The sequence below is a fragment of the Prauserella flavalba genome, assembly GCF_003202235.1.
Lineage (GTDB): Bacteria > Actinomycetota > Actinomycetes > Mycobacteriales > Pseudonocardiaceae > Prauserella_A > Prauserella_A flavalba.
Genome location: NZ_MASU01000005.1, coordinates 1 through 55,557 on the forward strand (window position 1 = coordinate 1; position 55,557 = coordinate 55,557).

The window sequence follows — 55,557 nt, forward strand, 5'->3', positions numbered from 1 at the left end:
TCGGGCGGGGCCTGTCAAGTGCTCCGCAGGTGTGTTGCGCGGCGAGGTGATCGAGGCTTCTGGTAAGGCAGGGATCGACCAAGATCATCCTGCTGCGAGAGGTCCCGTTGCGCGATCAGTGTGCCCTTTCTTCGTCCCGGCTCACCGGGGAGGATGCCCGATTCCGGATGGCGCCGGGGCATCTGGGCGAGTTGACTCGTTACCTCCCCGTGGAGCTCGTCGACGCCGTGTTGGCCGAAACCCGAACCGTGGAGCGGAGACTGCGGTGCCTGCCGTCTCGGGTCGGGGTGTACTTCGTCTTGGCGCTCACGCTGTTCCCGTCGTTGGGGTACTCGCGGGTGTGGGACAAGCTGACCGCCGGGCTGCGGAGTTATGTCCGCCTCTGCCCGAGTGAGAAGGCTCTTCGTGACCTCCGTCGGCGGCTCGGGCCCGCGCCGTTCAAGGCCTTGTTCGAGATCGTGGCTGGTCCTCTGGCGCAACCGACCACGGCAGGGGTGTGCTACCGGCGCTGGCGGACCGTCGCCTTCGATGGCTGCAGCGCGGTGAAGGTCCCCGACTGCGAGCGCAACCGCGCCTGGCTGGGGAGGATCCAGGCGCGGCTGGGTTGGGCGGGCTATCCCATGCTTCGGCTGATGACATTGTGCGAGACAGGGACGCGCGGCGTGCTCGGCGCCGCGTTCGGACCGATCAGCCAGTACGAAACCGGGTATGCACGCCAGTTGCTGCCGCTATTGGACGCGACCATGCTCGTACTAGCCGACAGAGGCTTCGACGCCGACGACTTCCTCGCCGACACCGCCGCGACTGGCGCCCAGCTCCTTATCCGTGTGACCGCCCGACGCCGGCCGGCGATCCTTGCCGCACTACCCGATGGTTCCTACCTGACCCGGTTGGGCCGCTTGAAGCTCCGCGTCATCGACGCGGAGATCACGATGACTGCGAGCAGCGGTGAACGGGTTGTGGAGCACTACCGGATCGCCACCACGCTGCTGGACTGCCGTCGTGACCCCGCCGAGACGCTGGTGCGGCTCTACCACGAACGGTGGGAGGTCGAGTCCGCCTTCTACGCCCTGCGGCACACCCTGCTGCGCGGAACCGTACTGCGGTCACACGATCCCATCGGTCTCGAGCAAGAACTGTGGGCCCAGCTCACCGTCTACCAGCTCCTACGCACGGCCATGGTCGACGCGGTGGAGTCCCGGCCAGGCTCCGATCCCGACCGCGCCAGCTTCACCATCGCTCTGGAGGCCGCGCGAGATCAGCTAACCCTTGCCGCGCCGGCACAAGACGCCGCGCGCGACGCACTGATCGGTGTCGTCGGCACCGCGATCCTGGCCGGTCTGTTGCCTCCTCGACGTCGCCGCACCAGCGCCCGAGCGGTCAAGGCAGGTCGCACCCGCTATCCCGTCAAACCGGATGAGCGTCGTCCCCGCCGCAGTCGCCCGATCACGAGCCTGGTCCTCATAGTCCGGCCCGCTCCTACCAGCCCACCGTCGACCAGATCAGACGACCCCGTAGATCGCCGCAAGGCTGTCCGCGGGACCAGGCCGATGGGCGCAGGGCACCGCAACCGCGTCTTCCACCTGATGTCCCGTCAGCCGGACCGTGTCTGGCGCCCGATCGAAGTCGCCGCGCACCTGGACGTCCCGAACATCGCGACGCAGATGAACCAATGGGCCACCGAAGGCGTGCTCCGCAAAGTCGGCTACGGCAAATACACCCTGGCCGACGAATGGAAAACAGCCCATTGACAGGCCCCGTCCCGGCTTAACTTCGTGGCCTTGGGCGTCCGAGACGTGTTTTTCCTGATCTGCGATGGTCTCAAAGGACTTCCCGACGTGGTCGAACAAGTGTGGCCGCAGACGATCGTGCAAACCTGCATAATCCACCTTATCCGGAATTCGTTCCGATTGACATCGAGGAAATACGCGGACGAGCTGAAACGGGACCTAAAAGCGATCTACTCTGCACCGACGGCGGATGCCGCGGAAGTTGCATTGGACGAGCTCGATGATAAATGGTCGGAAACCTACCCAGCATTGATTCGACTCTGGCGCAAAGCCTGGACCGAGTTCGTGCCCTTCCTTGACTATGACATCGAGATCAGGAGGATGATCTGTTCGACAAACGCCATTGAATCCCTCAACGCCCGCTACCGCCGCGCGGTACGGGCACGCGGGCATTTCCCGACCGAGCAAGCGGTTATGAAGTGCCTGTACCTTGTCACCCGAAGCCTCGACCCGACCGGCACCGGAGCCGCCCGCTGGGCAGTGCGCTGGAAGCCCGTGATCAACGCTTTCGCCGTCACCTTCGGTGACCGCTGGCCGGGAGCCGAGACCTACTAATCGAAACCGCCAGAAACACCGCTCGTGTTACGGACCCACCAACGCGCAGCGGCCCCGGTACGGGATCGGTGTACCAGTAGCGCATTGCCGCGCGATGCCGGCGTCTGCCCAGGACCTCGTCGTGTCAGGGCGATCGGTTCATGACGTGCCCGTGTTGCTGGGATCGCGGAGTGTCCCCAGGGGACGGTCTTGTTCCCGTTCCGTCGCAGCACGATCAGGGCGGGCGGCGCTGAAGCCACGGCTCGGTGTCTCGGCGCGCCGCCCGGTGAATGGGTGACTGGCTGGCTTGGGTCAGTCCTGCAGTGATTCGGTGAGTAGCTGCGGTGGTGCCTGCAGGTCGCGGGCGCGGAACAGGACGGCGTGCTCGACGCCCATCGCCTTGCCGCTCAGCGCGGCGAACGTCGGGATGAAGTCCTTGGGGGCCGGGTGGCCGGGAAGTGCGGCCAGGTACGCGGCGTGCGCCTCGAGTGACGCGACGCCGCGGCGTAGCGGCTCGCCGGTGACCTCGACTCCGTGGGTCGCGCCGGCGCCGGCGAGTGCGGGGCTGATGAACCAGCGCACGGTGTGTGGTTCCAGGTCTTCGTCGTCGATCTGCTCGGGGAAGACCCACCGGTTGCCGGCGTCGCGTACCGCGTCGAGTGTCGCGAGGCCGGCCGCGCGGTGGTCGGCCTGTTCGAAGCCGTAGGGCGTGTCGATCTCGGTTCCGCCGCCGAGCACGACGTCGGGCTTGAACCGGCGGATCTCCCGGCAGATGTCCCGGCGCAGGTCGAGGCCGTAGACGAGCACACCATCCGGATGGTCGAGGACGGTCAGGTGCTCGACGCCGACGACGGCGCAGGCCGCCTGCTGTTCGGCGACGCGCAGGCGAGCCGTCTCCTCGGGAGGGTTCGGCATGCCGGCCTCGCCGCGGGTGAGCAGGAGGTAACCGACCTGGATGCCGCGCGCGGTCCAGCGAGCGACGGCCGCGGAGGTGCCGTACTCCATGTCGTCAGGGTGCGCGACGACGCAGAGCACGCGTTGGAAGGACTCCTCGGGGAGCGCAGGTAATGTCATGACGGCTATCCTCGCGCGTTCGAGGCCCGCTGTCCGCCCTTTTACCTGCAAGCCCGTGCGGTCGGCCGCGGCAGTGGTACAGCCACTCCGACTGCGCCGGCCCAGCACAGCGCAGGAGTGCCGTCAAGGTGCCCCGTCTCCCCGTTCCTCCAGCCAGCGCGTGTGCACGGGCCCCTCGCACAACTCTGGATCGGCCAGCAGGCGGGCGTGCAGCTCCGCCGTGCTACTCACACCCTCGATGCGCAGTTCGGCCAGTGCCTGGCGCGCTCGCGCGAACGCCTGCTCGCGGTCTGCGCCCCAGCAGATGAGCTTCGCGAGCATCGAGTCGTAGAACGGGCTGATTCTCTGGCCTGCGGCGAACCCGCTGTCTACGCGCACGCCCGGACCGCCGGGCAGGTCGAATCGCTCCAGCTGCCCCGGCGTCGGTGCGAAACCGTTGTCCGGGTCCTCGGCGTTGAGCCGTACCTCCACCGCGGCGCCGTCGAGCACGATGCCGGACTGCGACACCGACAGCGACTCGCCCTCGGCGATCCGCAGCTGTTCCGCGACCAGATCCACGCCGGTGACGACCTCGGTGACCGGGTGCTCCACCTGGATGCGCGTGTTCATCTCCATGAAGTAGTAGGTCCCGTCCGGCGCGAGTAGGAATTCGACCGTGCCCGCCCCGCGGTACCCGACGTGGCGGGCGAGCCGCACGGCGGCGTCGGCGATCTCCGTGCGCAGAGCCGGGTCCAGACCGGGCGCGGGCGCCTCCTCGATGAGCTTCTGCCTGCGCCGCTGCACCGAGCAGTCGCGTTCGAACACGTGCACCACGTTGCCGTGGCCGTCGGCGAGCACCTGCACCTCGATGTGCCGGGCCTCCGGCACTGCCCGCTCCAGGTAGACGGTGCCGTCGCCGAATGTCGCGGCCGCCTCGGCCTGCGCGGTCGCGAGGACGCCGGCCAGTTCGGAAGCGCCGGCCACGGGACGGATGCCACGCCCTCCACCGCCGGCGGAAGCCTTGACCAGCAACGGAAATCCGATTTCGGCTGCGGCCCGTTCGGCGTCGGCGGCACCGGAGACCGGGTCGCTGCCCGGCACGATGGGCACCCCGGCCTCCCGCGCGGTCCGGCGGGCGACCGCCTTGTCGCCCATCTTCTCGATCACCTCGGGCGGCGGCCCGATGAACGTCAGGCCAGCGGCGGCGACGCGCCTGGCGAACTCGGCGTTCTCGGCGAGGAAGCCGTAGCCGGGATGCACGGCGTCCGCGCCGCTCGCCTTGGCGGCGGCCAGCACGGCGTCGACGTTGAGGTACGACTTGGCCGCGGGGGAGGGGCCGATGTGCTCGGCGGCGTCGGCCAGTTCCACCCAGCGAGCGCCCGCGTCGGCGTCCGAGTACACGGCGACCGCCTCGGCCCCGGCCTCGTGGCACGCGCGGACGATCCGCAGCGCGATTTCGCCCCGGTTGGCGACCAGCACCTTCACGCGCCGTCGACCTCCATGATGTCCTGGCCCATCGACACCTCGTCGCCGTCGGCGATGAGGAATTTGGTCACCGTGCCGGAGACCTCGGCCTTGACCTCGTTGAACGTCTTCATGACCTCGATCAGCGCGATGGTCTGGCCCTCGCTGACGTCGCTGCCCTCGGCCACGTAGGGCTCGGCCCCGGGGCTGGGACAGCGGTAGAACACGCCGGGCATGGTGGCCTTGATCGTCGCCATGTCGTCACTCCTTCAGTTCGTTGCTGATCCGGTCAAGACGTTCCCGCCGTTCGCGGCGCGCCGCCAGCGCCTGGTCGATGTCCACCGATACGAAGGACACCTGATCGCCGGTCTTGGTCTGCGCGATCCGGTCCCGGTCGGCGGAGATCACCGTGCCGATCGTGGCGTAGCCGCCGCCGGTGACCGCGTCGTTGAGCAGGACGATCGGCTCGTCCCCTCCCGGCACCTGGATGGAACCCACCGGGTAGCCGAGGTCCACGACGTTCGCCGGGTCGCTGCCCGCGCCGAACGGCTGCTCGCGCTCCACGAAGTCGAGCGTGCCGCCGCGCAGGCGGTAACCGACGCGGTCGGCGTCCTTGGTGACCTTCCACGTGGTCTCCAGGAACGACCGCAGCGCGGCGTCGGTGAGTCGGTATGAGCACAGCCCCACCACAGTGCGCAGCTCGGCGACCTCGGGGAACGAGGGGCGCAAGGATTCGGAGACGCCCGAGCCGGGTGCCGGCGCGGTGCCCACGGGCCGCTCCCCGAGCGGCAGCCGGTCGCCGTCGGCGAGCTTGCGGCCCTCGAAGCCACCCAGTCCGGTGAGCGTGTAGGTCGAGCGGGAGCCCAGGTAATCGGGAACGCCGATGCCGCCGGACACGGCGAGGTAGACCCGCGCGCCGCCGGTGATCATCGCGAACGACAGGACGTCACCGGCCTTGACGGGGATGGTCTCCCACGGCTTCACCGGCTCGCCGCTGAGCGTCACCGGCACGTCGGCGCCGGTGACGGCGACAAGCCGGTCGTCGGTGAACTCCAGCTCCGGCCCGATGTAGGTGGCCTCGAGGGCGGCCGCGCCCTCCGGGTTGCCGACGAGCAGGTTCGCCGCGCGGTAGGAGAACTGGTCCAGAGCGCCCGAGGGGGGCATGCCGATCTCGTAGTAGCCGTCGCGACCGGTGTCCTGGACGGTCGTGTAAAGCCCTCCGGTGTGGACGATCAGCCCGTTCATCGGTAGAGCACCTCCAGCAGCTCGTTGTTGACGGCGTCGGGGTCGGCGAGGAAGTCGCCGGGCCGGAACTCGAACTCGCGGATGCGGTAGCGGAACGTCTTCGCCTCCACCTCACGCCGGACCTGGTCGAACTCGGCCTGGTCGATCGCGCGGTATCGGACGATGTCGCCCGCCTTCGGGAAGACGATGCTTTCGGCGAAGTCGGGCAGGGTCTGCGACAGATCGAACACGGGTGCCGGCGCCATGCCGAACAGCTGGTAGCCGCCCGCGCCGCGCACCGGGTACACGACGGCGAAGGCGCCGCCGTAGCCGAACGCGCGCTCGGGGGTGTCGGTGCGGGGCCGGATGTACTTGGGCACCTCGATCTGCCGGTCCCTCGGCACCATCTGGTAGCAGAACGGCAGGCCCGGCACGAAACCGAGCATGGTCACGATGTACGGCGCGCCGGAGAGCGCCTCGACGAGCTGGGGCACGCCGTCGAATCCGTTGAGCCGCGCCGCGTACTCGAGGTCGGTGGCCCCGGGGTCCTGATGCCGGTCGCGGAATCGCAGCAGCGTCTCGCGCGTCCACGGGTCGTCGTAGAGCACCGGCACGTCCACCACGCGGGTGGACAGCACCTGGTCGGCGGTCAGCTCTGTCGCCGACGCCTCCAGTGAGCGGAGCTGGTCGACCAGCTCGGCCGGGTGCAGGCGCTCCGGATCGACGCGGATCAGGTACGAGGCGTTGGAGGGGCAGATGTCGAGCACGCCGTCGAGCCGCCGTTCCCGCAGCGCTCCGGTGATCGTCATCGCCTTGAAGTTCGCCTCCAGGCTCATCGCCTGGTCGATCTCGACGAAGACGAACTCGTCGCCGCCGTATTCGTACCTCGCGGGCGGGAGCGCCAAGGTTGTCGCGGCCACGCCACCCTCCTCGTCTCGGCTGTCACGGTTGCGACCACCTTCTCCGGGTCGCGGCGCGGCAGCTATTGGCCCGATGGGACAGCTCGGGCGCCGCTCGTTGTCCAAACCGATGAATTGCCGCCGCACCGGCCCGCCCAGCAGTGTGGAGGCATGAAGACGCTGATCGACCTGAACGCCGACGCAGGCGAGAGCTTCGGACGCTGGCGGCTTGGCCACGACGAGGCCCTTCTGCCGCTGGTCAGCTCCGTCAACGTCGCGTGCGGCTGGCACGCGGGCGACCCGGCGACGATGCGCCGTTCGGTCGAGCTGGCGAAGACGAGCGGCACGGCGCTCGGCGCGCACCCCGGCTTGCCCGATCTTGCGGGGTTCGGGCGCAGGGCTCTCGCGCTGTCGCCGCGTGAGGCCGCCGACGCGTGCCTCTACCAGTACGGCGCGCTGCGCGGCTTCGCCGACGCGCTCGGCGTGGGCGTCACGCACGTCAAGCCGCACGGCGCGTTCTACGGGCTCACCATGCGCGACCCGGCCGTCGCCGACGCCGTCGCCGACGCGGTCGCCTCCGTGTCGACGGATCTCGTCGTCGTGCTGCTGGCGGGGCCGACCGCCGACCGGATCGCCAAGCGCGGCCTGCGGGTGGCCAGGGAGGCGTTCGCCGACCTCGAGTACGACGAGAACGGCGACATCATCATCGAACCCGAACCCCGGCCGAAGGACCCGAGGGCGTGCGCGGAGCAAGCGGTGGCGATCCTCGGCGGGACGGTGCGCACGACCGCGGGCACCCGGGTCGCCGTGGACGCCGACACCATCTGCGTGCACGGCGACCGGCCGAACGCGGTCGAGATCGCGACCGCCATCAGGGAGCGCTTCGCGGACGAGGGCGTCACCATCGCCCCGATGCACGACGTTTTGTCAGCTCACCGGTCGTGAGTGCCGAACCGGGTCCGGGCCGCTCAGCACTCCGAACCCGTCACAGCGTTTCCAGGTGCCGGGGGTCCAGCGGGAACTCCACGTGCGCGGCGAGCGACCGCGCCTGGTCGAGACCGACTTCGCGGAAGCGAACGGTGTCCTGCCCCGGCCGCAGCTGCCCGACCTTCCACAGCGCGGCCTGTACGATCGTGGCGACCACGGTGAAGCCGCCGGACGTCGCACCGTCCGGGCCGAGGATCGTCGGCACGTCGCCGTTGACGATCACGCCGCCCACCGGATAGCTGCCGTCGAGCACGTTGGACGGATGGTCGCCCGCGACCCCGCCGTCCGGCCTGGCCCAGCGGAACCGGTGAGGGTTCAGCAGCACCGCGAGCCGGTCGGAGTTGAGGTTCACCCGCCACGTCAGCGTCACCAGGTCCCGCCAGTCCTCGGCTGTGAGGAAGTCCGGGTCGGCGTGTGGGCCGCGCAGCACCTCCAGCTCCCAGTGCCGGTGGTAGGCCGGGCGCAGCGCCTGCGGCACGCGCAGCCGCGTGCCGGGTGCGGCGTCGCCGACGGACAGCAGGTCGCCGCGGATCAGGGCACGCCCGTCGAGACCGCCGAGTGCCCCGGCCGTGTGCAGCGCCCGGGACCCGAGCACGTCGGGCACGCCGATACCGCCGGACACGGCGAGGTAGAGCCGGAAGCCGGGCCCCTTCGCGGCGGTGCAGGTGAGCACGTCGCCCGGCCGCACCTCGACGCTCTCCCACAGGGGCACGGGCACGTCGTTGACCGCAGGGCCGCAGCCATCGGCCCCGCACAGTGCGACGAGGCCGTGGAAGTGGGCGCGCGCGGAGAACCGCCCGGCCGGTATCTCCAGCGCGGCGAGGCCGGGGGCGTTGCCCACGAGCACGTTGGCGAGGCGGAACGCGAGGTCGTCGGCGGGCCCTGACGGAAAGATGCCCTTGGCCTGCAGTCCCACGCGACCGGGGTGGTCCTGCACCGTCGTGCACACGCCAGGGTCGAGGATCTCCAGCGTCATCGGTCTCACCGCCACGCCACGTAGTCGGCGACAGCGAACGGGGCGTCCTCCACGTGGTAGCTGTAGGAGTCGTCGAGCACCCGCCTGCGGGCCCGGAGCAGGTCGTCCTCGTCAACGCGGGTGAACCGCACGCGGTCCCCGGCGCGGATCAGGAACGGGTCGTCGCGGAAGGCCCGGTTGCGGCCGAGCAGGTCGTAGATGGGCAGCGTGCGGCCGAACAACTGGTAGCTGCCCGGCGAGTCGACGGGGTAGACGGCCACGCACGGGCCGCCGATGCCGACGGCGCCCTCCGGTGTCCACGCCCTGGTCGGGTTGTACTTCGGCACGTTCAGGGTGGATCCGCTGAGCGGGAACAGGAACGGCAGGCCGGGCGCGAAGCCGGTGAACGCGGCCCACCATTCGGTGCCGAGGATCGCCGCGTACAGTTCCTCGGCCCCGGCGAGTCCGTTCTGCTCCACCACGTAGGCGATGTTGCTGCCGCCCTCGGTGTACGGCGCGTCGGCGCGGATCGTCGTGGCGTAGCGGTGCACGGCTTGCCTGGTCGCCGAGTCGTCGAACGCGATGGGCAACTCGACGCGCCTGCCGGGCAGAGTGAGCGCGGAGACCTCGGGCTGGCGGTCGTGCACGGCCTGCAGGTGCTCGACCACCGCGTCCCGGTTCGCGACCGCGGGATCGAACCGGACCAGGATGGACCGCAGCCCCGGCGCCGCCTCGACGAACCCGGGCGGCGGATCCTCGGCCAGCCCGGTCAGCACGCCGACGGCGAAGAAGTTGAGCCGCAGATCGAGCTCGGCGTCGCCGTACTCGGCGAGCACATAGCGGTCACCGGCCTGCCGGTAGGTGATGGCGGGCCGTCCGCTCTGCTGGCGCACGGCGGCGATGACGGCGCCCATGGTCAGGTCGCCTCCCGCAGTCGCAGCGCCAGCCACAGCTCGGCGCGCACGGTCGGGTCGTCGAGGTCGGCGTCGAGGAGCTCGGTGATGCGCCGCAGCCGGTAGCGCAGGGTGTGCCGGTGGATCCCGAGCGCGGTGGCGGACGCGTCGACAAGGCCGTTGTTGCCGAGAAACACCCGCAGCGTCGAGATGAGGTCCAGTTTGGACCGGTTGGCGTGCTGGTCGAGCGGGTCGAGCAGCGCCGCGGCCCACCCCTGCGCACCGGGGTGGTCGAGCTGCGCCAGCAGGCCCGCGGTGGCGACGTCCTTGGCGAGCACGAGCCGGTCGGTGCCGCGCGGGGTGCCGAAGAAGACCGAGCGGGTGCGCCGGAACGCGTCGGGCACCTCGGCGAGTGTGCCGCCCTCGCTGACCACGCCACGCGAGTGCGGCACCCGGTGCAGCACCTCCTCCAGGGCCTGCAGGTCGCCCTCGGCCACGGGCAGGAGCACGACGACGCTGTGCCGGTCGTAGCGGGCGACGAGCGCCCCGGTCTGACCGAGCCCCTGGTGTCGTTCGGCGGCGCGCAGCAGACCGGGCAGCTCCTCTACGGCGCAGCTGAGCCAGGCCACGCGCAGTGGCGCTCCGGGCAGGGGCACGCCGAGGATGTCGGCGGCGGACTCGGTGAGCTCAGGGTGCCCCGCGGTGGCGAGCCGCAGCACCGCGAGGTTCGCGGCGCGCTGTCGTTCGACGGCCTGCAGCTGACGGCTCATGTCCAGTGCGAGCAGGCCGACGGCGCTGGCGAGCACCGAGTGGTCGGCGGGGCTCAGTGGCGCTTGCCGGCCCGCTGCGAGATACCCGGCGACGTCCCCGTCAGTGCCGATGGGCAGCACCGCCACCTGGTCGGTGCCGAAAGCGAGGGACGCGGCGTGAAGCGGGGAGCCACCGGCGAGCCGGTCGATGTCGAGGCGCAGGCTGGCGGCGTGCCTGCGGGCCTGCGACGGCGCGCTGTGCAGGGCGGCGCCGGTCTCGTCGAGAAGCAACACCCAGCACTCGAGAGCGGACGCGAGCTCCGTGACCACGGCGCGGGGCCCGCCCGAGGAGAGCGCGGCGCCGATCAGCGAGCGCTGTGCCTCGAGCGCGCCGGACAGCGCGTTCTCCAGCCACCGCACGGTCGGTTCTCTGGCACTCACGGCATCCTCCCGCCGTGCAGTGTCGCATCCCCGCCACCGCCCCGGCAGCTGGGCGGTGAGGAACGCGTCGCGGCCGGTCCTGACCGGGAGCCGGAGGCCGCCGAGGATCCGGACGAGTTCGCGGAGCCGATCCTGCGCCAGCGGTGACAGACTCTGGCGCATGGACGAACAGCGACTGCGGGCGTGGGTCGCCGCCTACGAACGCGCCTGGCGAACACCGGGCACGGAGGTGCTGGGGGAGCTCTTCACGGCGGACGCGACGTACCGGCAGACGCCGTACCGCGAGCCCGTGCGCGGGCTGCCCGCCATCGCGCGGATGTGGGAGGCCGAACGTGCCGGGCCTGACGAGGTCTTCCGGATGACCGGCGAGCCGGTGGCCCTCGACGGTGACACCGCCGTGGTGCGGGTGGAGGTGAGCTACGGCGAGCCGGTGCGGCAGGAGTACCGCGACCTGTGGGTCATCCGCTTCGCCGGTGATGGCCGCTGCCGGGCCTTCGAGGAGTGGCCGTTCTGGCCGGAGAAGTCCCATCGCCCGGACTGACGTGGGGAGCAGGGTCCTGCTCCCCACGCCGGCGGGTCACGGCCCGCTGCGGACCGGCCGGTCGCCGCGGTCGGGGTCCTCGGTGAACCTCAGCCACAGGCTGGCTGGCCCATGGAAGAGGAAGCTCGGCCGGTACGGCGGCGGGTACTCCTTGCCAGGGGCGAGCTCGATCGCGGAGAAGCGGTCGGTGATCTCCTCCAGCGCCACCTTCATCTCCTGGCGGGCCAGCGGTGCGCCGATGCAGAGGTGCGGGCCCCAGCCGAAGGTCATGTGCCGGGTGGTCTGGTCCTCGTCGAGGTCGACCTTGTCGGCGTTCAGGCCGTACGCGGACTTGTCGTAGTTGGCGCCGGCGAAGGACAGCCACACGAAGTCACCGGCATTGACCTGCCTGCCACCCACCTCGACGTCGGCCTTGGCGCGGCGGAAGATGCCGAGTGCCGGTCCCGCGACGCGCAGCATGCCCTCGATGTAGTTGGGGATCTTCTCCGGCTCGCGGCGCAGCCGCTGGTAGGTCTCCGGATTGGTGGCGAGGTCCTCCAGCATGCGCGACATCGCGGCGTCGGAGGTGTCGGCGCCGCCCACGACGAGCAGCTGGTAGACCATCATCAGGTCGTCCCGACTCATCCGCTCCGGGCTCTTCTCGTTCTCGTGCACCACCATCGACGTCAGATCGTCGGTGGGGTTGTGCATGCGGTCTTCCGCGGCGGCGTTGAAGTAGTCGTCGAAGTCGAACCGGGTCTTCGACAGCTCCCGGATGTTGTCGTCGGAGAGGTCCTCGGTCGCGATCATCGAGTTGAGGTCGGTGACCCAGCCGCGCAGCTTCTGCCGGTCCTCCTCGGGAAGCCCGAGCACCGCCGAGATCACGGCCATGGGGTAGGGCTCGGCGAAGGTCTGCACGAACTCGACCTCACCGGCCTTCGCCGCGACGTCGTCGAGCAGCCTGCGGGCGATGCGGCGCATGTTGTCCGCGTTCTTGCGCACCGCCGTGGGCGTGAGCGCGCGGTTGATGATCCGCCGGTGTCGCGTGTGGACCGGCGGGTCGGAGAACAGCAGCACGCGACGCGCGCCCGCTCCGTAGCCTTCGATGCGGTGCTTGGTCTCCGGATTCTCCCGCGCCAGCTCGATCATCCGGGTCCACACCGCGTCGGCCTTCTCGCCGATGCACTGTTCGGCCGAGAAGTCGGTGTTGTTGTTGAGCACCTGCGTGGCCAGCTCATAGCTGGTCACCACCCAGAAGTTCGCGTCGGCGTACCAGGAAATCGGTGCTTCCTCCCTGGCGGCGTCGAAGTGCTGGAAGGGGCACCGCAGTGCCTCCTTGTCGAACTCGAAGACGGGCGCGTACTTCGGGCGCGTGGACTCGGATGTGTCCGGTGTGGTCGTCACTGTGCCTCCTGCTTCGTCGAAGGGGTGTGCTGCTCAGGAGCGGACGAGCTGTCCGCCGTCGACGGGAACGGTGATGCCCGTGATGTAGCGCGCCTCGTCGGAGGAGAGCCACAGCACGGCGTTGCTGACGTCGACCGGTTCGAGCCAGGGGTTGGGCAGGATCGTGAGGCCCTTGTAGGCCTCGGCGATGTCCTCCCGCGTGGGGTTCGGGTTGTCCGGGAGGAACTGGGAGATCAGCGCCTTGTTCATCGACATGTCGGTGTTGATCAGCCCGGGGTTGACGGTGTTGACCCGGATCGCGTGCGGACCCAGCTCCTGGGCGAGGGTCTGCATCAGGCCGATGATCCCGGCCTTCGACGCGGAGTAGTGCCCCATGCCGCCGAAGCCCTTGATGCCGGCCACGGAGCTGACGAGCACGATCGCGCCGCCGGTGGCCTGCTCGATCATCGCCGGGGCCACGGCCTTGACGGTGTTCCAGGTGCCGGTGAGGTTGGTGTCGATGATCGCCTGCCACTGCTGTGGCGTGAGCTCCCACGCCGCGCCGAGGGTGGAGATCCCGGCGTTGGCCACCACGATGTCGAGCGACCCGAGTGTTCGCCGGGCCTCGGCGACGAGTGCCTCCAGCGCTGCGAGGTCCCGGACGTCGGCCTGGGAGGTGATCACCCGCCTGCCGTGTTTCTCCACCAGCGCCGCGGTCTCCGCGAGGTCCTCGGGCGTGCCCATCGGATACTGCACCCCGTCCTCCTGGGTGCAGTGGTCGAGCGCGACGATGTCGGCGCCCTCCTCCGCGAGCCGGACGCAATGCGACCGTCCCATGCCCTTCGCGGCGCCCGTGACCAGCGCAACCTTGTTCGCAACGCGCGCCATCGCACTCTCCTTCGAGTCGTGTCGGGTGGGTCACAATGTAGGTGAACGCGAAGTTGACTGCAACTTCAATTCGAACTTGAAGTCGACGTCGAGTTGTCGTAGGGTCGGTGCATCGTCGGCGACGGGGCCGCGAACGTGACCGGAGGAGGTCGGTGTGCCGGGACGGGGCGTGTACTCGGGTCTGCGGGTCGTGGATCTCACGCAGGGCGTGGCCGGAGCCATCACCACGATGTTGCTCGCCGACGCCGGTGCGGAGGTGATCCGGATCGACCTTCCCGGTGATCCGTGCGCTCACCTCTCGGGCTACCGCGTGTGGCACCGGGGCAAGCGGCGCGCGAGCCTGGACCTCGACGCCGATCTCGCCGAGATCAGGGCGCTGGCCGCCGGTGCCGACGTGCTCGTGGAGACGTTCGAGCAGGCTCCGGCCGGGCTCGACGCCGCGTCGCTGTCGGCGCTCAACCCCCGGCTGGTGCACTGCTCGATCACGGGCTACGGCGACGCCGCCGCACACCGCGGCCGTCCCGCCGTGGACGCGCTGGTGGCGGCGCGCACCGGGCTGCACTGGGAGGCACGCGGCATCCCCGGCACCACGATCGGCAGGCTCTCCGGCTGGACCGACCCGCTCGCGGACCTCGACGCGGACCCCGCGACAGCGGTGGGTCCCGACCGGCCGGGCCCGATGTTCACCGGCATCCCGTGGGCCAGCAACGCCGCGGCGTACCTCGCGACGATCGCGGTGGCGGGAGCCCTGCGCGCCCGCGAGGTGTGCGGGCGCGGACAGCACGTGGCGACGTCACTGTTGCAGGGCGTGCTCTGCTCGACGAGCATCGCGTGGCAGCGCGCCGAGCTGCCCGACAGCGAGAGCTACCTCGGCTGGACCACGGATCCCCGTGCCCCCAAGGGTTTCTATCGCACGTCCGACGGCCGGTGGGTGCAGCAGTGGGTGCAGCTGCCGGGGTTCATGCTCGGCGTCAGCGAGGGCGACGAGCTGGTGCTGCCCGAGCGCGGCGCCTCGCCGAAGGACGCCGACCTGCGGATCTCCACCGACTACACGGAAATGGTGCTGCTGCACCACTTCCACCCGCAGATGGAGGCCGCCGCGGCCCGGTTCCCCGCCGCCGAGTGGGAGAAGGTCGCGAAGGCCGCCGGGGTGCCGTTCGAGATCGTGCGCCCGCCCGAGGAGGCGCTGCTCGACCCCGCGCTGCTGGAGGACGGCTGTGTCGTGGAGCTGCCGGATCCCGAGCACGGGGCGATCCGCTCGGTCGGCTCGGTCGTGCACCTCTCTGAGTGCCCCGCCCCCATCGAGAAGGGGACCGTGCCACCCGGTACCGACACCGCGTGGGCGCGCGAGCAGGCCGCCCGCGCGCCGGAACCCACGCCCTCGGCCGGGACCGACCCCGCGGCGCCGCTCGCCGGCATCCGCGTGCTCGACCTCGGGCTCGCGATCGCGGGACCGTACGGCGCGCAGCTGCTGGCCGATCTCGGTGCCGACGTCATCAAGGTCAACGCCAAGCACGACGACTTCTGGATGCGCACGCAGTACTCGCACATGTCCAACCGCGGCAAGCGCAGCCTGGCGATCGACCTGAAGGACCCGCGCGGGCTCGCCCTCTTCTACGACCTCGTGCGCGGCGCGGACGTGGTGCACCACAACATGCGGTACGGCGCCGCGCAACGGCTGAAGATCGACTACGAGTCGCTGAAGAGCGTCAACCCGGCCCTCGTCTACTGCCACACGCGCGGTTACGAGCACGGCGAGCGCGACAGCAAGCCCGCCAACGACCAGACGGCCGCCGCGCTCGCGGGCACCGAGTGGGTCGACGGCGCGGCCGACAGCGGCGGCACGCCGATCTGGCCGTCGATCTCGCTGGGCGACACGGGCAACGGGCTGCTGTCGGCGATCGGGGTGCTGCAGGCGCTCTACCACCGGGACCGGACGGGCAGGGGGCAGTTCGTCGACACGTCGATCGCCTACGCCCACCTGCTCAACGCGTCGATGGCCTGGACCACGCCCGACGGCTCGGTGCGCGGTGACCGCCCGGTCGTGGACGCGGACAGCTGGGGTATCTCGGCACTGCACCGCATCTACCCGGCTTCCGAGGGCTGGCTGTGCCTGGCCGTCACCTCCGAGGACGACTGGCGGGCGCTGTGCGCCGCGGTGCCCGCGGTCGCGGGCAAGGGCCGGGGCGACGCCGACCTCGCCGGCGTGCTGGGCGCGGCGTTCGCCACCGACACGGCCCAGGCGTGGGGCAAGATCCTCGACGCCCACGGCGTACCCGCCGAGGTGTGCGCCACCGCGCCGGGCACCGTGCTCTTCGACGACCCGGACCTCAAGGACCGCGGGCTCGTGGTCGGCTACCGGCACCCCGTCACCGGCGACATGGAGATGGCGGGCAGGCTCATGGACCTCGCGGGCGGCCGCGGGTCCGGACGGCCGCCGCTGATCGGCGAGCACACCCGGGAGATTTTGCTCGAGCTGGGCCTGTCCGGGGTCGATGTGGACGCACTGCTGGAGGCCGGTGTCGTCAGGGACGGTGTGGCATGACGTCCGGCTACGCCCCGCACCGCGACCGGTGCGCGATCGCCGGGATCGGCGAGACGGCCTACACCAAGCGCTCCGGGATGAGCGACCTCGCGCTCGCCGTCACCGCGTGCACGGCGGCGCTGGAGGACGCGGGCATCCCCGCGGCCGAGGTCGACGGCATCGTCCGCAACGACTTCGACCTCGTCACCCACAACGAGCTGGCCGACGCGCTCGGCATTCCGAACCTCACGTACTGGGGCATCAACGGCGCGGGAGGATCGGCGGCACCGGCGCAGGTCGCGCAGGCGGTGGCCGCGATCGAGAGCGGCCAGGCGTCGACCGTGCTGGTGTTCCGCGCGCTCAACGGCCGCTCGGGCGCCGACCGCTACGGGCAGACCCGGCGGGTCACCGACGGTCCGCTCGAGGTCGGTGGCGGCAGCACCTACGACGAGTACTTCCTGCCGCACGGGCTGGCCGCGGCCGGGCAGGCGTACGCGATGGTCGCCCGCAGGCACATGATCGAGTACGGCACGACGTCCGAACAGCTCGCGCACATCGCGCTCGCCTGCCGGGAACGCGCCAACGCCAATCCTCGCGCACAGCTGGGTCATCGCACGATGACCTTGGCCGACTACGAGGCCGCCCGCATGATCTCCGACCCGCTGCGGCTGTTCGACTACTGCCTGGAGACCGACGGCGCCTGCGCGCTCGTGGTCACCTCGGCGGAGCGCGCGCGGGACGGCCGCCGTCCCGCCGCGCTGATCCGCGCGGTGTCGATGGCGACCGGCCGGGCGCCGAAGGGCGGCGTGCTGTTCCCCGTGCTGCTGCGGGACTCCTACACGACGTTCCCCTCGGCGGCGGTCGCCGAGACCCTCTACCGCCGCGCCGGGTTCGGCCCCGACGAGATCGGCGTCGCCCAGATCTACGACTGCTTCACCATCACCGCGCTGATCCAGCTGGAGGACTACGGCTTCTGCGAGAAGGGCGAGGGCGGGCCGTTCGCGGCCAGCGGCGCGCTCGGCCTCGACGGGAGGCTGCCGATCAACACCGGCGGCGGGCACCTGTCGGAGGGCTACCTCCACGGCCTCAACCACGTGGTCGAAGGCGTGCGGCAGGTACGCGGCGAGTCGACGTCCACAGTGGAGCGCAACGAGGTCTGCCTCGTCACCGGTGGCTCGCCGCCCGCGTCCAGCGCGCTGATCCTGAGGAGGGACACATGAGCCTGCCGGTGCCCCGCACGACCGACCCGGACTCCGCGGAGTTCTGGGCCGGAGCCGCGAGGGGCGAGCTGCTGGTGGCGATCGGACAGGACGGCACACCCGTCCACCCGCCGCGCGTCACCGGCGTGAACACGCCGGTGCGCTGGGTGCGGGCCGAGGGCACCGCCCGGCTGCACACCTGGACCGTCGCCCGCCACACCGTCGACCCCGCCTTCCCCGCGCCCTACACGGTCGTGCTCGTGGAACTGGACGACCACCCGGGAGTCCGGTTCGCCGGGCACCTCCCCGGGACCCCGGAGCTGTACGCGGGAATGCCGATGCGCGTGCGGTTCACCGACCGCGACGGCACCGTCGTTCCACAGTGGATCCCCGCCTGACCCCCCGGAAGTTCAAGGAGGAACACCATGCCGGAGACCGAACAGGACAAGCTGGCCGTCGTCGAGAAGCTCATCGAGGCTTTCAACAAACCTGACTTCGCCGCGCTCGAGGACATCCTCGCCGAGGACATCGTCTTCAGCCATAAGAACAAGGGCATGGAGGGCAGCGGGCGGGAGCAGCTGATCTCCAACATCAAGATGATGAACGACGCCTTCCCCGGCCGGACCATCACCGCGACCAAACGCGGCGCCGTGGTCGGAGACGTCGTGTTCCGCGAGGCCGAATGGGGCGGCACCGCCGCCGTGGACGTGCCCGGCTTCGCGAAGGCGGGGGAGAAGGCACACCTGGACACCATGACGATCTTCGTGATCCGCGGCGGCCGGATCCACGAGTGGAGCGACTTCGGCTGAGCCGGAACCGGACCCGAAAGGAGACGCCGTGGGAGCACTGACCGGCAGGGTCGCGCTCGTCACGGGCGCCGCTCGCGGGCAGGGCCGCTCGCACGCGGTCCGGCTCGCCGAGGCCGGCGCCGACGTGATCGCGATCGACGTATGCGCGCCTGTTCCCGAGCTGCCCTACGACATGGCCACCCCCGAGGACCTCGCTGAGACCACCCGGCTCGTCGAGGCACACGGCGGGCGGATCGTCGCCGCCGAGGTCGACGTCCGCGACCGGGACGGGCTCACCGGCGTCGTCGCGAAGGGCGTCGCCGAGCTCGGCGGCCTGGACGTGGTGGTCGCCAACGCCGGGGTGTCGACCATCCTGCCCGCCGAGGGCGTCTCGCCCTCGGCGATGTGGGAGGCGACCGTGGGCATCAACCTGACCGGCGTCTGGCACACCGTCGAGGCGGCGCTGCCGCCGATGCGGGAGTCCGGCCGCGGCGGCTCGATCGTCCTGATCAGCTCCACCGCGGGCCTCAAGGGGCTGGTCGGTGCCACGGGAACCCCGGCGACGCTGGCCTACACGGCGAGCAAGCACGGCGTGGTCGGGCTGATGCGGGCCTACGCCGTGGGCCTGGCCAAGGAGAGCATCCGCGTCAACACCGTGCACCCGACCGGAGTGAAGACGCCGATGGTGACCAACGAATCGCTCGGCGCCTACTTCGCCGAGGACCCGGAGGACCTGGAGATGATGGCCAACGCACTGCCCGTCGAGCTGCTGCAGCCGGGCGACATCAGCGACGCGGTGCTGTGGCTCGCCTCGGACGCGGCGAGGTACGTGACGGGCGTGGCGCTGCCGGTGGATGCGGGGTTCCATGTCCGCTGAGGTCACCGAGGCAGAGCTGGCCGAGTTCACCGAGACGGCCCGGAAATGGCTCGCGGAGCACCTGGAACCGAGGGGCGACGCGCCCCGCCGGTCGGTGGCGGTGTTCCACGACCTGCCCTACGACGAGGAGCGGGCGCTGATCGCCCGGATCCAGGAGTGGCTGCGCACCAGGTTCGACGCCGGGTACGGCGCACTGTCCTGGCCGGTGGAGCACGGCGGCGCGGGGCTGACCACGCTGCACGAGGAGGCGTTCGCCGAGGCCGAGCGGCAGTTCGTGACGCCGGGCCAGCACGAGCTGACCTCGGTGAGCACCGCGCTGATCGCGCCCACCGTCCAGCTGTTCGGCACGCCAGGGCAGAAGGAACGGCTCGTGCGGCCGCTGCTGCGCGGCGACGAGCTGGCCTGCCAGCTGTTCTCCGAACCCTCGGCCGGATCGGACCTGGCCGGGCTCGGCACGCGGGCGGTGCGCGACGGCGACCACTGGGTCGTCACCGGGCAGAAGGTGTGGAGCTCCGGCGCGCAGTTCGCGGGCTGGGGCGAGCTGATCACCCGCACGGACCCCGACGTGCCCAAGCACAAGGGCCTCACGGCGTTCCTGCTGCCGATGGACACCCCGGGCGTGGAGGTGCGGCCGCTGCGCCAGATGTCGGGCGGCTCCTCGTTCTGCGAGGTGTTCCTCGACGAGGTGCGGGTGCCGGACTCGCTGCGGCTCGGCGACGTCGGCGCGGGCTGGTCGGTGACCCTCGCGACGCTCGGGTTCGAACGCGGTCACTCCGGAGCGAACGCCGACCTCGGCGGCGGCTACGCGCAGCTGGCCGAGGACGCGCTGGCACTCGGGCGCACCGGTGACCCCGAGGTGCGGCGGCTGCTCGCGGCCGTGTGGGTGGCCGAGAAGGTCGCCGCGATCTCCGCGCAACGCGACCGCGAGACCCGCCTGGCCGGAGGGGAGCCGGGCCCGATCGGGTCACTGCGCAAGCTGGCCTGGGCGCAGCGGCTCAAGCTGGTGTCCGAGGCGGCCGCGACGGTCCTCGGGCCGAGGCTGGTCGCCGACGCCGGGGACGGCACCTACCGCTGGACCGAGCACTACCTGGGCGCACCGGGCTACCGGATCGCCGGGGGCAGCGACGAGGTGCAGCGCACGATCATCGCGGAACGGCTCCTGGGGCTGCCGCCGGAGCCGAGGGCCGACCGCACCACGCCATGGAAGGACATCCCGAGATGACCGGTTCGACACCGAAGACGGTCGCCGAGGCCGTCGAGGCCGCCCGTGAGTCGGCGCTCGCCGGCCGCCCGCTGGCAGGCCGGACCGCGCTGGTCACCGGCGGGTCGCGCGGGCTCGGCCGGGAGATCGCGATCGCGTTCGCCGCGGCGGGCGCCGACGTCGCGATCGTCTCCCGCAAGAAGGAGAGCTGCGAGGCGCTGGCCGAGGAGATCGCCGCCGCGACCGGCAGGCGGACCAGCGCGCACGCCGCGCACGTCGGCGACTGGGACCGGCTGGGCCCGCTGCTCGACGAGGTCGAGCACGAGCTGGGCCCGGTGGACGTCCTCGCGAACAACGCCGGGATCGCGCCCGTGTACCCGAGCCTGGACGAGGTCAGCGAGACCCTGTTCGACAAGGTCTTCGGCGTCAACGTCAAGGGACCGTTCCGGCTGATGGCCGCCGCGGGCAAACGGATGGTGGAGCGCGGCGGCGGGGTGATGCTCAACATCTCGTCGATGGCGTCGGGCCGCCCCACCGCGAGCGATCTGCCCTACGCCGCGGCGAAGGCGGCGCTCAACACCCTCACCGCCGGGTTCGCGCAGGAGTACGGGCCGAGCGTGCGGGTGAACACGATCGTGGCGGGACCGTTCTTCACCGACATCAGCAAGGCGTGGGACAAGGACGCCTTCGCGGCGCTGGCGCAGGACTGGCCGCTGCGACGCGGCGGCGATCCCGCCGAGATCGTCGGCGCCGCCCTGTACCTGTGCGGGCCGTCGGCGAGTTTCACCACCGGCGCCCTGCTCGCCGTCGACGGGGGAAGGCTGGCCGCACCGTGATCGGCAACCTGAGGACCGTGGACGACTCGTTGTTCATCGAGACCGCCGAGGGCGTCGCCCTGCGCGGGAGCCGGTGCGCCGACTGCGGCGCGTACACCTTCCCGTACCAGGGCGGCTGCCCGCGCTGCACCGGCGACTCGATGATCGAGGTGCCGCTCTCGCGCACGGGAACCCTGTGGTCGTGGACGGTGCAGGGCTTCCGGCCCAAGCCGCCGTACACCGGCACCGCCGACTCCTACGGCGTCGGCTACGTCGAGCTGCCCGGCGAGCTGATCGTCGAGGCGCGGCTGACCGAGGCCGACCCGGAACGGCTGCGCATCGGGATGCCGGTGGAGCTGGTGCTCGTGCCGTTCCGCACTGACGAGTCCGGTGTGGACGTGCACACCTTCGCTTTCGGGGAGGCCCGCCATGACTGACGTCGCGATCGTGGGCATCGGGATGCACCGCTTCGGCCGCACCGACGGCGTGTCCGGCCGCGCCCAGGCCGTGCACGCCGCGCGGGAGGCCCTGCGCGATGCCGGGCTGCGCTTCTCCGACCTGCGGTTCGGGTTCGGCGGCTCGCATTCGGCAGGCGACGCCGACACCCTGGTCTCCGAGCTGGGCTTGACGGGCCTGCCGTTCATCAACGTCGCCAACGGGTGCGCCACCGGCGGCTCCGCGCTGATCGCCGCCGACGCCGCGATCCGCTCGGGGCAGCACGACCTCGGGATCGTCATCGGCTTCGACAAGCACCCGCGCGGGGCGTTCAACACCGATCCCGCCGAACACGGTATCGGCGCCTGGTACGGCGAGACCGGGCTGATGGTCACCACGCAGTTCTTCGGCATGAAGATCCAGCGGTACCTGCACGACACGGGTATCGACCCGGCCGTGCTCGCCACCATCGCCGAGAAGGCCTTCCGCAACGGCGCCCGCAACCCGATGGCCTGGCGGCGCAAGGAGATCAGCGCGGCGGAGATCGCGGCGGCGCCGATGATCTCCCACCCGCTGACGCAGTACATGTACTGCTCGCCAGGCGAGGGTGCGGTCGCGCTCGTGCTGTGCCGCGCCGACCGTGCCCGCGAGTACACCGGCCGGCCGGTGTTGCTGCGGTCGGCGGCGTTCCGCAGCCGCCGCTACGGCTCCTTCGAGGTGTTCGCGCCCTGGCTCGCCGCCGAGCGCGCGGACTCGCCGACGGTGGAGGCATCCCGGGCCGCCTTCGAGGCCGCGGGCATCGATCCGTCCGAAGTGGACGTCGCGCAGGTGCAGGACACCGAGTCCGGCGCCGAGCTGATGCACCTGGCCGAGACCGGGCTGTGCGCCCACGGCGAGCAGGAGAAGCTGATCGCCGACGGCGACACCGAGCTCGACGGCAGGCTGCCGGTCAACACCGACGGCGGCTGCATCGCCAACGGCGAGCCGATCGGTGCGTCCGGTTTGCGGCAGGTGTACGAGAACGTCCTGCAGCTGCGCGGCGCGGCGGGAGCACACCAGGTACCGGGGGAGCCGCGCGTCGGTTTCACCCACGTCTACGGCGCGCCGGGCATCTCCGCCTGCACGGTGCTCACACGCTAGGGAGGGGATGCGTTCATGGTCTGGGGATTCGAGACCGAACCCGAAGTGCAGCGGGAGCTGGACTGGGTCGAGGAGTTCGTCCGCGAGGAGATCGAGCCCGTCGACCAGCTCGTCGAGCACGCCTGGAACCCGCGCGACCCCGTGCGCAACGCGCTGATCAAGCCGTTGCAGCAGCGGGTCAGGGAGCGGGACCTGTGGGCCTGCCACCTCGGCCCCGAGCTGGGCGGCAAGGGCTACGGGCAGCTGCGCCTGGCGCTGCTGAACGAGAAGCTCGGCCGCACACACTCCGGGCCGGTGGTGTTCGGCTGCCAGGCGCCGGACTCGGGCAACGCCGAGATCCTCGCCCACTACGGCAGCGACCACCTCAAGAAGACCTACCTCGAACCTCTCATCGAGGGCGACATCGTGTCGTGCTTCTCGATGACCGAGCCTCACGGCGGCTCGGACCCCACCGGCTTCCGTACCACCGCCCGCCTCGACGGCGACGAATGGATCATCAACGGCGAGAAGTGGTTCTCCAGCCACGCCCTGTTCGCCGAGTTCCTGATCGTGATGGCGGTGACCGAGCCCGATGCGCCGCCGCATCGCAGCATGTCGATGTTCGTCGTGCCCGCCGCCACCCCCGGCATCGAACGCGTGCGGGACGTCTCGGTGTGGGGCCACGAGGAGGCCGTGGGGACGCACCAGTACCTGCGCTACACCGACGTGCGCGTGCCCGCGGAGAACCTGCTCGGCGAGCGTGGCCAGGCGTTCGCCGTCGCGCAGACCCGGCTCGGCGGCGGCCGGATCCACCACGCGATGCGCACGGTCGGGCTGGTGCAGTCGGCGTTCGAGATGATGAAGCGCCGCGCGGTGTCGCGCACCACGAAGGGCGAGCGGCTCGCCGACAAACAGCTCGTCCAGGAGATGATCGCCGACTCGTGGATCCAGCTCGAGCAGTTCCGGCTGCTCGTGCTGCGCACCGCGTGGCGGATCGACCTGCACCGCGACTACAAGAAGGTGCGCGCCGACATCTCCGCCGTCAAAGCGGCGATGCCGAAGGTGCTCGCCGACGTCGCGGGCCGCGCCATCCAGCTTCACGGTTCGCTGGGGATCTCCAAGGAGCTGCCCTTCGGCAAGTGGGTGATGGAGTCGTTCCACATGGGACTCGCCGACGGCGCGACCGAGGTCCACAAGGTGAACCTCGCGCAGGCACTGCTGCGCGGCACCCAACCCGACGACGGGCTGTTCCCGCCCTACATCCTGCCCGCGCGCAGGGCCGAGGCGCGCGATCGGTTCGCCGACGTGCTCGCCGCGGCCGCCGACGACGGGGAGCCCTGCCGTGGCTGAACCGAGGACGCGGGAGACCGACACCGCCCCCGTGCGCCCTGGCGAGGACCTCGACTGGCCGCGCGTCGAGGAGTACCTGCGGGCGGAACTGCCCGAACTGGACGGCGAGTTCTCCGTGCTGCAGTTCCCGAACGGGTCCGCGAACCTGACCTACCAGATCCGCTTCGGCGACACGGCGCTGGTGCTGCGCCGCCCGCCGTTCGGCCTGATCGCGCCCGGCGCGCACGACATGGGCCGCGAGTACAAGACGTTGTCCCGGCTCTGGAAGAACTACCCCCGGGCGCCGCGCGCGCTGCTGTTCTGCACCGACCACGTGGTGGCGGGTGCGGACTTCCTCGTGGTCGAGTACCGGCCGGGGATCGTCGTGTGGGACTCGGTGCCGCGGTCGATGGCCGCGCAGCCGGATGCGGGCCGCCGGATCGGGCTGGCGGTGATCGACGCGCTCGCCGACCTGCACCGCGTGGACGCCGAGGCGTGCGGGCTCGGCGACCTCGGCAGGCCCGAGGGCTTCCTCGAACGGCAGGTCCGGGGCTGGCGCAAGCGCTGGGAGCTGGCCGCCGTCGACGGTGGTGACCCGGCCGCGGCGGAGCTGGGGGAGCGGCTCGCGAGCGCGCTGCCCGGATCCGGGGCGCCCGCGATCGTGCACAACGACTTCAAGATCGACAACTGCCAGTTCTCGCCCGGCGACCCGGACGAGGTCATCTCCGTCTTCGACTGGGACATGGCCACGCTCGGCGATCCACTGGTCGACCTCGGCACCCTGCTCAACTACTGGCCCGACCCGGAGTTCGGCGACGCGGGCGCGCTCGTGTCGCTGGGCCTGTCGAAGCTGGGGCTGCCCTCGCGCGAAGAGCTGGTGGAGCGCTACGCCGCTCGCTCCGGACTCGACGTCGGCGATGTCGACTGGTACGAGGCCTACGGTTGTTTCAAGACAGCGGTGATCCTGCAGCAGCTGTACGCCCGGTACCTGCGCGGGGAGACCACCGACGAACGGATGGCCAGCCGGGGCGACCACGTCTCGACCCTCGTGCGGCGAGGGCTGTCCCGCCTCGGGTGACCATCAAGCCTGGAAGGAGCCGAACATGAGCATCAAACCCGGAACCCGCTACTGGTCCACGACCTCCTCCACCGCGATCGTCGTGGTCAGGGCGCCCTCGGCGGAGGTGGCGCTGACGTGCGACGGCGCGCCGCTCGCCGACACCGAGCAGCCCGCACAGGGCGGCACGCCGAAGTCCGAGGCCGACGGCGGCACGCTGCTGGGCAAGCGCTACACCGACGCCGACAGCGGCCTGGAGGTGCTGTGCACCCGGGGCGGTGAGGGCGTGCTCGCCGTGGACGGCAGGCCGCTCACGGTGGCGGGCGCCCGTGCGCTGCCCGCGTCGGACTGAGAGGCGACATGAACCCGTCACTGCTGCTGGAGATGGTCGCCGGTGCCGCCGGTGACCGGCGCGCGATCGGCGAGCTGACCTACGCCGGGCTCGACGCCAGGGCCACCGCCGTCGCGGCCGGGCTCGCCGGGTCCGGCGTGGCCAACGTCGGCTACGTCGACGAGTACTCCGAGACGCTGCCGGTGCTGTTCTACGCGGCGCAGCGCGCCGGGTTGCCGTTCGTGCCGCTGAACTACCGTCTCTCCGACGAGGCACTGCGCGCGGCGCTCACGCGGATCGCCCCGGCCGTGGTGGTGGCAGGCGAGCGGCAACGCGCGCGCTGTGAGGGCATCGAGGGAATCACCGTGGTCTCTCGCGACGCGCTGCCGGCCGCGGAGGGCACCGTGCCCGAGGCTTCCGGCGAGGTGAGCGTGCTGCTGTTCACCTCCGGCACCAGCGGCGAACCGAAGGCCGCGGTGCTGCGGCCGCGGCACCTGACCTCCTACGTCATGTCGACTGTGGACTTCCTGTCGGCGGGGGAGGACGAGGCGCAGCTGGTCGCCGTGCCGCCGTACCACATCGCCGGCGTCTCGACCGTGCTGACGAGCCTGTTCGCGGGCCGCCGCATCGTCGTCCTGCCGTCCTTCAGCCCCGAGTCGTGGGTGGACCTGGTGGGCGAGGAGCGGGTGACGCACGCGATGGTGGTGCCCACGATGCTCGGCCGCATCCTCGACGTCCTCGAGGCCCGAGGCGAGACGCTGCCCGCCCTGCGGCACCTGTCCTACGGCGGCGGCCGGATGCCCGCGCCCGTCGTGGAGCGGGCTCTGCGCCTGCTGCCGCACGTCGATCTCGTCAACGCCTACGGGCTCACCGAGACCAGCTCGACGATCGCCGTGCTCGGGCCCCAGGACCACCGCGACGCGCTCGCCTCCGACGCGCCCGGCGTGCGGGCCAGGCTCGGCTCCGTCGGGCGCCCGCTGCCGAGCGTGGAGATCGAGATCCGCGACGCGGACGGGAAGGTCCTCGGCCCCGGCGAGCCCGGAGAGATCTTCGTGCGCGGCGAGCAGGTGTCGGGGGAGTACCTGTCGCACCGGGCCACCGATGCCGACGGGTGGTTCCCCACCCGCGACCGCGGGCACCTGGACGGCGACGGCTTCCTGTTCCTCGACGGCCGCGCCGACGACGTCATCGTGCGCGGCGGCGAGAACCTCTCACCCGGTGAGATCGAGGACACCCTGCTCGCCCACCCCGCCGTGGACGACGCGATGGTGCTCGGCGTGCCGGACGTCGAGTGGGGCGAGGTGCCCGTCGCCGCCGTCGTTCCCACCGGGCCGGTCTCCGACCCGGCCGCGCTGGAGGACGAACTGCGCGCCTACGTCCGCGAGCGGCTGCGCTCGGCGAAGACCCCGGCGCGGATCCACCTGCGGGACTCCCTCCCGCACACCGAAACCGGCAAGGCGCTGCGGCGCGTCCTCCGTGCCGAACTCGTCCCCGGAACCTAGGAGAGGGCAGTGCGCATCACCCCGAACGCCGAGGCCGAGGAACTGCGGAGCATCGTCCGCGAGTTCCTGGGCCGGTACGGCGACACCGAAGCGGTCTACCGCGAACTGGCGGGCGAGCGGGGCTGGGACCCGGCCGTCTGGAGCCGCCTCGGCGCGGAGCTCGGCGCGGTGACGCTGGACGTCCCGGCGGCGCTGGGCGGGTCCGGCGCGACGTTCCGCGAGGTCGCCGTGGTGGCCGAGGAACTGGGGCGCTCGCTGGTGCGGTTGCCGTGGTTCGGCACTGCCGTGCTCGCTGTGGGCGCTCTGCTCGCCGCCGAGGGCCCGGTGCGCGACGAGCTGCTCACCCGGCTCGCGACGGGCCCCGCCACCGCCACGCTCGCCTACCAGGAGCACAGCCCCGTCACCGCTGTCCGCAGTGGACCCGGCTGGCGGCTCGACGGGACCAAGACGCTCGTCGTGGAGGGTGCGAGCGCGGAGCTGCTGCTCGTCACCGCGGGGGACGACCTGTTCGCCGTCGAGGGCGACGCCCCCGGCCTGACGCGGGAACCGCTGCGCGCGATGGACCCCAACCGGCAGCTCGCCACGGTCATCCTCGACGGCGCCGAGGCCACCCTCGTCGGCCGCGCCGACCTCGGCCGGGTGCGGGCCCGCGCGATCGCCGCACTGGCCTGTGAGCAGAGCGGCGGGGCGGCCGCGGCGCTGGACCTGTCCTGCCGTTACGCCGGGGACCGGATCCAGTTCGGACGTCCGATCGCGACGTTCCAGGCGATCAAGCACCGGTGCGCCGACATGGCCGTGCACGTCGAGGCGGCGCGGTCGGCGTCGCTGTGGGCGGCAGGCGCCGTGGCCGATGGCGCGCCCGACGTCGAGCAGGCCGCAGCGGCCGCGGCACTGACGTGCGGCGAGGCCTACACCTGGGTTGCCGCCGAGACCGTGCAGGTCCACGGCGGCATCGGGTTCACCTGGGAGCACCCCGCCCACCTGCACGTCCGCAGGGCCGCGACGAGCGCGGTGCTGTTCGGGCAGCCGCACGAGCACCGGGAAGAACTACTCGGCGCCCTGGGCGTCTGAGAGAGGAGACGACGTGAAGGTCACCGTCGACCAGGGGCGCTGCTGTGGCGCGGGGCTGTGCGCCATGACCGCCCCCGCCGTGTTCGACCAGGACGACGCCGAGGGCACCGTGCTGCTGCTCGACCCCACGCCGCCCGCCGAGCTCGCGGGCGCGGTGCGCGAGGCCGCCGAACTGTGCCCGAACGAAGTGATCACGGTGGGAGCGACCGATGGAGCAGCGTGACCTGTCGCAGCTGGACGGCCGGTGGATCGTGGTCACGGGCGGCAGCAAGGGCATCGGCCTCGGCATCGCCCACGAGCTGCTACGGCGGGGCGCCCACGTCGGGATCGTCGCCCGCAACCCGGACGACCTCGCCACGGCGCGCAAGGAGCTGGAGGCGGCGGCACCGGCGGGCGCCGAGGTCGCCGCCTTCCGCGCCGACACCGGCGACGAGGCGGACGTTGCCCGGCTGGAGGGTGAGCTGCGCGACCGGGTGCCCGCGCTGAGCGGGTTCGTTGCCAACGCGGGAACGGGCGGCCTCACGTCGTTCCTCGACCTCGACGTGGCCGAGTGGGACCGGATCATGCGCGTCAACCTGCGTGGCACGTTCCTGGTGAGCCAGCTGGCCGCGCGCCTGATGATCGGGAGCCGCGAGGCCGACCCGGACGGCGACCGGTCGCTGCTCGTGGTGTCGTCGGTGCGGGCGCACCAGTTCCGGCCAGGCACGCTGCCTTACTCGTGCACGAAGGCGGCGCTGAACCAGTTCGTGCGCGCCGTGGCCGTCGAGCTCGCGCCACACCGGATCCGCGTCAACGCGGTGGCCCCTGGCATGACCGTGACACCGTTGATGCTCGAACGCACCCCGAACGTGGAGGACATCGCCGCGCAGCGGATCCCGTTCGGCCGGGCGGGGCAGCCCTCGGACGTCGCGCAGGCGTCGGCCTACCTGCTGAGCGCGGCGGCCGGCTTCGTCACCGGGGCCAACCTGGCCGTCGACGGCGGCGAGGCGCTGATCTGACCAGGCCCGGCGAGAAGGGGACCTGAGACCCTATTGCACCCCGGCCGCCGCTGGCTACGGTCGGCCCCGACCACGAGCGCCGGGGGTGCCATGTCCGAGGAACGCGAGCGATCGCCACGGCTGCCGCCGCGGTGGTTCATCCGGCTGGCCTGGAAGGTCCACCGCGGGATCTACCGGGTCACGCGCGGCCGGAAGGGACTGTGGCCGCCGAGACCCGGCCGCTGGGGCACCATGCGGCTCACCACCATCGGTCGCCGGAGCGGCGAGGAGCGCAGCGTGATCCTCGCCTACCTGCCCGATGGCCCGAACGTCTACACGCTCGCGATGAACGGCTGGGGCGTGCCCGAGCCCGCGTGGTGGCTGAACCTGCAGGCCAGGCCCGAGGCCACCGTCACGCTCGTCGACGGGTCGCGCCGCGTGCGGGCGCGAGCCGCTCAGGGCGAGGAACGCGGGCGGCTCTGGGCCCGCTGGCGTGAGCTGGACCACAATCTCGACGCCTTCGCGGCGCGGCGACCAGGGGAAACGGCGGTGGTGATCCTCGAGCCGGCCTCGGAGTGAATTTTTCGCGGCGGGACGTGTCGAATACTGCCGCCGTTGTTCGATGCACTGGCGAGAGCACGTCAATCGAACCAAGGAGCAACCGCATGCGCACCCTGATCGCCACCGCATTCGTCTCGCTCGACGGCGTCGTCGAGGCACCCGGCGGGGAGCCGGGCTACCGGAACTCGGGCTGGACCTTTCAGGACATCGAGTTCGACCCGGCGGCGTACGAGCTGAAGGGCCGCGAGCAGGACGAGGCCACGGCGATGCTGCTGGGCCGGGTCAGCTACGAGGCGTTCGCGCCGGTGTGGCCGACCATGACCGAGGAGTTCCCCGGCTACAACGCGATGCCGAAGTACGTGGTGTCGAGGACGCTGAAGGAGGAGGACCTGGTGACCAACTGGGGTGAGATCACCATCCTCCGCTCACTCGAGGACGTCGCCGCGCTCAAGGAGACCGAGGGCGGCCCGATCAGCATGCACGGCAGCGCGAACCTCAACCGCAACCTGTCCGACGCCGGTCTCATCGACCGCTACCACCTGCTCGTCTTCCCGGTGCTGCTCGGTGCGGGCAAGCGGCTGTTCAGCGACACCGACAAGGACAAGCAGAACCTGAGGCTCCTCGAGAGCGAGTCCTACGGCAACGGCATCCAGAAGCTCGTCTACGACGTCGTGCGCTGACCGACCCGCACTCGCCGGGTCTCGCCGTCGGAGAGGAAGGCCGCCAGCTCCCGCCCCTCCTCGGCGACCTCGGCGCGTTCGGAGCGGGAGAACCGGCGCAGCGGGGTGACGACCACGGTGGCCTCCTCGACGTCCCACGTCGCGGCGACCCGGCCGTCGACCAGCACGACACGTGCCCCCGCGACCGAAAGGCCGCGGTGGGCGTCATCGATGATCCGCGACCGGTCGTGGTAGCCGAGTATCGCGTTGTCGAACGCGGGCAGGAACCGCACCGGGGCGGGGGTTCCGGGATCGGGGAGCGGGGCGCCGGGAAGGTCGAGCAGCTCGCGGCCGCGTTCGTCGCGGAAGGACACCAGCTCGTCGCGCACCGCGGCGATCGCGCCTGGCAGGCCGGCGAGGCCGCACCAGGCCCGCAGGTCGGCCGAGGCGGCCGGGCCGAACGCCGCCAGATACCGCCGCACCAGCGCGGCGCCGACCGGGTCGGTGCCGTCCGGTGCGGGCGGATCGACATCCCGGCCGAGCCACACCGGCAGCGGGAGGTAGCGCACTCCCGCCTTCGTGCGCCACAGCCCGCGCGGCGGCAACTGGGCGGCGGGGATCAGTGCGCCGACGAGCAGCTCGCCCAGCGCCCTGTGTCCCGGCTCCGGCCAGCGGCCGGCGAGCGCCCGCGCCAGCTCCGGCATGGAGCGCGGCTCGCCGTCCGCCAGCACGGCCCTGCCCGCCTCGGCGAGCTCGGCGAGGTCCACCCCGTCAAGCTCGCGGCGGTAGACGCCGAGCACCCGCTGCCGGAGCATGGCGTCGTGCCGGGACCGCCAGGCGAGGACGTCCTCGGCGGTCAGCAGGTGCACGGTGCGGCGCATCAGGTGGGTCCGCACCACCCGTCGCCCGGTCAGCAGCTCGTCGAGCGCCGCGGGCTCGAACGCGCGCAACCGGGACCAGAGCCCGGTGAACGGTTCCTGGGGTTCCTGCGCCTGCAGCCCGCACAGGTGCGCGACGGCGTCGAGCACCGGCAGCTCCGCGCGCTCCAGCAGCAGCTGTCGGGCCAGCGTCGCCCGGTTGAGGGCCCTCGTGTCCAGGACGGTCATCGGATCCCGCCCCCGCGCGCTCGCCGTCCGGGCGCCTGCGGGGCGAGGTCTCGGTGAGGACGGATGGCCGCCGCGACGTCCGGTGGTGCCAAGGCCGCGGCGCTGACGTGACTGCCCGTGCGGCCCAGTGGGCGCCTCTTCATGGTGGTGGTTTCCTTCGTAATCGGGGCCGGAACGAAGGCGGGCGGGAAGGTCCCGCCCGCCTGGCGGGTCAGGCGTTGTACTCGCTGACGACGTCGAGGACCCAGACGATGCCGAAGCGGTCCTTCACCATGCCGTAGGGGGGGGTGCCCAGCCCGCCGGGCCCAGCGGCACCACGACGTCCCCACCGTCGGTGAGCTTCTCCCAGTGGCCGGTGACCTCCTCGACGGTCTCGCCGCGTACGGAGACGAAGAAGGAGTTCTCGCCCCGGTCGTGGGCCAGGTCCGGCGGCACGTCGTAGGCCATGACGTGGAAGCCGTTGCCCGCGAGCACCTGGCCCCACATCACCTGGTCGGCCTCGCCGTGGACGTTGCGCGCGTCCTGGTACGTGACGACGGCGAGGTCGCCGCCGAAGACGGACCGGTAGAACTCCAGCGCCGCGCGGGCGCCGCCGCGGAAGTTCAGGTGCGTCGTGGTCGTGAGGGACAAGATCGTCTCCTTGCGTGGTCACCGGTTCGGTACGGACCCACGATCGCAAGGGAAGAGGTCAGGGTGTGTCCTCTTCTCCGGGCAGGATGGGATCATGCCAACAACCTCAGCCCGGCTGCTGGCTCTGCTCTCGCTGCTGCAGGCGCGCCGGGACTGGCCCGCGGCCCTGCTGGCCGAACGGCTCGGCGTCAGCGCCCGCACCGTGCGCCGCGACGTCGACCGCCTGCGCGGCCTCGGCTATCCCCTCCGGGCCACCAGGGGACCCGTCGGCGGCTACCGGCTCGACGCGGGCACGCGACTGCCTCCGCTGCTGTTCGACGACGACCAGGCCGTCGCCCTCGCCGTCGCGCTCCAGCGCGCCGCGAACGAGGCCGGCGGCCTCGGCGAGGCGTCGGTGCGGGCGCTGACCACGGTCCGGCAGGTCATGCCCGCCCGGCTGCGCCGACGCATCGACACCCTGCGGGTGACCGTCGCCGAGCGGACCACGGACCCGCCGGTCGACAGCGGAGTGCTCATGGCGCTGGGCACCGCGGTCCACGCCCGCGAGGTCCTGCGTTTCGGCTACGCCCCCGCGGACGCGCCGCGCCGGGTGGAGCCCCACCACCTCGTGGCCCGTGGCGGCCGCTGGTACCTGCTCGCCTGGGATCTCGACCGGGACGACTGGCGCACCTTCCGCGCCGACCGGATCACCCCGCGCATCCCCGCGGGACCACGCTTTTCGCCGCGCGAGGTTCCGGGAGGCGACGTGGCGGCGTTCATCGCGGCCCGGTTCTCCGGCTCCGACGGCACGTCTCCCGGCTGGCCGTGTGTCGGTGAGGTGATCCTCGGCCTGCCCGCCGCCGACGTGTCCCCGTTCGCCCGTGACGGCGTGGTCGAGGACCTGGACCCCGGCCGTTGCCGCCTCGTGCTGGGTTCGTGGTCGTGGACGGGCCTGGCCGCCGCGATCGGCAGGTTCGACGCGGACCTCGAGGTGGTCGGGCCGCCCGAGCTCGCGGCCGCCTTCGCGCGACTGGCCCGCCGCTATGCCGCCGCGGTGGAGGGCACGCCGGCCCGCTAGCCGCCGGCGTGCCCTCGGAGCGCGCTGAACAACCGCTGCCCTGCTGCGCGTCTGGGTTGTTCAGCACACTCCTCGCCCGCCGGTCCTCACCCGACGGGTACGACGATCTGGTCGGACAGCGCCCCGTTCTCGAACAGGGACAAGGTCGCGTCACCGAACGTCACATCGACGACGGTTGCCGTCCATTGTGGGTTGGGGCAGGTCGGAACGTTCGGGACGGTGGGGGTCTCCGTCGCGAGGTTGAACACGAACTGCCCGTTCCGCGGGGTGGGCAGCGGCCCGCTGCTGGCGGTCGCCGTGATCGTCGTGTCCTGACCGGGCGCGACATTGCCCGCCGGGTTCGTGCACTCGACCGACGCGACGCCCTGCGCCTGGACGGTGATCTCGAACGTGGTGCCGCCGAGACCGGCGACCTTGCCGGTGCAGCGCAGCTGCGTTCCGATGTCGACACATTCGGCCGCGTTTCCACCGCCGGTGACGAAGTGGCCGCTTTGCGCGTATGCTGGCGCGACCGCGAGGGCCACCAGGGCGAATGCGCCCGCCAATGCCATCAGTATTCGTTTCATTATTGCTCCTCGAATTGTTCGGCAGATGTGCGGGTCCAACCTCGGCCGTGGGGGATCGTACGCCCGGAATTTGGCTCTGTCATTGGTCAATTCGTCGTTTTGCAAGTCCTTTGTGGGCAGACATTCTGGTGAATTATTGACGTGGAAAATGTGTCGGACTGACCGCGAGAAAACCGCAGAAAAAGCGGTTTCGGGTATCGATGCCACAACGTTCGCGTGGGTCGTGTTATCGCGCTGTGTCCTCTGCGGGTGGGCGGTCCGCACCCGTGCCGGCCCGCTACTCTCCGTGTGTGGACCGGTGCGCGACGCGCCGGGAGGTCCAATCTTGATTGATTCCAGAAAGTAGGGCACACTGCGGTCGTGCCAACGAACACGGACTTCGAGCGCATGCTGCGCGGGGCTTCGCTGCGGGTCACGCGTCCCCGAGTGGCGGTGCTGTCCGCGGTGCACGACCACCCGCACGCGGACACCACCTCGATCATCGGTGCGGTGCGTGCGGACCTCGGCGAGGTGTCCCACCAGGCCGTCTACGACGTGCTGAGCGCGCTGACCACCGCCGGGCTGGTGCGCCGGATCGAGCCCAAGGGCTCGGTGGCGCGCTACGAGGCGAGGGTCGGGGACAACCACCACCACGTCGTGTGCCGGTCGTGCGGCGTCATCGCCGACGTCGACTGCGCTGTCGGCACGGCGCCCTGTTTGACGGCGTCCGACGACCACGGCTTCACGATCGAGGAGGCCGAGGTCATCTACTGGGGTCTGTGCCCCGAATGCTCTACCGCAATCCCATCTGATTCCCGGAAGGATTCCCGTGTCTGACAGCCCGAACGCCGAGGTCGGCGAACTGAACGTGGAGAGCGCCGGCGGTTGCCCGGTCCACACGGGTCGCATCGCGCACCCGACCGAGGGCGGCGGCAACCGTGACTGGTGGCCCAACCAGCTCAACCTCTCGATCCTCCGGAAGCACGTGGCCGCGTCGAACCCGATGGAGGAGGACTTCGACTACGCCAAGGAGTTCCTGACCGTCGACCTCGACGAGCTGGCCAAGGACGTCGACGAGGTGCTGACGACCTCGCAGGACTGGTGGCCCGCCGACTTCGGCCACTACGGCCCGCTGATCATCCGCATGGCGTGGCACAGCGCGGGCACCTACCGCGTGGACGACGGCCGCGGCGGCGCGGGCGCCGGCATGCAGCGCTTCGCCCCGCTGAACAGCTGGCCGGACAACGGCAACCTGGACAAGGCGCGCCGGCTGCTGTGGCCGGTCAAGAAGAAGTACGGCCGCAAGATCTCGTGGGCCGACCTGATGATCTTCGCGGGCAACCGTGCCCTGGAGACGATGGGCTTCAAGACCTTCGGCTTCGCCGGTGGCCGCGCGGACGTGTGGGAGCCGGACCAGGACGTGTACTGGGGTCCCGAGCGCACCTGGCTCGGCGACGAGCGCTACAGCGGTGACCGCCAGCTGGAGCAGCCCCTCGCGGCCGTCCAGATGGGCCTCATCTACGTCAACCCCGAGGGCCCCAACGGCAACCCGGACCCGCTGGCCGCCGCCCGCGACATTCGCGAGACCTTCGGCCGCATGGCGATGAACGACGAGGAGACCGTCGCGCTCATCGCCGGCGGGCACACCTTCGGCAAGACCCACGGCGCCGCCGACGCCGACGTGCATGTCGGGCCCGAGCCCGAGGGCGCCGCGATCGAGGAGCAGGGCTTCGGCTGGAAGAACAGCTTCGGCAGCGGCAAGGGCCGCGACGCCATCACGAGCGGCCTGGAGGTCACCTGGACCCCGACGCCGACCAAGTGGAGCAACTGGTTCTTCCACAACCTGTTCACCTACGAGTGGGAGCTGACCAAGAGCCCCGCAGGCGCGAACCAGTGGAAGCCGAAGAACAACGCCGCGGCGAACACCGTGCCGGACCCGGAGACCGGTGAGCTGAACCGCGCTCCGTCGATGCTGACGACGGACCTCGCGCTCCGCTTCGACCCGATCTACGAGCAGATCTCGCGCCGCTTCTACGAGAACCCGGACGAGTTCGCGGACGCGTTCGCCCGTGCCTGGTTCAAGCTGACCCACCGCGACATGGGCCCGATCCAGCGTTACCTCGGCCCGCTGGTGCCGCAGGAGACGCTGATCTGGCAGGACCCGGTCCCGGCCGTCGACCACGAGTTGGTGGACGACGCGGACGTCGCCGCCCTCAAGGCGAAGGTCCTCGAGTCGGGCCTTTCGGTCTCGCAGCTCGTGTCCACCGCGTGGGCGTCGGCCTCGACGTTCCGCATCGGTGACAAGCGCGGCGGCGCCAACGGTGCTCGCATCCGCCTCCAGCCGCAGCGCGACTGGGAGGTCAACGAGCCCGAGAAGCTGAACCTGGTGCTGCGCACGCTGGAGGGCATCCAGGAGTCCTTCAACAGCTCCCAGACCGGGGGCAAGAAGATCTCCCTGGCCGACCTGATCGTGCTCGCCGGTGCCGCCGGTGTCGAGCGGGCCGCGAAGAACGCGGGCCTCGACCTCACGGTGCCCTTCACCCCGGGCCGTACCGACGCGACGGAGGAGCAGACCGACGCCGAGTCGTTCGCCCCGCTGGAGCCGAAGGCGGACGGGTTCCGCAACTACCGCGGCAAGGGCAACCGGCTGCCCAGCGAGTACCTGCTGGTGGACCGCGCCAACCTGCTGAACCTGAGCGCGCCCGAGATGACCGTCCTGGTGGGCGGCCTGCGTGTCCTCGGCGCGAACTACCAGGGCTCGAAGGCCGGCGTGCTCACCGACAAGCCGGAGTCGCTGACCAACGACTTCTTCGCCAACCTGCTCGACATGGGCATCGAATGGAAGTCCACCTCGGAGGACCAGGAGACCTTCGAGGCTCGCGACCGCGCGACCGGCGAGGTCAAGTGGACCGGCACCCGTGCCGACCTGGTCTTCGGCTCGAACTCCGAGCTGCGGGCCGTCGCCGAGGTCTACGCGAGCGACGACGCGAAGGAGAAGTTCGCGCGTGATTTCGTGGCCGCGTGGGACAAGGTCATGATGCTGGACCGGTACGACCTGGTCTGAGCCCGCTCGTCCGGTGACGGGCCGGCCGCCACCGGCGGCCGGCCCGTCAGTCTGTTGTGGACCGGTGCTGGCGGACGCAGGCCGCGATGAGCTTCGCGGCCTGCTCCGGCTGGTCCTCGGTGACGTAGGTGTAGGAGTCCGCCACGGTGTGCAGGGGCGCGCCCAGTTCGGCGGCGTACCGCTTCGCGTGCTCCAGCGGGAACACGTGGTCCTCCGCCGCCCAGACCAGGTGGATCGGAACAGGACGGCGCTCGATGAGCCGTCGCGCGGCATCGCGCGTGTAGCCGGCCGACACCGCGCCGATGGCCTTGCGCCCGTCGAACCGGATCTCCGGCCGGGTCAGCACCGGCCGCACGTAGCTGTTCATCGCCCGGTCGTCGATCGGGTACTTCGCCAGCCAGCCGTAGGTGTTGCGCCACCGCCAGGTTCGCCGTAGCCGCAGCGGCTGGTAGAGCGCGCGGTAGGTCACCGCGCTCGCCGCCGTCGCCTTGAGCAGCCCGAACCCGCCGGGGCTCGGCGGCCACGTGTCCTCCGGCGTTTCGCACGAGCTGAGGACGAGGCGCCCGAGCACCTCCGGATGGTTCACCGCGACGAGCTGGCCGTATGCGCCGCCGGAGTCGTTGCCGACGAGCGTCACGTCGTCCAGTCCCAGTTCCCGGATCAGGTCCGCGAGCAGCCGGGCGATGCCGGGCGGGGAGAGGTCGGCATCGCGGTTCACCGGCACGACGTGTGCGCCCAGCGGCAGGTCGGGGGTGATGCACCGGAATTCCCGCGCCAGCAGCGGTACGACCTTTCGCCACAAATTCGCGTTGACGAGGTAGCCGTGCGCGAACACGAGTGCCGGGCCCGTGCCGCGGTCGTGGTAGCGCACCGGGCCGGAGGGCAGCCGCACCTCGCGCGGCTCGCCCAGGTCCGGGTCTCGCCAGGTGTTCGTCGGATCAGTGGTCACGGCAGGACCTCCGGAACTTTTTGCAACCGTTGCAAGAACTCTGCCGGTACGTAGCGGTCGTCCCGAGTTTTTGCAACGATTGCAGGAATGGTCGCCATGGATCCCCGGAAGCAGCGCACGATCGAGGCACTGCTGCACGCGGCCGAGCAGATCTTCGCCGCGCGCGGGGTGGACGACACCACGGTCGAGGAGATCGCCACGAAGGCCGGTGTCGCGGTGGGCTCGATCTACAACCACTTCGGTTCGAAGGCCGGGCTGCTCGCGGCCGTCGTCGAGCGTGCGCTCGGCGCCGACCGCGACCACATGGACCGCGCGTACACCGCCGACCGCACGCCTGTCGAACAGCTCTACGCCGCCGCCGAGGAGTACCTGGCGTTCTACCTGGACCACCCCGAGTACTTCCGGATGCTGGCGTTTCCCAGCGCGCCCGGTCAGTACGCGGCGGGGCAGGACCTCGCGGCGCGGCTGGCCCGCTCCGTCGAAGCGCAGAACCAGCGAATGGTCAACGCGCTGCGCGCCGGGATCGCGGCCGGGGTGCTGCGCGACGTGGACGCCGCGCAGGTGGCCACGGTGCTGTGGGCCTCGTGGAACGGGGTGATCAGCCTCGGCTGGCGCCAGGACGGCCTGCGCCGCACCGAGACCGAGCTGCGAATCCTGCTGCGCACCGCGACCGACGTCGTGGCGAACGGCCTGCTGGCGCGTTGAGCGTCCCGGGTTCGTCGGTACCCGGTGCGACGATGCGACCGTGAGCGAAACCCTGAGCCACCACGGCATCTCCGCGGCGGTTACCGGCCTCGGCTGGCGCTACGTCCTCGACGGCCTCCTCGCCGGGGTGCCGGTGGACTCCCTGCGCGCCGCCACCGACGTCGCGGCGCGGATCGCGGCCGGGCTCGGCGCCGAGGCCGACGACCACGTGGTGATGGACTGCCGCCGCGACAGCGTGATCGTCACCGTGCGGTCGTGGCGCACCGGGTCCGTCGGGCCTGACGGTCTCCACCTCGCCCGCCGGATCTTCGCGCTGGTGACCGGGCTCGGCCTGCGGATCGCGGCCGGTGCCGGGCTGTCGAGGTCGGTGCAGGCGCTGGAGATCGCCATCGACGCGGTCGACGCCGCTGCCGTCCGCCCGTTCTGGCGGGCCGTCCTGGGCTACGCCGACGGCGCCGGGGACGTCCTCGTCGACCCGGCCGGGCAGGGGCCGGCGGTGTGGTTCCAGCGGATGACCCTGCCGCGTCCGCAACGCAACCGCGTGCACCTGGACGTCTCCGTGCCGCACGACGAGGCGCCGGTGCGCGTGGAGCGGGCGCTCGCCGCGGGCGGTGTGCTGCGGTCGGACCGGTTCGCGCCCGCGTTCTGGGTGCTGGCCGACGCGGAGGGCAACGAGGCGTGCGTCAGCACGTGGCAGGGCCGCGACCCGTGAGGCCGGGCCACAAAAATCGTCGTGCCTGTTCAGAGCCGGTTCGCCGGGGGCCACGTCTGGACACGTCCGCCCGGCGGGTGTCCAGTGTGCCCAGGGGGCGGTGGCGAAGGAGGTTCTGATGATGACACCGGAGGAGCGCAGGGAAACGCTGCGTCGCGTGGTGGACGACCTGTGGAACCGGGGCAACCTCGACGCGTGCGACGAACTGTTCGCCGAGCACTGTTCGTTCCACGACCCGAGCTTCCCCGTCGACGGCGTGGAAGGAATGAAGCGGCAGGTCGCCGATCTCAGGCAGGCCCAGCCGGACCTGCACATGGACGTGCAGGACGTCCTCGTGGACGGCGACCTCACCTGTGCGCGCTGGACGATGGGCGCCACCGCGCGCAACGAGTTCCGCGGCCTGCCTGCCACGGGCAAGAGCTACGTGATGACCGGCATGACGATCGACAAGTGGGAGGGTGACCGGATCGTCGAGGAATGGGTCAACTACGACCTGTTCGGCGCACTCCAGCAGGCGGGGATCATCCCCGAGGCGGCCACGCCGCCCGCTGCCACGGAGTGAACGCCGAGCCCCGGTGCCACGGCGCCGGGGCTCCACTGTGGACGGGATCCCTGCTTGTTGACTCCGTTCGGGGGCGGGCGCCGCCGGGGTTTCGCGCTAGCGTGGGGACACCGTCGGCCGAGGGGGACACGTGGACGCACTGCGGCATCACCGTCTCGCTGTCGTCCTGCTGCTGGCCCACCTCGGTCTGCTCGTAGGTGTCCTGCTGTGGGCGGCTTTGCATCCGCTCGCGACCGTGAACGACACGGCATGGGTGCTGCTGACCCTGGAAATTGTGCTGATCATCGCCGTCGTGGCCGGGCGGAGCCGCCCCTGCCTGAGCGCGCTCCTCGTGCTGGATGTGCTGTGCTTCGCGGTGTATGCCGTCCCGGTCGTGGTGCAGGGAGCGATGTCGCCACTGCTGGCGGCCTTCCTGGCCCACGCCGGAGCCCGGCTGCTGATCGTGCTGTCGGCTCCGGTCCGGCGCCTCGTGGCGGGCGCCGCGGAGCGTGGTCATCCGGCCAGCAGCACGACCCCGTCGTCGTCGGCGTAGACCGTATCGCCGGGCAGGAACGTCACCCCGCCGAAACCGACCGGCACGTCGACCGCGCCGTTGCCGGCCTTGGAGCTCTTGCGCGGGTTCGTGCCGAGCGCCTTGATGCCGAGGGGAAGCCCCGCGAGCACGGCGCTGTCGCGCACGGCACCGTTGACGATCAGGCCCGCCCAGCCGTTGTCGGCGGCCGAGCGGGCGATGAGGTCGCCCGTCAGCGCGGTGTGCAGGGAGCCCCGGCCGTCGATCACCAGGACACAGCCCTCGCCTGGCGTGCGCAGCAGCTCGCGCACCAGGCCGTTGTCCTGGTAGCACGACACGGTCCGCACGCGGCCGGTGAACGTCCGGTGCGCGCCGAACTGGCGGAACTGCGTGTCGCACACGCGGAGGCTGTCGCCGTGCTCGTCCACGAGGTCGGCGGTGGCGAAGGTGTCGGTCACGTCCTGGGTCCTTTCGTCCTGCTGCGCCCAGAAGGTTATAACCTCGGCGAGCCGTGGGCGCGGGTGAGTGTGATCACCTCGGGTCAACGTGTCGCTTCTCCCTGCGGCTACGCTATAGCCGTGGAGAGGAGTCTGGGGTGACCGACGCCGCCGAGTCCCTGGTGACCAAGAGCGAGCTGGCCTACGAACTGGTGCGGGAGAAGATCCTCTCCGGCGAGCTGGCGCCGGGATCGGTGCTCAACCAGGCCACGCTCGCCCGCACCCTCGGCATCAGCACCACGCCGCTGCGCGAGGCGCTGCGCAGGCTGAAGGCGGAGGGCCTGGTGGTGCTCGGGGCGCACCGCGACGCCCACGTCACCGAGCTGAGGGCGGAGGAGGCGCGCGACCTGGTGGAGCTGCGCCGGTCGCTCGACCCGCTTGCCGCCGGGCTCGCCGCGCAGCGCCGGACGAAGGCCGACATCGCCGAGATCCGCGAGAGCGCGCGCGGGCTCGCCGCGCTGCCGCCCGACCCGGGACAGGAGCTGCTGCGGCAGCACCGCCGGTTCCACTCCGCGATCTACCGCGCGTCCCACAACGAGCTGCTCATCGAGACGCTCGACAGCCTGTGGGACCGGGCTGACCGCTACCGCAGGCTCGCGCTGGAGGGCGGCCGCGAGCCGGGGGAGCGGGCGAGAAAGGACGAGGAACACCGGCTGCTGATGGAGAGCGTGATCGTGGGGGACAGCGACACCGCCGAAGCGGTGATGCGTGAGCACATCGAGACCAGCCTCGGTGCGAAGGCGATGTGGCGGCTCATGACGGCCCATGACTGAGGGCGCGCGGGGCCGGGCGTGGGCGCTGCTGACCCACGCTGCGCTCACCCAGGCCGTGACGTTCGTGCTGCGGCCCGCGACGTCGTACCGCGCGCTGGAGCTCGACCTGTCGCCCGCGTGGCTCGGGGTGCTCTCCGGGACCTTCGCGCTCGTGCCGCTGGTGCTGGCGCTGCCTGCCGGGCACGTCGTCGACCGGCTCGGCGAACGCCGCGTGATGATCGCCGGTGGTGTGCTGCTCACGGCGGCGGGCGGTACGTTCCTCGTGTTCGGCGGCTCCATCCCGGGACTCGTGATCGCGAGCATCGTGCTCGGCACGGCGCACCTGTGCGCCGTGGTGGGGCAGCAGGCGCTCGTGGCCAACACGACGTCCTCCGGGAAGCTTGACGCCGCCTTCGGCTACTACACGTTCGCCGCCTCGGCGGGGCAGGCCGCCGGACCGCTGCTGATCGTCCTCTTCGGAGGGTCGCAGGCCATTCCCGACACCACGCCGGTGTTCCAGGGCGCCGCGCTGATCGCGGTGGTCGTGCTCGCGTGCTCGTTCGCGATCCGCGACGGAGCGCGCGCGGTCGAGCGTGACGCCGCCGCGCCTGCCGGGGTCGGCGGGCTGCTGCGCCTGCCCGGCCTGGCCCGGGCGCTGCTCACGAGCTGCGTTGTGCTCGCGGCGGTGGACATCTCGCTGGTGTACCTGCCCGCGCTCGGCGCGGAGCGCGGCATCGCCTCCGGTGTCGTCGGTGCCCTGCTCGGGCTGCGTGCCGTGGCGTCGATGACCTCCCGCCTGTTCCTCGGCAGGCTCACCCGGTGGCTCGGGCGCAAGCGCGTGCTGCTCGTGAGCATCGCCGCGTCGGCGGCCGGGCTCGCGCTCGCGGCGGCACCGGTGCCGGTGTGGGTGCTTGCCGTGGCCGTCACGGTGGCCGGACTGGGGCTCGGGGTCGGCCAGCCGCTGACGATGTCGTGGCTCGCCGAGTCGGCCCCGCCCGGGATGCGGGGGAGGGCGATGTCGCTGCGGCTCACCGGCAACCGTGCCGGGCAGGTCATCGTGCCCGGCACGGTCGGCCTCGTCGCGGCCGGCCTCGGGGCGGCCGGGGTGCTGTGGGTGACCGCCGCGGGCCTCGCGTGGACGGGGTTCGCCGCACGCAAGCTCGCAGTGGACCGCCCGCACGACTCATGAGCGGCGCTCAGCCCGCCTCGGCCCACGCCTTCGCCCCCGCCGCCACCGGCAGCGGCGCGAAGCACGTCCGCAGATCGGCCAGCGCGCACCACGCGGGCCTGCGCTTCGGCAGGTAGCCCTCGGGCACGCCGTGGCCCGCGATCGCCTCGCGGTAGGCGGGCACCGCGTCGGTCGGCCTCCGCGTGAGCGAGGGATCCGTCAGCGCGTCCACTGTGTACAGCCCGAACCGGGGCCGGTAGCTGCCCCACTCGTAGTTGTCGGTGATGCTCCAGTAGTTGTAGCCCATCACGTTCACGCCCTCGGCCATCGCGCGCTGCAGCCAGTACAGGTGGTCGCGCAGGTGGTCGGCGCGGGTGTAGCCGTCCGGCCTCGGCTGCCCGTTGTCCGTCGGCATCCCGTTCTCCACGACGTACAGCGGCAGCCCCGGGAACTTCCGCTGGTAGGTCTTGAGCGCGTAGTACAGGCCGTCCGGCTGCGGGTCGATGCGCCAGAACTCGTCGGTGAGGCCGTGGATGGCGGTGAGGTTGTCGAGGCTCGCGCCGTAGTAGTAGTCGACGCCGACGAAGTCGAGCTTGTCCTTGACCTTGTCGATGAACGCCGCGTCGTCGAACCACTGCAGCGGCGGCGGCTTCACCGCGAGGTTGCTGCTCACCCGCGCGCCGGGGTCGAGCTCGTGGATGAGGTCGTAGCCCTGGCGGTGGGCGCTCACCAGGTTGCGCATCATCGCGTCGGATTGGAAGACGTTGAGCCCGCCGTTGCGCTCCTCGAACGACCGGTACACCGTCGGCTCGTTGAAGGTGATCCACAGCGCGCCCTGGCCCGCGTAGCGGCTCACCACCAGCCTGGCGAAGGAGAGCCAGCTGGAGACGGTCGAGGCGTTGGTCCAGCCGCCGCGGTCGACGATCCAGCCGGGGTGCGTGAAGTGGGTGAGCGTGAGCATCGGGGTCATCCCGGCGGCCTTGATCTCGCGCACCATGCCGTCGTAGAGCGCGAGGGCTTCCTGGTCGATCTCGCCCGGCCTCGGCTCGATCCTCGGCCACTCCAGGCTCACGCGGAACGTGTTGACGCCCAGGTCCTTCGCGAGCGCGATGTCCTCGGCGTAGCGGTTGCGGAAGTCGGTCGCGTTCGCGTACGGGTCGTGCACGGTCTCGGCGCGGGCGTCGACGTACCGCCGCCAGTTGCTGTCCGGTGCCGCGCCCTCCGACTGGAACCCCGCCGTCGCGACGCCCCAGTGGAACCCGGGCGGCACCGGGGCGATCGGCACGTCCGGCGTGCTCGCGTGGGCGGCTCCGGGCAACACGGTGGGCAGCGTCAGTGCGGCCACGACGCTCGCGACGGCCAGTCTCCGCGTGATCGACATGCGGGCCAGTATGCAAGGGTTCCCTTGCGGGCCGCAAGGCTATCCTTGCGCCCATGTCCGGTGACACGCGAGCGCGCATCCTGGCCGAGGCGCTGCGCCAGTTCGCCGCGCGCGGGTTCGACGGCACCACGATCAGCTCCATCGAGCGCGGGGTCGGGCTGGCCGAGGGAACGGGTTCCTTCTACCGGCACTTCCCGTCCAAGCGGGCGGTGTTCGACGCCGTCGTCGAGCACGAGCTCGCCCGGCTGCGCGCGATCCGCCCCGAGCGCGAGCCCCGCGGCGCCGACGGCGGCACGCGGCCGCTGAGCGAGCGCGTCGCCGACGACTTGCGGTTCCTGCGCGAGGTCCGCCCGCTCGTCGAGATCCTGATCCGCGAGCGCGACGGCATGCCGCACGTCGCCGAGCGCGTCCGCGACGTGCTGGTGGAACGAGGTCTCGCGGGGATCGCGGGCGACCTTGCCACCTGCGGCGAGCGGGGTGGGGAGGACCCGGCGGCCGCCGCGACGGTGCTGCTCTGCGCCACGGTCGGCTACTTCCTCACCACGGAGTTCTTCGGCGAGCTTCCCGGCGGGGTGGACGTCGAGCGCTACGCGGGCACCCTGGCGAGGCTGCTCGGCGGAAGCTGACCCTCGGCCCCCGGTGGGGTCAGAATGGGGAGATGGGCGAGGAAGTCGAGCAGCACACCTTCAGCCGCGCGGACCGGACGCGCTACCGGGTCCGCGTCCGCCGCTGCCTCGACGCGTTCGCGCGGATGCTCTCCGAGCCGCACTTCGAGTTCGACCGGCCGCTCACCGGGCTCGAGATCGAGCTGAACCTCGTCGACGACCGGCACGAGCCCGCCATGCGCAACGCCGAGACCCTGGAGGCCATCGCCGATCCCGCGTTCCAGACCGAGCTCGGCCAGTGGAACCTGGAGATCAACGTGCCGCCCCGTCCGCTGCGCGGCGACGGCGGAGCGGAGTTCGAGCGGGCCGTGCGGGCGAGCCTCAACGCCGCGGAGGCCAAGGCCAGGGAGATCGGCTCGCACCTGATCATGATCGGAATCCTGCCGACGCTGCGGCAGGAGCACCTCACGGAGACGGCGCTGTCGGTCAACCCCCGGTACGCCCTGCTGAACCAGCAGATCCTCGCGGCGAGGGGCGAGGACCTGCACATCGTCATCGACGGCCCGGAGCGGTTGCAGGCCACGTGCGACACGATCGTGCCCGAGGCCGCGTGCACCAGCACTCAGTTCCACCTCCAGGTCAGCCCCGAGCAGTTCCCCGCGTACTGGAACGCGGCGCAGGCCATCGCGGGCGTGCAGGTGGCCATCGGGGCCAACTCACCGTTCCTGCTCGGCAAGCAGCTGTGGGCGGAAACGCGGATCGCGCTGTTCGAGCAGGCCACCGACACGCGCAGCGAGGAGCTCAAGGCGCAAGGCGTGCGGCCGAGGGTGTGGTTCGGCGAGCGGTGGATCACCTCGATCTTCGACCTGTTCGAGGAGAACGTGCGGTACTTCTCGGCGCTGCTGCCGATCTGCTCCGACGAGGACCCGATGGAGGTGCTCGACCGCGGCGACACCCCGCAGCTGGCGGAGCTGCGCCTGCAGAACGGCACCATCTACCGGTGGAACCGGCCGGTGTACGCGGTCGTGCGCGAGCGCCCGCACCTGCGCGTGGAGAACCGGGTGCTGCCCGCGGGCCCGACCGTGGTCGACACGCTGGCGAACGGGGCGTTCTACTTCGGACTCGTCCGCGCGCTCGCCGAGGCTGAACGTCCGATCTGGACCCAGATGTCGTTCAGCGCAGCCGAGGAGAACTTCCACGCCGCCGCGAGGTCCGACGCCGACGCCCGGCTCTACTGGCCCGGTCTCGGCGCGGTGCCCGCCACGGAACTCGTGCTGCGGCGGCTGCTGCCGCTCGCCCACGAGGGCCTGCGCCGCTGGGACGTCGACGCCGCCGAACGCGACCGGCTGCTCGGCGTGATCGAGCAACGCTGCCTCACGGGCACCACGGGCGCGGGCTGGCAGGCGCGCGCGTTCGACCGGCTGTTCGACACGACGTCGCTGAGCCGGTCCGAGGCGCTGCGCCGCATGGTCGCCGAGTACCGGGAGCACATGCACACCAACGAACCCGTGCACACCTGGCCGGAGTGACTAGCGGGAGAGGAGCCGCTCGGCGCCCTCGGCGAGCTCCCTGACCACCTCGGCCGCGTCGCGCACCTCGGTCACGGCCGCGACGGCCTCGCCCGCGTACAGTGCCATCGCCTCGACGTGGCCCCGCACGCCCCGGTGCGGGGGCAGTCCGGCGCGGGCGGGCAGCGTGATCGTCTCGCCGTGGACGGTCATGCTGCCGACGGTGTCGCCACCGAGCGCGGAGACCGCGGCGACGGCGCTGCGCAGCACACGGGCCCTGGGCACCGTGGCGCACAGCGGGCAGTCCGCGAAACCGTCGCTGATCTCCGTCGAGTCGGGTCCCGCGGCGAGCAGGGCGGCGACGTAGCCGGGGTGGGCGCCGGACTCCGTGGTCGCGATGAACCGGGTGCCCACGCGGACCCCGGCGGCTCCGGCGGCGAGCACCGCGGCCACGCCGCGGGCGGTACCGATTCCGCCCGCCGCGAGCACCGGCACGTCCACCTCGTCGAGCACCGACTCCAGCAGCGGCAGCAGGGCCGTGTGCCCGCGCACGTGCCCGCCCGCCTCGGCGCCCTGCACGGCGACCATGTCGGCCCCGGCGTCCACGGCCTGCCGCGCCTCGCCGACGGAACCCACCTGCCAGAGCACGAGGGCCCCGCCCGTGTGGGCGAGGGCCACCAGCGCGGGGTCGGGATCGTGCCAGAAGAAGTCGACGATCCGGAACCGCTCGGCCGCGAACTCCACGGCGGCAGGGTCGATGTCGGCGGAGGCGAAGTTGGCGGCGAGCACGCCGTCGGTGCGCAGTGCGGCGGACAGTGTCCCCAGCTCCTCCGGCGTCATGCCCAGCGCCGCGACGGTGCCCACCCCGCCCGCGTCGGCGACCGCGGTGACGAGCTCGGGCGCGGCGATCGGGCCCATCGGAGCCTGCTGGATCGGGACCCGGCAGCCGGTCAGTGTGGTGAACGTCGTCGTGAGCATCGCGGCCTCCCCGGTGAACGCTGCGCACGGGCTAAGTCGCGTGACGGGGGCCGGATGTCACGGCTACTTCTCGCGCATCGACCTGCGGATCTGCTCCAGGCGTTCCTTGCCTGCCCGCTCGCGTTCGGCCAGCTGCTCGTCGAGCGAGCGGCCCTCGGGCGTGCTCTCCGCCAGTTCGGTGGCGCCGAGCGAGGTCGCGAACCGGTTCTCGATGCGGTCGCGCACGTAGTCGAAGTTCGGAACGCCGCCCTCGGTGTAGTCGCCTTCCGGCACGGCGGGTGGTGGGTGCTCGGGGTCGTTCGGGGTGCCGCTCATGGTCTGCTCCGTCCCTGGCTCGTGGCGGGGGCTGACACCCTCGACAGTACGCGGGGAGCTAACTCGTGTAGTGGAACCGCACCCGGCTGCCCAGCCACACCGTCCTGGTGGTCTCCAGCAGGCGCCCGTCGGCGAGCCGCGCGACGGACAGGATGACGAACAGGGGCGCGTCGAGCGTCGTGTTGAGCAGCCGCGCCTCGTGGGCGTTCGCGGCGCCGACCTCCAGGAAGTGGTTGGTGTCCTCGGCGCGCAGGCCGAACACGTCCTGGAGGGTGCGGGACAGCGAGCCGTCGACGAGGGAGCGCCGCGCGAGCCGGGGCGCGACCGAGCGGACCACCCACGAGTCGGTGAGCCCGATCGCCCGGTCGTCCACCACGTGCAGGCGCTTGAGGTGGACGCGCCGGGCCTCGGCCTCCTCCTCGCCGAGCAGCTTGCGCAGCTCGTACGGTTCCGGTTCCTCCGGCTCGTCGCGCAGGTGCAGCGAGGACGCCGAGAGACCGGCCGCGGTGAACCGGTCCCGCCACGGGGTGGTCAGCCCGAAGTCGTGCTGGACCACCTCGGGGCGGTCGGCGACGAACGTCCCGGTGCCCTGGCGCCGCTCGACGTAGCCGTCGTTGGCCAGCTCCGTGAGCGCCTGCCTGATCGTGATGCGGCTGACCCCGTAGATCTCCGCGAGATCCCGTTCGGTGGGCAGCTGGTGCCCGGCGGGCAGTTCCTGGTCGATGAGGCGCCGGATGTCGCGCTGAACCTGCGCCCACGCGGGCATCGGCGACCGGCGCTCGACCGGAACGGCCGAGGCGCGGACCGCGTCGGGCGCCGTCTGCTGCCCCGTCGTCATCGTGGACTCCCCATGCCTCGCCGCTGCGCGAGCGTACCCCTCAGACATTGGTCGCAATGTTATAACCTCTGGGTCGCGTCCGGCCAGGCGACCCGCCCGCAGCGGGACGTCAGTCGTCCAGCTTGATGTGCCTGGCGTCCATGTTGACGGCGCCGCCCCGGAACGGCCGCCGCTCCCAGCGCGTGGCGGCGGCGTGCGCGACCGCGGCCCCCGCGATCGCCGCCGCGACGTCGGTGAGCACCTCGGCGTCGTCGCCGTCCACGATGTCCCGCACCGTGATCCGCCGGACCACCTGGCCCGTGCCGACCAGCGCCTCGGCCAGCCGGTCGAACCGCGTGAGCCCGGCGGTACCGGCGAGGGCGAGCGTGAGGTGTCGCTGCGGGCCGATGAAGTAGTCCACGTGCCCGCTCTCCTCGAGCGGCACCACGCGGGCGGCGATGCCGGTGGCCTCGATGAGCTTGAGCGACCAGAAGTCCGCGGCACTGCGCAGTTCCGGCAGCGACAGGATCGAGATCGCGTGCGGTGCCTCCTCAGGAAGCTCCGCCACCGCCTGCTCGGCGAGCGCCCGGATCCGGGGCAGCGCGGCGGCCAGCCGTTCGGGCGCGGGTTTGACGTCCAGGCCGCACACCGCGGCGACACCCAGCGCGAGCATCACGTGTCCCGCGCACGGCACGGTCTCGGTCACCGGCAGCGCCGGTACGGGCTGCACGTCGGCGGCGGCCTCGGCGAGCGGCGAGTCCGGCCGCGACGTCACGGCGACCGTGTGCAGCCCGGCGCCGCGGGCCAGGCGCAGCGCCCTGACGGTGGCGCCCGAGGTGCCGGAGTGGGAGACGCCGACCACGGTGTCGCACCCGGGTGGGACGGACCCGGTCCAGGTGAGGTCCCCCGAGGACAGGGCGCGGTGGCCGAAGCGGGCGGCGACCAGCGCCGAGGCCAGCGAGTCCCCCGAGCCGACGAGGACGGCGCGGCCCAGCGGCGCCGACAGCGGGGCTGGGGTGAGGGGCGCGATCCCGGCGAGTGCGGTTCCGAATGCGCCGAGGTCCGGCATGAGCGACATCGCTTACTGCTCCTTGTGCGTAATGATCCCGGGCAGCGGCGCGGACAGCGCCGCCGCGTGTTCCAGTGCTTCGTGTCCCCAGCCGGCGAGTGCGATCCTGGCGACGCTCGTGCCGAACGCGGCCGCCTCGACGGGTTCGGCGCCCCGCGCCAGCGCGGCCACCACGGCCGCGGCCGAGGCGTCGCCCGCGCCGGTGGTCTCGACGACCTCCGCGCGCCGGTCGCGGACCGACCACGCCCCGGCCGACGTCACCACGTAGGCGCCGTCGGCGTCGAGCCGCGCCACGACGGGGATTCCCAGCCGGGCCGCCAGGTCGCGGGCGGCCCGGCGGGGATCCCGGTCGAGCAGCGTGAGCTGGACCCGGCTGGGCAGCACGACGTCGGCATGTGCGGCGACGGCGCTCAGGTGCGCCATGCCCTCGGCGGCCACGTGGGTCTGGTGCGGGTCGATCCCGATGACCGGCGCCGCCGAGCGCGGGGGAGCGCTCCCCGGGGCGGAGGCGAGCAGGCCCGTGAGCCCGTGGTGGAAACCGGCTCCCGGGTCGGGCAGCGCGTCCTCGTTTCCCGGTTCGTCCCCACCGAGCTCGACCGGTGACGGCGCGGTCAGCCCGACGATGCGGCGGCCCCGCCGGGAGTTCAGGATCCACAGCCGGGTCGCCTCGGGCACGGTGGTGGCACAGGTCGTGTCGATGCCGAGTGCGGTGAACAGCGCGGCGAACCTCGGATCGTCGGCGGGCAGCGGGCAGCCGACCCGCACCCGCGTTCCCTCGACGAGCCGGGCCCCCAGCGCCGCGAACACCGCGGGACCGCCGAGGCACGAGAACCTGGCGCCGCGTCCCTCGGTGACGAGGTGGTCGACGGAGAGCCCGGCGTGGATGCCGACCACGCTCATCGGCCGAAGGCCGACACGGCGTAGCGCACGGTGCGGGTGCGGGGACCGTCGAGCTCCAGCAGGTAGACGCCCTGGCTGTGCCCGATGGCGAGTTCGCCGCCGATCACCGGTAGCGTGAGCGACTGGGTGCCGAACACGCAGCGCACGTGGGCGGCGGCGTCCTGCGGGCCGTCGTGGAGGTGCACGAACGGCCGGTCGACCGGAACCTGACCCTCGATGAACAGGCGGATGTCGTGCAGCGTCGTGCCGTCCACCCCGGAGTTGAGGATCAGCGTGCACGTGGTGTGCGGCAGGTAGACGTGCAGGGTGCCGTCCGCGGCCCCGGCGGGTACGGCCTCGCGCAGCCGCTCCGTCAGGTCGGTGTAGCCGACGGGTGCGGCGAAGCCCTCCTCGGGCTTGGTGTCCACGTCGAAGCTCTGCCAGGTGCCAAGGGTTTCGGTGCTCACGCCCATGCCTTTCTCGGGGGTGTGTGGTGGTGCCCGGTGCCGGGCGTGCCGGTGACGTGGAACCCGTCGGCCAGGATCGTCCCGGTGTCGATGAGGAAGCCCGCGGCGCCGCCGAGGACCTCCGTGGTGTGCGCGGTGAGCAGGCGCGTGCCGTCGACGGTGAGCGCCAGCTCGGTTCCCGCGCAGCCGAGCCGCACGTCGTAGGTGCGGTCGCGGTCGTAGGGGAAGGGGCGTTCGGCGAGCACGGTGCGCGTGCCGTCGTGCTCGCGTACGAGTGCCACGCGGTCGCCGCCGGTGAAGACGCCGGCGTGGAACCGCCGGTGACCCCGCGCGCGGACGACGAGGCCGGCGGTGTCGTGGAGAGAGAACAGCAGCCTGCTGGCGACGGTGTAGTCCCGCCAGTCCCGCGTGCCGATGGTCACCACCCCGCCCGGTCCCGGGTGGGAGACGGAGTAGGTGACGGCGAAGTCGGCCTCGAAGTGCTTCGCCGAACTGACCCACGGGCGCAGTGCCGGGGGCGTGGTGTCCCAGATGGAGCCGAGCAGGATGCCGCTCTGTCCGAACCGGACCGGGGCGCCCGCCCAGCCGAGCTCGTGCACCAGCACCGCGGCGCCCTGCTCCTCCGCGACGGCGAGGCCGAACCGGAACGGCACCAGGTTGCCCACGGCGGGCACCTCCCAGGCCAGCCGCCGGGGCTCGCTGCCCGCCCGCAGCTCGTCGCCGTACCGCGTCACCACGCCCTCCGCCGACTCGTACAGCGCGTACGGCCGCACGGCGCCGCCGGTGCCCGGTGCGGACACCAGCGCGACCACCCGCTGCCCCGGGTACAGCGTGGGGCTGGCGACGGTCGAGAAGTGCGTGAGGCGCTCGGCGGGGTCGAGGAAGACCGGGGTGGAAACGTGACCTCCGTGTTCGACGCGCAGCGCCCGTCCGTCCGGTGTGGACACGTTGGTGAGCACCGTGTGGTCGCCGCCGAGGTGCGGGCACGGCGTGAATCCCTGCACCGAGCCCGGGTAGCGGAACCTGAACCTGGGCCGCTCGTCGGTGAGCCCGCCTCCGGCGAGCAGCGCGGAGGCGGCGACGATGCGGTCGGCTTCGAGCGTCGCGTCACTGACGCATTCGCCGCCGTCGGCGGTGACCACGAGCAGTCGGTCGGCCACGGGTGTGCGCAGGTCCGGTCCGCCGGAGAGCGCGTCGAGCCCCAGGCGCACGCCGTTGAGGCAGCCGACGACCCCGGCGTTGCTGTCGGTGTCGAAGCCGGCGGACGAGGCGATCGCGACCGAGCGCGCGAAGTCGTCACCGGCGCCGAGCAGCGCGCCGAGCGTCATGGCGAGGTTCGCGAGGCTGTGGCAGGGCCCGGGGTAGTGCGCGTAGCCGTACCGCTCGTCCACCCAGTCGCGGATCTCCCGCCAGTGCCGGTGCGGGCCGCAGTGCGCACGGACGTCCTCCACGAGCCGCAGCACCGTGGCCGATCCGATGTGGAGGGTCCCCGCGTCGAGCAGCGTGCCGAGGTCGCGTTCGCCGAACGCCAGCGACCGCATGGCCGCCAGCAGTGCGGCGGCGTCGAGCGCGTCGCCGTCGTGGCTGACGCTCGCCGCCGCGCGGGTGAGCGCGACCGCGCGCTCGGGGTCGCCCGGCAGCATCAGCGCGAACGCGTCGTTGAAGATCTGCGCGCCGATCTGCTCGGCGAGCGTGGACCCGTTCTGTTCCGTGGATCCGCTGCGAGGCGCGGGAACGCCGGCGCGCAGGTTCAGGTACGCCGTGTGCTCGGTGGAGCGGCCCAGCCCGCCCCACCACAGGATGGTGCGGTCCTCGATGATGTAGTTGAGCCACGTCCGTCCGGCCCGCTCGGCGGTCGGCGGCTCTCCCGCGTTGTCGGGCACGGTCCTGCCGAAGGCGAACGTGGCCGAGATGTCGTCGTCGGCGACGATGAGCGGCAGGCCCAGTTCGGCGCTGACGTAGCGTTCGACGAGCCCGAACCGGTGCTGGATGTCGGCGTAGGGCCAGCCCTCCACCGGCCGTCCGAGGTAGACGCCGATGAGCTTGCCGAGCACCCCGGCGTAGACCCGTTCCGCGTAGTGCTCTTCCTGAGGGGACGGTGTGCTCATCCCTTGACCGACCCGCTGGCGATGCCGTCGACGACGTAGCGCTGGAGCGCCACGAAGATCGCCAGCACGGGGGCGATGAGGATGAGGGCCCCCGCCATCATGGCGCCCAGCTCCGTGGAGAAAGTGCCGTTCATCGAGAGGAAGCCGAGGGTCACCGTCTGCTGATCGGGATCCTGCAGGAACGTCGCCGAGATGAGGAATTCGTTCCACGCGTTGAGGCCCACCACCACGCCGACGGTGATCAGCCCCGGCCGGACGATCGGCAGCAGCACGTGCCACACGAACTGCGCGGTGCTGACGCCGTCGACCTGCGCGGCCTCCTCGAGCTCCCTGGGCACGTTGAGGAAGAACGTGCGCATGAGGAACGTCGCGAACGGGATGTTGATCGCGGCGATGATCACGCCGACCACCATCGGGTTGTCGAGGAGGTCGACGGCCGCGACGATCGAGTACAGCGGGAAGACGAACAGCTGCACGGGCACCGTCATCGCCATCGTCAGGTACACCATGACCACCGGCCACGACCTGATCTTCTTGCCCGCCAGCACGTATCCGGCCAGCGTCGAGCACGTGAGCACCACCACGACCGTGGTTCCGGTGAGCAGCACGCTGTTGAGAAAGCCCGTGCCGAACTCGCCGTAGGTCCACGCGGTCACGAAGTTCTCGAACGTGAACGTGCTCGGCAGGGCCAGCGGGTTGCGCACGATCTCGGTGTTGGTCTTGACGCTGTTCAGCAGCACCAGCGCCAGCGGGAACAGTGCCGTGGCGGCGAAGAACAGCAGGACGGCGTGCGCGCCGATCCCCTTGAGCCGGGTGGTCATCAGTCGTCCTGCTTCCTGCTCATCCACGTGTAGACGCAGGAGGCGATGAGCCCGAAGAAGCTCATCACCAGCGCCACCGCGGAGGCCTTCCCGAACTGGAAGGCGGAGAACGCGAACGCGTAGGCGTAGGTGCCCAGCACCTCGCTGGAGTGCGCGGGACCGCCCTGCGTCAGCAGGTAGATGTAGTCGAAGGCGAGGAAGGAGAAGATCACCGTCATGACGGCCATGAGCAGCAGAGCGGGCCGGATGCTCGGCAGGTACACGTTGCGGAACACCTGCCAGGAGTCGGCGCCGTCCATGATGGCCGCCTCCACCTGATCGACCGGGGTCTGGCGCATCGCGCCGAGGTAGATCACGGTCAGGAAGCCCCAGTAGTGCCACATGTCCACCGCCGCGGCGGCGTAGAAGGCACCCGTGAGGCTGGACAGCGGCGCGGACACGGGAAGCCCGATGTCGTTGAGCGTGCCCACGAGCCCGCCGTTGGGGTTGTAGATGATGCTCAGCCAGATCAGCGCGTTCACCACGGGGGAGAGCACGTACGGCATGAGGTAGACGACCTGGTAGAAGGTGCGCGTCCGGCGCCTGCGCAGCAGCAGCCACGCGGTGAGCAGGCCGAGCACGGCCGGGATCGTCAGGAACATCGCCACCCAGCGCAGGTTGTTCTCCAGCGCGGTGCCGAACACGGGGTCGGCCAGTATCTCCCGGAAGTTCCGCAGCCCCACCAGGTTCGCGTCGAGCCCGACACCGCTCCAGTCGGTGAAGGCCGTGAACGCGGTGAGCAGGCCCGGGATCACGACGATGCCGACGGACAGCAGCAGCGCCGGTGCGATGAGCAGGTGGTTGATCAGCGTGCGGCGCCGCCGGAAGCGCGCGGGGCGGCGGGCCGGGGCCGGCGTGGTGGTGGGGCGAACCGCGGTCACGGTCACCTCGGGCTCCTTCCTGCGCCGCCGGGTGCGCGGTCGCGCCGCACACCCGGCGTGGCAGTGCTAGTTCGACGGCTCCGGGGCGGGCGGCACGAGTCCCTTCGCCTTGTCGGCGTCGAAGCTCGCCTGCACCTTGGTGAGGAACTCCGCCGCGCCGACCTGACCGAGCCAGACGCCGTCGACGTCGGCAAGCGTCGTCGAGGTGGACGGCGGGAAGAACGTGCCGGGGTAGAGCCCGTAGTGTCCCTCGTTGATCGCCGACACCAGCTTGCCGACCGTGCCGATGTACTCCTTCGACAGCCCGGTGTACTCGGCCGCGGGCAGGTCGAAGTCCTTCAGCGGCACGCCCCAGTAGCCGGGCCACGTCTTGTTGATCTCCTTGGCGAACGGCGCGCTCATCATGTAGTCGATCACCGCGGCGGCGCCGTCCTTGTGGTCGGAGGCGGCGTTGATCGACAGCGACGCCGTGGCGCCGAGGGTGTACATGGGGGAGGGCAGGTCGGGGTTGACGTTGGGGAACGGCATGAAGCCGAGGTCGCCGGTGTTCCCGGCCTCGTCGTTGAAGTACTCGCTGGCGAACTGGAAGCCGAGGCTCGGCCCGATGAAGAACGGTGACTTCTCGTCCGCGAGCAGCTGCATGGACTCGACGAAGTTGAGGTTCGCGTAGTCGTCACCGGCGAGGTAGCCGTCGCGGTAGAACTCGGCCGAGGCCTCGACCGCCTCGACGATCTCGGGGTCCGTCCACTTCGCCTCGCCGTGGAGCGCGTCGTACGTCGCCTTCCCGCCCGCGAGGTGGGTGAGGAAGATCGAGATGTAGTTGAGGTTGACCGGTTTCCAGCCCTTGTTACCCGTCACGGAGGCGTAGAGCCCCTCGGCCTTCGCCTTGTCCATCGCCGTGGTCAGATCGGCGTAGCTCTCCGGAACCGCGACGCCCAGCCGGTCGAGCACCTTCTTGTTGTAGAACACACCGAGCGTGTCCACCGAGTTCGGCAGCGAGTAGAGCTTGCCGCCGATGGTGCCGGACTCGTACATCGGCTCCAGCAGCCGGTCCTTCCAGCCGTACTGCTCGGCGTACGGGGTCATGTCGGCCAGCTTGTCCTCCGCGACGTAGGCGGCGGCGAAGGCGGGGCCGGACCCGTAGACGACGTCGGGTCCCCGGTCGGCGGAGAGGGCGACCTGGATGTTCTTGTCGACGGCGTTGTT

58 protein-coding genes and 1 pseudogene (1 of these 59 only partly in view) are annotated in these 55,557 nt (G+C 71.5%); 33 read left to right on the forward strand and 26 right to left on the reverse strand.

Features of this window, described 5'->3' with window-relative positions; all coding sequences use genetic code 11:
- Window positions 1-92: 92 nt before the first annotated feature.
- Complete coding sequence (locus BA062_RS07280) at window positions 93-1,751, forward strand: IS4 family transposase (protein WP_425452904.1); 1,659 nt, start codon at window positions 93-95, stop codon at window positions 1,749-1,751.
- Between the two features lie 33 nt (window positions 1,752-1,784).
- A pseudogene (locus BA062_RS07285) lies at window positions 1,785-2,345 on the forward strand (IS256 family transposase); the annotation flags it as partial.
- 291 nt (window positions 2,346-2,636) lie between these two features.
- Here BA062_RS07285 and BA062_RS07290 read toward each other — a convergent pair.
- From BA062_RS07290 to BA062_RS07310, 5 genes are all read right to left on the reverse strand, one after another.
- On the reverse strand, window positions 2,637-3,398 hold the full coding sequence (locus BA062_RS07290) for a PIG-L deacetylase family protein (protein WP_210406795.1): 762 nt from the start codon (window positions 3,396-3,398) through the stop codon (window positions 2,637-2,639).
- A gap of 123 nt (window positions 3,399-3,521) precedes the next feature.
- Window positions 3,522-4,862 carry an acetyl-CoA carboxylase biotin carboxylase subunit gene (locus BA062_RS07295; RefSeq protein ID WP_110335314.1) on the reverse strand — a complete coding sequence of 447 codons (1,341 nt, stop codon included), beginning with the start codon at window positions 4,860-4,862 and terminating at the stop codon, window positions 3,522-3,524.
- The gene (locus tag BA062_RS07300) at window positions 4,859-5,098 is read right to left on the reverse strand and encodes an acetyl-CoA carboxylase (RefSeq protein WP_110335315.1); all 240 of its coding nucleotides are present in this window, start codon (window positions 5,096-5,098) and stop codon (window positions 4,859-4,861) included. The genes BA062_RS07295 and BA062_RS07300 overlap by 4 nt, the downstream gene beginning before the upstream one ends.
- A 4-nt stretch (window positions 5,099-5,102) precedes the next feature.
- Window positions 5,103-6,086 carry a 5-oxoprolinase subunit C family protein gene (locus tag BA062_RS07305; RefSeq protein ID WP_110335316.1) on the reverse strand — a complete coding sequence of 328 codons (984 nt, stop codon included), beginning with the start codon at window positions 6,084-6,086 and terminating at the stop codon, window positions 5,103-5,105.
- Window positions 6,083-6,985: a 5-oxoprolinase subunit B family protein gene (locus BA062_RS07310; RefSeq protein WP_110335317.1), complete on the reverse strand. Its 903-nt coding sequence runs from the start codon at window positions 6,983-6,985 to the stop codon at window positions 6,083-6,085. Before BA062_RS07310 ends, BA062_RS07305 begins: the two co-directional genes overlap by 4 nt.
- A 150-nt stretch (window positions 6,986-7,135) precedes the next feature.
- Here BA062_RS07310 and BA062_RS07315 point away from each other — a divergent pair, with 150 nt between their 5' ends.
- Entirely contained in the window at window positions 7,136-7,909 is a 774-nt protein-coding gene (locus tag BA062_RS07315; RefSeq protein WP_110335318.1) for a LamB/YcsF family protein, read from the forward strand.
- A 40-nt stretch (window positions 7,910-7,949) separates the two neighbouring features.
- On the opposite strand, the gene BA062_RS07320 is transcribed toward BA062_RS07315, so the two are convergent.
- Genes BA062_RS07320 through BA062_RS07330 form a run of 3 tightly spaced genes read right to left on the reverse strand, consistent with a single transcriptional unit; the run spans window position 7,950 to window position 10,989 of the window.
- Complete coding sequence (locus BA062_RS07320) at window positions 7,950-8,927, reverse strand: acetyl-CoA carboxylase biotin carboxylase subunit family protein (protein WP_110337045.1); 978 nt, start codon at window positions 8,925-8,927, stop codon at window positions 7,950-7,952.
- A 5-nt stretch (window positions 8,928-8,932) separates the two neighbouring features.
- The gene (locus tag BA062_RS07325) at window positions 8,933-9,820 is read right to left on the reverse strand and encodes a 5-oxoprolinase subunit B family protein (RefSeq protein ID WP_110335319.1); all 888 of its coding nucleotides are present in this window, start codon (window positions 9,818-9,820) and stop codon (window positions 8,933-8,935) included.
- A 2-nt stretch (window positions 9,821-9,822) separates the two neighbouring features.
- The gene (locus BA062_RS07330) at window positions 9,823-10,989 is read right to left on the reverse strand and encodes a PucR family transcriptional regulator (RefSeq protein WP_146240009.1); all 1,167 of its coding nucleotides are present in this window, start codon (window positions 10,987-10,989) and stop codon (window positions 9,823-9,825) included.
- Window positions 10,990-11,149: 160 nt separating this feature from the next.
- Between BA062_RS07330 and BA062_RS07335 the strand changes: the two genes are divergently transcribed.
- The gene (locus BA062_RS07335; RefSeq protein WP_110335321.1) at window positions 11,150-11,530 is read left to right on the forward strand and encodes a YybH family protein; all 381 of its coding nucleotides are present in this window, start codon (window positions 11,150-11,152) and stop codon (window positions 11,528-11,530) included.
- A gap of 36 nt (window positions 11,531-11,566) precedes the next feature.
- Here the strand turns inward: BA062_RS07335 and BA062_RS07340 are convergent, their stop codons facing one another.
- A complete protein-coding gene (locus BA062_RS07340) occupies window positions 11,567-12,913 on the reverse strand; it encodes a cytochrome P450 (protein ID WP_110335322.1) in 1,347 nt (448 codons plus the stop codon).
- A 33-nt stretch (window positions 12,914-12,946) separates the two neighbouring features.
- Window positions 12,947-13,780: a mycofactocin-coupled SDR family oxidoreductase gene (locus tag BA062_RS07345; protein ID WP_110335323.1), complete on the reverse strand. Its 834-nt coding sequence runs from the start codon at window positions 13,778-13,780 to the stop codon at window positions 12,947-12,949.
- A gap of 154 nt (window positions 13,781-13,934) precedes the next feature.
- On the opposite strand from BA062_RS07345, the gene BA062_RS07350 reads away from it, so the two are divergent.
- The 18 genes from BA062_RS07350 to BA062_RS07435 all read left to right on the forward strand — a co-directional run bounded on the left by BA062_RS07350 (window position 13,935) and on the right by BA062_RS07435 (window position 30,246).
- Window positions 13,935-16,325: a CaiB/BaiF CoA-transferase family protein gene (locus BA062_RS07350; RefSeq protein WP_110335324.1), complete on the forward strand. Its 2,391-nt coding sequence runs from the start codon at window positions 13,935-13,937 to the stop codon at window positions 16,323-16,325.
- Window positions 16,322-17,524 (forward strand): thiolase C-terminal domain-containing protein, encoded by a 1,203-nt coding sequence (locus BA062_RS07355; protein WP_110335325.1) that lies wholly within the window; start codon window positions 16,322-16,324, stop codon window positions 17,522-17,524. Before BA062_RS07350 ends, BA062_RS07355 begins: the two co-directional genes overlap by 4 nt.
- Window positions 17,521-17,901, forward strand: a complete 381-nt coding sequence (locus BA062_RS07360; RefSeq protein WP_110335326.1) for a Zn-ribbon domain-containing OB-fold protein — start codon at window positions 17,521-17,523, stop codon at window positions 17,899-17,901. Before BA062_RS07355 ends, BA062_RS07360 begins: the two co-directional genes overlap by 4 nt.
- A gap of 27 nt (window positions 17,902-17,928) precedes the next feature.
- Complete coding sequence (locus BA062_RS07365) at window positions 17,929-18,312, forward strand: nuclear transport factor 2 family protein (protein WP_110335327.1); 384 nt, start codon at window positions 17,929-17,931, stop codon at window positions 18,310-18,312.
- A gap of 28 nt (window positions 18,313-18,340) precedes the next feature.
- Window positions 18,341-19,168: a mycofactocin-coupled SDR family oxidoreductase gene (locus tag BA062_RS07370; RefSeq protein WP_110335328.1), complete on the forward strand. Its 828-nt coding sequence runs from the start codon at window positions 18,341-18,343 to the stop codon at window positions 19,166-19,168.
- Complete coding sequence (locus tag BA062_RS07375) at window positions 19,158-20,390, forward strand: acyl-CoA dehydrogenase family protein (protein ID WP_245959718.1); 1,233 nt, start codon at window positions 19,158-19,160, stop codon at window positions 20,388-20,390. Before BA062_RS07370 ends, BA062_RS07375 begins: the two co-directional genes overlap by 11 nt.
- The gene (locus BA062_RS07380) at window positions 20,387-21,205 is read left to right on the forward strand and encodes an SDR family NAD(P)-dependent oxidoreductase (protein ID WP_110335330.1); all 819 of its coding nucleotides are present in this window, start codon (window positions 20,387-20,389) and stop codon (window positions 21,203-21,205) included. Before BA062_RS07375 ends, BA062_RS07380 begins: the two co-directional genes overlap by 4 nt.
- Window positions 21,202-21,621: a Zn-ribbon domain-containing OB-fold protein gene (locus BA062_RS07385; protein ID WP_110335331.1), complete on the forward strand. Its 420-nt coding sequence runs from the start codon at window positions 21,202-21,204 to the stop codon at window positions 21,619-21,621. Before BA062_RS07380 ends, BA062_RS07385 begins: the two co-directional genes overlap by 4 nt.
- Window positions 21,614-22,759, forward strand: a complete 1,146-nt coding sequence (locus BA062_RS07390) for a thiolase family protein (RefSeq protein ID WP_110335332.1) — start codon at window positions 21,614-21,616, stop codon at window positions 22,757-22,759. Before BA062_RS07385 ends, BA062_RS07390 begins: the two co-directional genes overlap by 8 nt.
- 15 nt (window positions 22,760-22,774) lie before the next feature.
- On the forward strand, window positions 22,775-24,088 hold the full coding sequence (locus tag BA062_RS07395) for an acyl-CoA dehydrogenase family protein (RefSeq protein WP_110335333.1): 1,314 nt from the start codon (window positions 22,775-22,777) through the stop codon (window positions 24,086-24,088).
- Window positions 24,081-25,145 carry a phosphotransferase family protein gene (locus BA062_RS07400; protein ID WP_110335334.1) on the forward strand — a complete coding sequence of 355 codons (1,065 nt, stop codon included), beginning with the start codon at window positions 24,081-24,083 and terminating at the stop codon, window positions 25,143-25,145. Before BA062_RS07395 ends, BA062_RS07400 begins: the two co-directional genes overlap by 8 nt.
- Window positions 25,146-25,170: 25 nt before the next feature.
- Entirely contained in the window at window positions 25,171-25,476 is a 306-nt protein-coding gene (locus BA062_RS07405; RefSeq protein ID WP_110335335.1) for a hypothetical protein, read from the forward strand.
- A gap of 8 nt (window positions 25,477-25,484) precedes the next feature.
- Window positions 25,485-26,957 (forward strand): class I adenylate-forming enzyme family protein, encoded by a 1,473-nt coding sequence (locus BA062_RS07410; protein ID WP_110335336.1) that lies wholly within the window; start codon window positions 25,485-25,487, stop codon window positions 26,955-26,957.
- 9 nt (window positions 26,958-26,966) lie between these two features.
- The gene (locus tag BA062_RS07415) at window positions 26,967-28,028 is read left to right on the forward strand and encodes an acyl-CoA dehydrogenase family protein (RefSeq protein WP_110335337.1); all 1,062 of its coding nucleotides are present in this window, start codon (window positions 26,967-26,969) and stop codon (window positions 28,026-28,028) included.
- Between the two features lie 13 nt (window positions 28,029-28,041).
- Window positions 28,042-28,251 carry a ferredoxin gene (locus tag BA062_RS07420; protein ID WP_110335338.1) on the forward strand — a complete coding sequence of 70 codons (210 nt, stop codon included), beginning with the start codon at window positions 28,042-28,044 and terminating at the stop codon, window positions 28,249-28,251.
- A complete protein-coding gene (locus BA062_RS07425; protein ID WP_110335339.1) occupies window positions 28,238-29,026 on the forward strand; it encodes an SDR family NAD(P)-dependent oxidoreductase in 789 nt (262 codons plus the stop codon). The genes BA062_RS07420 and BA062_RS07425 overlap by 14 nt, the downstream gene beginning before the upstream one ends.
- A 90-nt stretch (window positions 29,027-29,116) precedes the next feature.
- On the forward strand, window positions 29,117-29,584 hold the full coding sequence (locus BA062_RS07430; RefSeq protein ID WP_110335340.1) for a nitroreductase family deazaflavin-dependent oxidoreductase: 468 nt from the start codon (window positions 29,117-29,119) through the stop codon (window positions 29,582-29,584).
- A gap of 86 nt (window positions 29,585-29,670) precedes the next feature.
- Window positions 29,671-30,246: a dihydrofolate reductase family protein gene (locus BA062_RS07435; protein ID WP_110335341.1), complete on the forward strand. Its 576-nt coding sequence runs from the start codon at window positions 29,671-29,673 to the stop codon at window positions 30,244-30,246.
- Here BA062_RS07435 and BA062_RS07440 read toward each other — a convergent pair.
- Together BA062_RS07440 and BA062_RS07445 are read right to left on the reverse strand one after the other, a co-directional pair.
- Window positions 30,228-31,331, reverse strand: a complete 1,104-nt coding sequence (locus tag BA062_RS07440) for a winged helix DNA-binding domain-containing protein (protein WP_110335342.1) — start codon at window positions 31,329-31,331, stop codon at window positions 30,228-30,230. The genes BA062_RS07435 and BA062_RS07440 overlap by 19 nt on opposite strands.
- A 267-nt stretch (window positions 31,332-31,598) precedes the next feature.
- Entirely contained in the window at window positions 31,599-31,961 is a 363-nt protein-coding gene (locus tag BA062_RS07445) for a VOC family protein (RefSeq protein WP_342768885.1), read from the reverse strand.
- Between the two features lie 94 nt (window positions 31,962-32,055).
- Here BA062_RS07445 and BA062_RS07450 point away from each other — a divergent pair, with 94 nt between their 5' ends.
- Window positions 32,056-33,018: a helix-turn-helix transcriptional regulator gene (locus BA062_RS07450; RefSeq protein ID WP_110335343.1), complete on the forward strand. Its 963-nt coding sequence runs from the start codon at window positions 32,056-32,058 to the stop codon at window positions 33,016-33,018.
- A gap of 86 nt (window positions 33,019-33,104) precedes the next feature.
- Here the strand turns inward: BA062_RS07450 and BA062_RS07455 are convergent, their stop codons facing one another.
- The gene (locus tag BA062_RS07455) at window positions 33,105-33,569 is read right to left on the reverse strand and encodes a hypothetical protein (protein ID WP_245959719.1); all 465 of its coding nucleotides are present in this window, start codon (window positions 33,567-33,569) and stop codon (window positions 33,105-33,107) included.
- A gap of 375 nt (window positions 33,570-33,944) precedes the next feature.
- Between BA062_RS07455 and BA062_RS07460 the strand changes: the two genes are divergently transcribed.
- Together BA062_RS07460 and katG are read left to right on the forward strand one after the other, a co-directional pair.
- The gene (locus tag BA062_RS07460) at window positions 33,945-34,400 is read left to right on the forward strand and encodes a Fur family transcriptional regulator (protein ID WP_110335344.1); all 456 of its coding nucleotides are present in this window, start codon (window positions 33,945-33,947) and stop codon (window positions 34,398-34,400) included.
- Window positions 34,393-36,627, forward strand: a complete 2,235-nt coding sequence (katG, locus tag BA062_RS07465; RefSeq protein WP_110335345.1) for a catalase/peroxidase HPI — start codon at window positions 34,393-34,395, stop codon at window positions 36,625-36,627. Before BA062_RS07460 ends, katG begins: the two co-directional genes overlap by 8 nt.
- Before the next feature lie 46 nt (window positions 36,628-36,673).
- Here the strand turns inward: katG and BA062_RS07470 are convergent, their stop codons facing one another.
- A complete protein-coding gene (locus tag BA062_RS07470) occupies window positions 36,674-37,576 on the reverse strand; it encodes an alpha/beta fold hydrolase (protein WP_210406796.1) in 903 nt (300 codons plus the stop codon).
- 96 nt (window positions 37,577-37,672) lie between these two features.
- Between BA062_RS07470 and BA062_RS07475 the strand changes: the two genes are divergently transcribed.
- The 4 genes from BA062_RS07475 (at window position 37,673) to BA062_RS07490 (ending at window position 40,087) form a co-directional block, all read left to right on the forward strand.
- Window positions 37,673-38,281, forward strand: coding sequence for a TetR/AcrR family transcriptional regulator (locus tag BA062_RS07475; RefSeq protein WP_110337051.1), 609 nt, complete (start codon window positions 37,673-37,675; stop codon window positions 38,279-38,281).
- Between the two features lie 40 nt (window positions 38,282-38,321).
- On the forward strand, window positions 38,322-38,993 hold the full coding sequence (locus tag BA062_RS07480) for a VOC family protein (protein WP_245959720.1): 672 nt from the start codon (window positions 38,322-38,324) through the stop codon (window positions 38,991-38,993).
- A gap of 118 nt (window positions 38,994-39,111) precedes the next feature.
- Window positions 39,112-39,555 (forward strand): ester cyclase, encoded by a 444-nt coding sequence (locus tag BA062_RS07485; protein ID WP_245959721.1) that lies wholly within the window; start codon window positions 39,112-39,114, stop codon window positions 39,553-39,555.
- A 130-nt stretch (window positions 39,556-39,685) separates the two neighbouring features.
- Window positions 39,686-40,087, forward strand: a complete 402-nt coding sequence (locus BA062_RS07490; RefSeq protein WP_110335346.1) for a hypothetical protein — start codon at window positions 39,686-39,688, stop codon at window positions 40,085-40,087.
- Here BA062_RS07490 and rraA read toward each other — a convergent pair.
- Window positions 40,048-40,524: a ribonuclease E activity regulator RraA gene (rraA, locus tag BA062_RS07495; protein ID WP_110335347.1), complete on the reverse strand. Its 477-nt coding sequence runs from the start codon at window positions 40,522-40,524 to the stop codon at window positions 40,048-40,050. The genes BA062_RS07490 and rraA overlap by 40 nt on opposite strands.
- A 137-nt stretch (window positions 40,525-40,661) precedes the next feature.
- Between rraA and BA062_RS07500 the strand changes: the two genes are divergently transcribed.
- The gene (locus tag BA062_RS07500; RefSeq protein WP_110335348.1) at window positions 40,662-41,336 is read left to right on the forward strand and encodes a GntR family transcriptional regulator; all 675 of its coding nucleotides are present in this window, start codon (window positions 40,662-40,664) and stop codon (window positions 41,334-41,336) included.
- Entirely contained in the window at window positions 41,329-42,504 is a 1,176-nt protein-coding gene (locus BA062_RS07505; protein ID WP_110335349.1) for an MFS transporter, read from the forward strand. The genes BA062_RS07500 and BA062_RS07505 overlap by 8 nt, the downstream gene beginning before the upstream one ends.
- A gap of 7 nt (window positions 42,505-42,511) precedes the next feature.
- On the opposite strand, the gene BA062_RS07510 is transcribed toward BA062_RS07505, so the two are convergent.
- A complete protein-coding gene (locus BA062_RS07510) occupies window positions 42,512-43,864 on the reverse strand; it encodes a glycoside hydrolase family 1 protein (protein WP_110335350.1) in 1,353 nt (450 codons plus the stop codon).
- Between the two features lie 53 nt (window positions 43,865-43,917).
- Between BA062_RS07510 and BA062_RS07515 the strand changes: the two genes are divergently transcribed.
- The gene (locus BA062_RS07515) at window positions 43,918-44,490 is read left to right on the forward strand and encodes a TetR/AcrR family transcriptional regulator (RefSeq protein WP_110335351.1); all 573 of its coding nucleotides are present in this window, start codon (window positions 43,918-43,920) and stop codon (window positions 44,488-44,490) included.
- 32 nt (window positions 44,491-44,522) lie between these two features.
- A complete protein-coding gene (locus BA062_RS07520) occupies window positions 44,523-45,998 on the forward strand; it encodes a glutamate-cysteine ligase family protein (RefSeq protein ID WP_110335352.1) in 1,476 nt (491 codons plus the stop codon).
- Here BA062_RS07520 and BA062_RS07525 read toward each other — a convergent pair whose 3' ends face one another.
- The 10 genes from BA062_RS07525 to BA062_RS07570 form a co-directional block, all read right to left on the reverse strand.
- The gene (locus BA062_RS07525) at window positions 45,999-46,955 is read right to left on the reverse strand and encodes an NAD(P)H-dependent flavin oxidoreductase (RefSeq protein ID WP_110335353.1); all 957 of its coding nucleotides are present in this window, start codon (window positions 46,953-46,955) and stop codon (window positions 45,999-46,001) included.
- Between the two features lie 63 nt (window positions 46,956-47,018).
- Entirely contained in the window at window positions 47,019-47,270 is a 252-nt protein-coding gene (locus BA062_RS07530) for a hypothetical protein (RefSeq protein ID WP_110335354.1), read from the reverse strand.
- A gap of 58 nt (window positions 47,271-47,328) precedes the next feature.
- Window positions 47,329-48,108, reverse strand: coding sequence for a GntR family transcriptional regulator (locus BA062_RS07535; RefSeq protein ID WP_168213896.1), 780 nt, complete (start codon window positions 48,106-48,108; stop codon window positions 47,329-47,331).
- Between the two features lie 109 nt (window positions 48,109-48,217).
- On the reverse strand, window positions 48,218-49,165 hold the full coding sequence (locus BA062_RS07540) for a hypothetical protein (protein WP_110335356.1): 948 nt from the start codon (window positions 49,163-49,165) through the stop codon (window positions 48,218-48,220).
- A gap of 3 nt (window positions 49,166-49,168) precedes the next feature.
- Window positions 49,169-50,056 carry a PfkB family carbohydrate kinase gene (locus BA062_RS07545; protein WP_110335357.1) on the reverse strand — a complete coding sequence of 296 codons (888 nt, stop codon included), beginning with the start codon at window positions 50,054-50,056 and terminating at the stop codon, window positions 49,169-49,171.
- The gene (locus tag BA062_RS07550) at window positions 50,053-50,502 is read right to left on the reverse strand and encodes a secondary thiamine-phosphate synthase enzyme YjbQ (protein ID WP_168213897.1); all 450 of its coding nucleotides are present in this window, start codon (window positions 50,500-50,502) and stop codon (window positions 50,053-50,055) included. Before BA062_RS07550 ends, BA062_RS07545 begins: the two co-directional genes overlap by 4 nt.
- Window positions 50,499-52,610 carry an ADP-ribosylglycohydrolase family protein gene (locus tag BA062_RS07555; protein ID WP_110335359.1) on the reverse strand — a complete coding sequence of 704 codons (2,112 nt, stop codon included), beginning with the start codon at window positions 52,608-52,610 and terminating at the stop codon, window positions 50,499-50,501. Before BA062_RS07555 ends, BA062_RS07550 begins: the two co-directional genes overlap by 4 nt.
- The gene (locus BA062_RS07560) at window positions 52,607-53,431 is read right to left on the reverse strand and encodes a carbohydrate ABC transporter permease (RefSeq protein ID WP_110335360.1); all 825 of its coding nucleotides are present in this window, start codon (window positions 53,429-53,431) and stop codon (window positions 52,607-52,609) included. Before BA062_RS07560 ends, BA062_RS07555 begins: the two co-directional genes overlap by 4 nt.
- Window positions 53,431-54,357 (reverse strand): carbohydrate ABC transporter permease, encoded by a 927-nt coding sequence (locus tag BA062_RS07565; RefSeq protein ID WP_210406797.1) that lies wholly within the window; start codon window positions 54,355-54,357, stop codon window positions 53,431-53,433. Before BA062_RS07565 ends, BA062_RS07560 begins: the two co-directional genes overlap by 1 nt.
- Before the next feature lie 60 nt (window positions 54,358-54,417).
- Window positions 54,418-55,557, reverse strand: the 3' portion of a protein-coding gene (locus BA062_RS07570; protein ID WP_110335361.1) for an ABC transporter substrate-binding protein. The gene runs 207 nt beyond the window's last position; only the last 1,140 of its 1,347 coding nucleotides appear in the window; the start codon falls outside the window, past its right edge; its stop codon occupies window positions 54,418-54,420.

Bases quoted from the DNA above. Each gene is read 5' to 3' on its own strand.
- BA062_RS07430 (WP_110335340.1), top strand. From the start codon at position 29,117: ATGTCCGAGGAACGCGAGCGATCGCCACGGCTGCCGCCGCGGTGGTTC.
- BA062_RS07380 (WP_110335330.1), top strand. From the start codon at position 20,387: ATGACCGGTTCGACACCGAAGACGGTCGCCGAGGCCGTCGAGGCCGCC.
- BA062_RS07530 (WP_110335354.1), bottom strand. From the start codon at position 47,270: ATGAGCGGCACCCCGAACGACCCCGAGCACCCACCACCCGCCGTGCCG.
- BA062_RS07440 (WP_110335342.1), bottom strand. From the start codon at position 31,331: ATGACCGTCCTGGACACGAGGGCCCTCAACCGGGCGACGCTGGCCCGA.
- BA062_RS07535 (WP_168213896.1), bottom strand. From the start codon at position 48,108: ATGACGACGGGGCAGCAGACGGCGCCCGACGCGGTCCGCGCCTCGGCC.
- BA062_RS07335 (WP_110335321.1), top strand. From the start codon at position 11,150: ATGGACGAACAGCGACTGCGGGCGTGGGTCGCCGCCTACGAACGCGCC.
- BA062_RS07485 (WP_245959721.1), top strand. From the start codon at position 39,112: ATGATGACACCGGAGGAGCGCAGGGAAACGCTGCGTCGCGTGGTGGAC.
- BA062_RS07405 (WP_110335335.1), top strand. From the start codon at position 25,171: ATGAGCATCAAACCCGGAACCCGCTACTGGTCCACGACCTCCTCCACC.
- BA062_RS07375 (WP_245959718.1), top strand. From the start codon at position 19,158: ATGTCCGCTGAGGTCACCGAGGCAGAGCTGGCCGAGTTCACCGAGACG.
- BA062_RS07560 (WP_110335360.1), bottom strand. From the start codon at position 53,431: ATGACCACCCGGCTCAAGGGGATCGGCGCGCACGCCGTCCTGCTGTTC.
- BA062_RS07435 (WP_110335341.1), top strand. From the start codon at position 29,671: ATGCGCACCCTGATCGCCACCGCATTCGTCTCGCTCGACGGCGTCGTC.
- BA062_RS07355 (WP_110335325.1), top strand. From the start codon at position 16,322: ATGACGTCCGGCTACGCCCCGCACCGCGACCGGTGCGCGATCGCCGGG.
- BA062_RS07365 (WP_110335327.1), top strand. From the start codon at position 17,929: ATGCCGGAGACCGAACAGGACAAGCTGGCCGTCGTCGAGAAGCTCATC.
- BA062_RS07515 (WP_110335351.1), top strand. From the start codon at position 43,918: ATGTCCGGTGACACGCGAGCGCGCATCCTGGCCGAGGCGCTGCGCCAG.
- BA062_RS07555 (WP_110335359.1), bottom strand. From the start codon at position 52,610: ATGAGCACACCGTCCCCTCAGGAAGAGCACTACGCGGAACGGGTCTAC.
- BA062_RS07390 (WP_110335332.1), top strand. From the start codon at position 21,614: ATGACTGACGTCGCGATCGTGGGCATCGGGATGCACCGCTTCGGCCGC.
- BA062_RS07450 (WP_110335343.1), top strand. From the start codon at position 32,056: ATGCCAACAACCTCAGCCCGGCTGCTGGCTCTGCTCTCGCTGCTGCAG.
- BA062_RS07510 (WP_110335350.1), bottom strand. From the start codon at position 43,864: ATGTCGATCACGCGGAGACTGGCCGTCGCGAGCGTCGTGGCCGCACTG.
- BA062_RS07320 (WP_110337045.1), bottom strand. From the start codon at position 8,927: ATGACGCTGGAGATCCTCGACCCTGGCGTGTGCACGACGGTGCAGGAC.
- BA062_RS07325 (WP_110335319.1), bottom strand. From the start codon at position 9,820: ATGGGCGCCGTCATCGCCGCCGTGCGCCAGCAGAGCGGACGGCCCGCC.
- BA062_RS07395 (WP_110335333.1), top strand. From the start codon at position 22,775: ATGGTCTGGGGATTCGAGACCGAACCCGAAGTGCAGCGGGAGCTGGAC.
- BA062_RS07305 (WP_110335316.1), bottom strand. From the start codon at position 6,086: ATGAACGGGCTGATCGTCCACACCGGAGGGCTTTACACGACCGTCCAG.
- BA062_RS07410 (WP_110335336.1), top strand. From the start codon at position 25,485: ATGAACCCGTCACTGCTGCTGGAGATGGTCGCCGGTGCCGCCGGTGAC.
- BA062_RS07425 (WP_110335339.1), top strand. From the start codon at position 28,238: ATGGAGCAGCGTGACCTGTCGCAGCTGGACGGCCGGTGGATCGTGGTC.
- BA062_RS07525 (WP_110335353.1), bottom strand. From the start codon at position 46,955: ATGCTCACGACGACGTTCACCACACTGACCGGCTGCCGGGTCCCGATC.
- BA062_RS07475 (WP_110337051.1), top strand. From the start codon at position 37,673: ATGGATCCCCGGAAGCAGCGCACGATCGAGGCACTGCTGCACGCGGCC.
- BA062_RS07300 (WP_110335315.1), bottom strand. From the start codon at position 5,098: ATGGCGACGATCAAGGCCACCATGCCCGGCGTGTTCTACCGCTGTCCC.
- BA062_RS07455 (WP_245959719.1), bottom strand. From the start codon at position 33,569: ATGGCATTGGCGGGCGCATTCGCCCTGGTGGCCCTCGCGGTCGCGCCA.
- BA062_RS07545 (WP_110335357.1), bottom strand. From the start codon at position 50,056: ATGAGCGTGGTCGGCATCCACGCCGGGCTCTCCGTCGACCACCTCGTC.
- BA062_RS07360 (WP_110335326.1), top strand. From the start codon at position 17,521: ATGAGCCTGCCGGTGCCCCGCACGACCGACCCGGACTCCGCGGAGTTC.
- BA062_RS07345 (WP_110335323.1), bottom strand. From the start codon at position 13,780: ATGGCGCGCGTTGCGAACAAGGTTGCGCTGGTCACGGGCGCCGCGAAG.
- BA062_RS07520 (WP_110335352.1), top strand. From the start codon at position 44,523: ATGGGCGAGGAAGTCGAGCAGCACACCTTCAGCCGCGCGGACCGGACG.
- BA062_RS07315 (WP_110335318.1), top strand. From the start codon at position 7,136: ATGAAGACGCTGATCGACCTGAACGCCGACGCAGGCGAGAGCTTCGGA.
- BA062_RS07290 (WP_210406795.1), bottom strand. From the start codon at position 3,398: ATGACATTACCTGCGCTCCCCGAGGAGTCCTTCCAACGCGTGCTCTGC.
- BA062_RS07540 (WP_110335356.1), bottom strand. From the start codon at position 49,165: ATGTCGCTCATGCCGGACCTCGGCGCATTCGGAACCGCACTCGCCGGG.
- BA062_RS07505 (WP_110335349.1), top strand. From the start codon at position 41,329: ATGACTGAGGGCGCGCGGGGCCGGGCGTGGGCGCTGCTGACCCACGCT.